The organism is Methylibium sp. Root1272, assembly GCF_001425905.1.
Lineage (GTDB): Bacteria > Pseudomonadota > Gammaproteobacteria > Burkholderiales > Burkholderiaceae_C > Methylibium.
The window spans coordinates 494,694-550,967 of sequence record NZ_LMDY01000013.1 but is presented as its reverse complement, the minus strand read 5'-3'; the positions used below and the strand labels follow the sequence as shown (position 1 = coordinate 550,967).

The window sequence follows — 56,274 nt, the reverse complement described above, 5'->3', positions numbered from 1 at the left end:
TTGGAGGGTCGTCATGGTCAGCTCCTAGGGACGGGGAGTTTCAGGTCTTGGGAAAGAAGTCGAGCACGTCGCGCAGGCTGCTGCCGGTGCGCGTCGGCTCGGTGTCGAGGGCCTCGAGCGGGAGTTTGAAGCGGTTGACCCACAGCGTGCAGTAACCGTACCAAGTCGCGCCGATCGCGTCCCAGCCGTTGCTGGAAACGAACAGGATCTGCCGCGCCGGAATGCCCAGCGCCTGGGGGCCCAGCGCGTAGGCGGCCGGGTCGGTCTTGAAGCGCTGCACGCTCTCGACGCTGAGCACGTGGTCGAGCAGGCCCTGGCCCTTGTCGTCCACGTAACCGGCGCTGCGCACCGCGATGCCCAGCATCTCGGGGTCGCCGTTGCTGAGGATGCCGGTGGTCACGCCGCGCGCCTTCAACGCGGTCAGCACGGCCTTGTTCTCGGGAAAGGCACCGAGGTGGCGGTACTGGTTGAGCAGCTGGGTCTCACGCTCCGGCGTCAGGTCGAGCTGCAGCCGCGCGCAGGCGTAGCGCAGCCCGGCGCGCGTGAGCTCCCAGAACGGCCGGTAGCGCTGGCTCATCGAGACCAGCCGCGTGTACTCGATCTGCTTGTCGCGCCACAGCACCGCCAGCGCCTCACCCTGTCCGGGGAACAGCTGCTCGGCCAGCGTGCCGACGCTGTAGACGTCGAACAGCGTGCCGTAGGCATCGAACAGCACGGCTTGGACGGTCACGGACGGCTTGGGTGATTTCATCGAGAGTCCACTTTATTACGAACCTGAGTGCGCATTTGGCGACCGATTTGCGCTTGATCTTTTACTGGAGCATAAGTAATCTGCCCCGAACCCCGCCGACTCGCCCGACATGGATCGCCTCAAGCAGATCGAATCCTTCGCCTCCGTCGCCACCAAGGGCAGCCTGACCGCCGCCGCCGCCGCCGAGGGCGTGGCACCGGCCGTGATCGGCCGCCGCATCGATGCACTGGAAGAGCGCCTGGGGGTGAAGCTGCTGGTGCGCACCACCCGGCGCATCACGCTGACGCACGAAGGCAGCGCCTTCCTCGAGGATGCCCAGCGCCTGCTGACCGACCTGGCCAACGCCGAGGCCAGCGTCAGCGCCGGCGGCGTGAAGGCCAGCGGCCACCTGCGCCTCACCGCCCCGGCCGGCTTCGGCCGGCGTCACGTGGCGCCGCTGGTGCCGCGCTTCGCCGAGGCGCATCGCGACGTGTCGGTGTCGCTGAACCTCAGCGACCGCGTGGTCGACATCGTCAACGAGGGCTACGACTGCGCGGTGCGCGTCGGCGACCTGCCCGACTCCAGCCTGGTCAGCCTGCGGCTGGCCGACAACCGACGCCTGTGCGTGGCGGCGCCGGCCTACCTGCAGCGCGCCGGCACCCCGCAGCACCCGGGCGAGCTGGGCCGCCACCAGTGCCTGACCCTGAGCTCGAACGCCAGCCAGGCGCGCGGCTGGGCCTTCAGCATCGACGGCGAACTGACGCACCTGCGGCCGAGCGGCCGCTACGACTGCTCCGACGGCCAGGTGCTGCACGACTGGTGCCTCGCCGGCCATGGCATCGCCTGGCGCAGCACCTGGGAGGTCGAGCAGGAGGTGGCCAGCGGCACGCTGGTCACGTTGCTCGACGCCTTCGCGGCGCCGCCGAACGGCATCTACGCGGTGTTTCCGCAGCGCAAGCACCTGCCGCTGCGCGTGCGGCTGTGGATCGACTTCCTGAAGCACACCTACGGCGATTCCACCTACTGGTCGCCCCCGCTGCGCTGAAGCGCGCCGGCCCGCCGGGCCGGCGCGCGATCACTTGCTGGCGGCTGCCGCGGGGGCCCCGGCACTGTCCTTCTCGCACTTCGTGACGAAGCTGGTCTTGGCCGCGCCCGCCAGTTTCTTCTCGGTCGCCTTGGTCTCGCAGCTCGTGGCGGCGGCGGCGTCCTTCTCGCATTTCGTGACGAAGCTCGTCTTGGCGGCGCCGGCCAGCTTCTTCTCGACCGCCTTGGCATCGCAGCTCAGGGAGCCGCTGTCCTCCAGGCACTTCTTGACGAAGCTGGTCTTGGCGGCGCCCGCCAGCTTCTTCTCGGCCGCCTTGGCCTCGCAAGTGGCGTCGGCAGCGTGAGCCGCCAGCGCCGCAACGCTCAGCGCCAGGACAGTGAGTAGCTTCTTCATCGAGGATCTCCTTCGGAGCGACGAGGGCGGGATTGCCATCGGCATTGAAGCACGGGGGCTTCCCGGCCAACAAGCGATCCAACGTCTGCGGCTCGCGGGCGTTGACCCACCGATGGCGGGCTGTCAGCCTGGCCGCGCGGTCAGGCGATCCGCCGCGGATGCGCCAGCGCCTCATGCGCCACGTGCAGGCGGCGCACCAGCACGCGGATGAAGGCTTCGTCGAACAGGTGGCGGCAACCGGGGCTCAGCCGCGCCATCGAGTCCGGTGTGAACGAGATCATCGTGGCCGGCGCGACCACGCTCACATCGGTGCTGTGTCGGCGCAGCTCGGGGTTCGGCGCCAGGTAGGCCATCTCGCCGACCGAGGTGCCGGCGCCGAGATGCGCCACGCGCTGGCTGTCGCGGTACACGTCGACCGCGCCGTCCGCGATGATGTGGAAGGTGTTGCCCTCCTCGCCGCGCCGGTAGATCAGGTGGCCGAGCGGATAGCGCTGCCAGGCGCAGCGGTGCACCACCTCCCACAGCTCGACGTCGCCGAACTGGCTGAAGAACTCGAGCGAGCGCAGCAGCGTGAAGCGCTCCGAGTCGAGCACGCCCTGGACCTGGCCGCGCGGCACCTGGCGGTTGGCCACCAGCGCCGACAGCGCCTGTGCGAACTCGTCCCAGTCGGCATAGCGGTCGTCGGCGCGCTTGGCGAGCGCGCGCTGGATCACCGCGTCGAGCGCCGGCTCGACCCCGCCGCGCAGGCCGCACAGCGAAGCCGGCTGGGCGCTGTAGATCTGCGCCATCAGCACCGACTGCGCGCTGGCGTCGAATGGCGGTCGGCCGGCGATCAGGTGGTAGAGCACGGCGCCGAGCGAGTAGACGTCGGCGCGGGCGTCGAGCGTGCCGCCATCGAGCTGCTCGGGCGACATGTAGGCCAGCGAGCCGACCCGGAACACCTGGGTCGTGTCGGCCTGCAGGTTGAGCACGCTGCCGAAGTCGCTGACCTTCACGTCGATGATGTCGCCGTTCGCGTTGGTGCTGGTCAGCAGGTTGGCCGGCTTCACGTCGCGGTGGATCAGGCCCTGGCGCGACACGTAGCCCAGCGCCATCGCGCACTTGAAGCCGATTTCCACCACCTGGTCCAGCGGCAGCAGCTGGTCGGCGCGACAGAACGGCCGCAGCGTGGTGCCGGCCACGTGCTCCATCACCACGTAGGGCTCGGTCGGGTCGGGCACCGCGTCGAAGATCTGCACGACGTTGGGGTGCTGCAGCCGCCCGACCAGCGCCGCCTCGGCCGCGAAGAAACGGGCGTGCAGCGCGCCGTCGCTCACGTCGGACAGCGCGCTGGCGCGCACGCGCTTGACGGCGACGTCGCGCTCGTTGAAGTCGTCGCGGCACAGGAAGACCTCGCTGGTCGCCCCCTCGCCGAGCTTGCTCAGCACGCGGTACTTGCCGATGCGTTCCGGGAGGGTGTCGAGGGCGGCGGCGGGTGGACTCATGGCGGAGGCAAGTGTGGCCGCATCTTTCCATCGCCCCGATGTCAGGGACAAGCGCGCCACGCTCGCCGGCCCGCCCGCCGTGAAGGACTGCCCACCGATCGCGTGCCGACCCCGCCCCTAGAATCCGGCGATGATCCGTGCCCAGCAAGAGCTCCTGGCGGCCCTCGGCGATGCGCTCGCCGAACTGGCGCCCGAGCAGCCCCCCGTCGCCGCCTTCGAGAGTCCGAAACAGGCCGCCCACGGCGACCTCGCCATCACCTCGGCGATGCAGCTCGCCAAGCCGCTCAAGCGCAATCCGCGCGAGCTGGCCCAGGCCCTGATCGACGCGCTGCAGCGGCGCGAGGCGGTGCAGCGCTGGGTCGCGGCGCTCGAGATCGCAGGCCCCGGCTTCATCAACCTGCGGCTCAAGGACAGCACCAGGCAGCAGATCGTCGCCGAGGTGCTGGCGGCCGGCACCGAATTCGGCCGCCAGCCGGCCGCCACCGAGCGCGCGCTGGTCGAGTTCGTCTCGGCCAACCCCACCGGCCCGCTGCACGTCGGCCACGGCCGCCAGGCGGCGCTCGGTGACGCGATCTGCAAGCTGTTCGAGACCCAGGGCTGGCAGGTCACGCGCGAGTTCTATTACAACGACGCCGGCGTGCAGATCGGCACGCTCGCCGCGTCGACCCAGGCGCGCCTCCAGGGCCTGAAGCCGGGCGACGCGGGCTGGCCCGAGAGCGCCTACAACGGCGACTACATCGCCGACATCGCCGCCGACTTCCTGGCGAAGAAGACCGTCAAGGCCGACGACCGCGAGTTCACGGCCTCCGGCGACCCGGCGGACCTGGACGGCATCCGCCAGTTCGCGGTGGCCTACCTGCGCCACGAGCAGGACCTCGACCTGCAGGCCTTCGGTGTCCGGTTCGACCACTACTTCCTCGAGTCCAGCCTCTACGCCACCGGCCGCGTCGACGCGACGGTGGGCAAGCTGGTCGCGGCCGGCAAGACCTTCGAGGACGGCGGCGCGCTGTGGCTGCGCACCACCGACTATGGCGACGACAAGGATCGCGTCATGAAGAAGTCCGACGGCAGCTACACCTACTTCGTGCCCGACGTGGCCTACCACGTCAACAAATGGGAGCGCGGCTACCACAAGGTCATCAACATCCAGGGCAGCGACCACCACGGCACGATCGCGCGGGTGCGCGCCGGACTGCAGGCCGCGGACGTGGGCATCCCCTCGGGCTACCCCGACTACGTGCTGCACAAGATGGTCACCGTGATGCGCGGCGGCGAGGAGGTCAAGATCTCCAAGCGCGCCGGCAGCTACGTGACGCTGCGCGACCTGATCGACTGGACCGGCAAGGACGCGGTGCGCTTCTTCCTGATCAGCCGCAAGGCCGACACCGAGTTCGTGTTCGACGTCGACCTGGCGCTGAAGAAGAACGACGAGAACCCGGTCTACTACGTGCAGTACGCGCACGCGCGCATCTGCTCGGTCATCGTGCAGTGGCGCGAGCAGCAGGCCGGCGACCCGGCCACGCTGGCCCAGGCCGACCTGGCGCGGCTGGTCGCGCCGACCGAGGCCGCGCTGATGCTCAAGCTGGCTGCCTACCCGGTGATGCTGAGCGGCGCCGCCGACACCCTGGCGCCGCACGACGTGGCTTTCTACCTGCGCGATCTGGCCGGCGCCTTCCACAGCTATTACGCGGCCGAGCGCTTTCTCACCGACGACCCGGCGCTGAGCCGCGCCCGGCTGGCGCTGCTCGCCGCCACCGCGCAGGTACTGCGCAACGGCCTGGCGGTGCTCGGCGTCAGCGCCCCCGACAGGATGTGACCGGAGCTGCCATGCCCTTCTTCCCCTTCCCTCGCCGCTCGTCGCAGCACGGTGGCTTCATCGTCGGCCTGATCGTCGGCCTGCTGATCGGCCTGGCGCTCGCGCTGGGCGTCGCGCTGTACGTCACCAAGGTGCCGATCCCGTTCATCAACAAGGTCCCGCAGCGCACCGCGGAGCAGGACGCGGCCGAGGCCGAACGCAACCGCAACTGGGATCCCAACACGCCGCTGCATGGCAAGAAGCCGGCGGGAGCCGCCTCCGGTGCCGGCACGCCGACCGCTCCTGCCGCCTCGGGCCCGGCCACCGGCGCGGCACGGCCCGCGCCCGATGGTCGCGATCCAGCCGCGATCCTCGGCGGCGGCGGCCCGGCCCGGCCCGGGCCCGACCTGTCCACCACCGGAGCCTCCGAAGCGTTTGTCTATTTCGTGCAGGCCGGCGCCTACGCGCGCACCGAGGAGGCCGAGGCGCAGCGCGCCAAGCTGGCGATCCAGGGCTTCGAGTCCAAGATCACCGAGCGCGAGCAATCGGGCCGGACGATGTACCGTGTGCGCGTCGGCCCGTTCGTACAGCGTGCCGAGGCCGAGAAGGTGAAGGAAACGCTGGACGGTGCCGGCACCGTGTCGGCGCTGGTGCGGGTGCAGAAATGAACTTCGCGGCGCGGGGATGACTCCACCGCTGCGTCTGTCTGATCGCTGAAAGGATGCTCATGAACCGTCGTGACTTCACGACCCTGTCGCTGGCCACCACCTGCGCCGGACTGCTGCCCGCTCTCGGCCATGCCCAGGGCGGCCCGGTCGAGGGCAAGGACTACGTGAAGCTGTCGCAGCGCCAGCCGACGCAGGATCCGAAGAAACTCGAGGTCGTGGAGTTCTTCTGGTATGGCTGCCCGCACTGCCACGCCTTCGAGCCGATGCTCGAGGCCTGGGTCAAGAAGCTCCCGCCGGACATCAACTTCCGGCGCCTGCCGGTCGCCTTCCGCGAAGTGCCGTTCGTGCTGCACCAGAAGCTGTACTTCGCGATCGAGGCCCAGGGGCTGGTCGACACGCTGCACCGCAAGGTCTTCACCGCGATGCACGTGGAACGCAATCCGCTGAACACCCCCGAGGCGATCGGCGACTTCGTGGCCAAGAATGGGGTCGACAAGGCCAAGTTCCTCGACGTGATGAACTCGTTCGCGGTGCAGACCAAGGCCCGCCAGGCCGCGGCGCTGTCGGCCGGCTACAAGATCGACGGCACGCCGGCGATCGGCATCAACGGGGCCTACTACACCTCGGGTTCGCTGGCCGGCAGCAACGACCGCGCGCTGGCAATCACCGACCACCTGATCGCCCAGATTCGCAAGAGCGGCTGACCCTCGTTTGGCGTCGACGCGACAGCGGCCGTCGGAGCGGCCGCCGGCCGTGGCAAGCGGTCGAACTCACCCTAGAATCGGCAGCAAGATTCATGCCGATTCCCTTCATGTCTTCTCCGACCCCCTACCCTGCATTGCAGCGCACCAAGCTGACGCAGCCCCTTTGCCGGGCCTTCCTGGCGGTGCTGGGGCTGGCCGTGCTGCCGGCCTTCGCGGCCGACAAGAGTGACCGCAGCCAGCCGCTGGCCTTCACCGCCGATTCGGCGCGGGTCGATGAGGTCAAGCAGCTCAACATCCTGTCGGGCAACGTCGAGATCACCAAGGGCAGCATCGTCATCCGCGCCGATCGGGTCGAGGTGCGCCAGAGCCCCGAGGGCTACCAGTCTGCGGTCGCCACCGGCTGGCCGAACAAGCGCGCCTACTTCCGCCAGAAGCGCGGCAGCAACGACGAGTACATCGAGGGCGAGGCCGAGCGGCTCGAGTACGACGGCCGCGGCGACACCGTGCGGCTCGTGAACCAGGCCGTGCTGCGGCGCTTTCGCGGCAGCACGCTGGCCGACGAGGTGGCCGGCAACACCATCTCCTACGACAACGTGACCGAGGTGTTCCAGGTGCTCGGCGGCCCGGCCTCCGCGGCCGCACCGGGCCGGGTGCGCGGTGTGCTGACGCCGCGCGAGAACCCGGCCTCGGCGCCCAACTCCGGGGCAGGGGCGCGGCCATGAACACGGCGACGGCGAGCCGCCTGGAGGCTCGCGGACTGCAGAAGAGCTACGGCGCCCGCAAGGTCGTCAAGGACGTGCATCTGGCGGTCGCGGCCGGCGAGGTGGTGGGCTTGCTCGGCCCGAACGGCGCCGGCAAGACCACCAGCTTCTACATGATCGTGGGCCTGGTGCGCGCCGACGCCGGCGAGATCCGCATCGACGGCGCGCCGATCGAGCGCCTGCCGATCCACCAGCGCTCGCGCCTCGGGCTGTCCTACCTGCCGCAGGAGGCCTCGATCTTCCGCAAGCTCACCGTCGAGGAGAACATCCGCGCGGTGCTGGAGCTGCAGTTCGACGAGCGCGGCAAGGCCTACACCAAGGCCCGCATCGACGAGCTGCTCGACGGCCTGCTGCACGACCTGTCGATCGACAAGCTGCGCGACAGCCCGGCCCCGGCGCTGTCGGGCGGCGAGCGGCGGCGCGTCGAGATCGCCCGCGCGCTGGCCACGCAGCCGCGCTTCATCCTGCTCGACGAGCCGTTCGCCGGCGTCGATCCGATCGCGGTGATCGAGATCCAGCGAATCATCGGTTTCCTCAAGAGCCGCGGCATCGGCGTGCTGATCACCGACCACAACGTGCGCGAGACCCTGGGCATCTGCCACCGCGCCTACATCATCAGTGAAGGACGCGTGCTGGCCGAAGGCACCCCCGAGCAGATCGTCGAGAACCCCGACGTCCGCAAGGTCTACCTCGGCGAGCACTTCAGGATGTAATGAAGCCTTCCCTGCAGGTCCGTTTTTCGCAGCATCTGGCGCTGACGCCGCAGCTGCAGCAGTCGATCCGGCTGCTGCAGCTGTCCACGCTCGAGCTTCACCAGGAAGTCGAGCAGATGCTGGAGCAGAACCCCTTCCTCGAAGTGGAGGAAGACGCGCCGACCCCGTTCGACGCACCGGTGGAGCGCGCCACGGTCACCGAGCGCCAGGCCGACGAAGCCTGGGAGGGCTCGGGGTCCGAGGTGGCCGCCGACCCCGAGCCCGTGGCGGTGGACGCGGCCGATTTCGGCACCACCGAGCGCGAGGACTGGGAGAACGGCACCGAGCGCGAGGACTTCGACGGCATCCGTGAGACGCCCGGCAAGGCCAGCAACAACGACAGCGACGAGTTCGACCCCATGGAGCGCAGCAGCGCCGGGGTCAGCCTGCAGGACCATCTGCGCGACCAGTTGCGCGGCATGCGACTGAGCGACGAGGACCGCGGCGCGGTGATGGTGCTGATCGAGTCGCTCGACGAGGACGGCTACCTGGCCGACCCTCTGGAAGAGATCGCCCAACGCCTGGCCGGCGACGAGGACGACATCGCGGTCGAGGAACTGCTCGACCGCCTGCGCTGCGCGCTGAAGTGGCTGCACAACCTGGAGCCGCTGGGCGTCGGTGCGCGCGACCTGTCGGAGTGCCTGACGCTGCAGTTGCGGGCCGGGCCGCGCTGCGAGGCGCAGATGATCGCGATCCTGATCTGCAAGTACCACCTCGAGCTGCTGGCCCGGCGCGACGGCAAGAAGCTGATGGCCGCCACCGGCGCCGACGAGGAGCTGCTGAAGGCCGCGCAGGCGCTGATCGTGCGCTGCGAGCCCAAGCCCGGCCGGCCCTTCACCAAGGCCGAGGCCAACATCATCGTGCCCGACGTGATCGTGCAGAAGGCCGGCCGCGGCTGGCGCGTCGTGCTCAATCCCGACGTGATGCCCAAGCTGCGCATCAATGACCTCTACGCGCAGGCGATCAAGCAGCAGCGCGGCGCGCGCACCGAATCGGGCGCGGGCCTGAGCTCGCGGCTGCAGGAGGCGCGCTGGTTCATGAAGAACATCCTGCAGCGCTTCGACACCATCCAGCGTGTCTCGCAGGCCATCGTCGAGCGGCAGAAGGCCTTCTTCAGCCACGGCGCGATCGCGATGAAGCCGCTGGTGCTGCGCGAGATCGCCGACGAGCTGGGCCTGCACGAGTCGACCATCTCGCGCGTGACCACGGCCAAGTACATGTCCACGCCCTACGGCACCTTCGAGCTGAAGTACTTCTTCGGCTCCTCGCTCAACACCGAGGCTGGCGGCAACGCGTCGAGCACCGCGGTGCGCGCGCTGATCAAGCAGCTGGTCAGTGCCGAAGACGCGAAGAAGCCGCTGTCGGACAGCCAGCTCAGCAGCATGCTGGAGGAGCAGGGCATCCAGGTGGCGCGCCGCACGGTGGCGAAGTACCGCGAGGCGCTGAAGATCGCGCCGGCCAACCTGCGGCGCACGATGATGTGAGGCCGAGGTCTCGGGCCCGAACCGGCCACAAGACCCAGCGCCCCGCCCGGCGTCCACCGAGGCGCAAGCGCAACCCTCGAACCCCTCTGCACGCATGAACGCCGCCCTTCCGCCCGACGCCCCGCCGTCCTCCCTGTTCCTGCCCTGCGCCGCCGGCGTCGAAGCGCTGCTGGCCGACGAGGTGGCCCGGCTGCTGCCCGGTGCCGCGGCGCAGACGCAGCGCGGCGGCGTGATGGTGCGCGGCGGCCCGCGCGAGGCGATGGCGCTCAACCTCGGCAGCCGGCTCGCCCAGCGCGTGCTGTGGCAGGTGGCCGACGCGCCCTACCGCAGCGAGGACGACCTGTACGCGCTGGCCCGCAGCCCGCGCTGGCCCGACTGGATCACCCCGACGCAGACCCTGAAGGTCGACGTGACGGCCCAGCGCGCGCCGCTCAAGAGCCTGAACTTCGCCGCGCTGCGCATCAAGGACGGCGTGTGCGATGCGATGCGCGACGCGCTCGGCGCGCGCCCCAGCGTCGACACCCGCCGCCCCGACCTGCCCCTGCTGCTGCACCTGGCGCCCGAACACGCCACGCTGTATGTCGACACCTCGGGCGAGGCGCTGTTCAAGCGCGGCTGGCGTGAAGACCAGGGCGAGGCGCCGCTGAAGGAGACGCTGGCCGCCGCGATGCTGGCCGCGGCCGGCTGGCAGGGCCGCGAGGCCGACGGACCGCTGCTCGACCCGGTGTGCGGTTCCGGCACGATCGCGATCGAGGCGGCGCAGATCGCCTGCGGCATCGCGCCCGGCTCGCTGCGGCGCTTCGCGTTCGAGCGACTCGGACCGTTTCGCGATGCCGGCAGCCAGCGCCTGTGGCGCGAGCTGCGCGAGGCCGCGCGCGCCGCCGTGCATGCCAGCGCGGTACCGATCTTCGCCGGCGACGTGGCCTTCCGCATGACCGACTTCGCAGCGCGCAACGCCCAGCGCGCCGGCGTCGCGGCCGCGATCGAGTTGAAGACGGTCGACGCGCTGCAACGCAGCGCCCCGGCCGCCGCCGGCACGCTGATGCTCAACCCGCCCTATGGCGAGCGCATCGACCCCAAGGGCTCGCGCGGCGACGGCACCGGGCGGCGCGCGCCGCCGACCGTCGCGCGCGAGGGCTTCGAGGACGGCGCCTCGGCCAACGAGTTCTTCGCCCGCCTCGCCAGCCACTGGAAGCGCGCCTACCCGGGCTGGACCGCGTGGGTGCTCAGCCCCGACATGAAACTGCCGCAGTCGATGCGCCTGAAGGAGAGCCGGCGCGTGCCGATGTGGAACGGCCCGATCGAATGCCGGCTGTTCCGCTTCGACCTCGTGGCCGGCTCGATGCGCGAGCCGGGCTGAGGCGCGCCGGAGCGCCGGCCTCAGCGCGGCACTTCGAGGTCGATCGGCGCCGACGTGGCCATCACCTGCTGGTCGGCGTTCTGCACCAGCTCGACCTTGAGCTTGTAGTTGCCCGGCGGCGGCGCGAGCCAGACCTCGGTCAGCCCCTTGACGAGGTCGATGCGCTCGGTCGGCGCGCCGGCCCGCTCGGCGATCAGGCGGAAGTGGCCCACGCCCTTGTCCTGGATGTCGACGTGGCCCACGTTCAGGCCCGACGCATGCAGCCGCACCCGGAACGGCGGGCGCTGCGGCTCGCCGCTGCGCGGCTCGAGGATCGCGACGCCCGGCTGGATCAGCGTCTTCGGGTCGACGTCCTCGTTCTTCTTCGTCACCGTGATCTTCATCGGCTTGCTGTAGACGAAGTAGGGGATGTGCTTGTGGTCCGCCAGCAGCAGCCGCAGCGTGTAGGTGCCGGGCACGAAGGTGAGCACCGTCTCCATCTGGCCCTTGCCGAAGTGGATGTACTGGTCGTTGAAGGGCAGCGGCTTGGTGAAGTCGAGCGGCAGGTCGCGGTTGACCAGCAGGTGGTGGTGCCCGGCGCCGTCGACCGGCTTCACGATCGGCGCCAGCCCGTAGCGCGACAGGCCGAACTTCAGCACGAAGGGCGTCTCGATGCTGTCGCCGTCGCGCAGGTTGGTGAAGTAGGTCTCGGGCTGCTGGGTGCGCAGCGGCGAGCTGAGCCAGGGGTGGTCGGCCGCGACGGCCGGCGCGGCCAGCAGGGCGGCCGCGATCCAGGCGAAGTAGGAACGCATCGTGGGGGTCTTTCGGTCGGAGGTCGTGCGGGCGTCGGTCAACGCAGGACCGGAGTGTCCGGCAATTCGTTCGGATTGCCACCCCCCGGCGCCACCGGGAAGTGCTCGCGCAGCACGGCATCCACGGCGTCGATCGCGGCGTGCAGCCCGTCCTCGAAGCGCTGCTCGCGGAAGGCCGCGCCCATGCCGTCGACGATGGCCTGCCACCCCGCGGCATCGACGTGCCGCGTGAGGCCGCGGTCGGCCACGATCTCGATGCGGTGATCGGCCAGCAGCAGGTAGATCAGCACGCCGTTGTTGTGCTCGGTGTCCCACACGCGCAGCTTGCCGAACAGCGACAGCGCACGATCGTGGGCGTCGACGTCGCGCCACAGGTAGCCCAGCGGCAGCCCCGCCTCCACGCAGACGCGGATCTCGCCGCTGTGCGCCGCCTCGCTGGCGCGCACGCGCTGCTCGATGCGCTCCAGCGCCACCGGACCGAGCGCGCGGCGCGCGTCGTCCTCGTCGAGCCAGCAGTGGCGCAGCAGACGGGTCAGCCGGTTCATCATCACCAGTCCCCCGACGCGCCGCCGCCGCCGAAATCACCGCCGCCGCCGGACGAGAAACCACCGCCGCCGCCACCGCCCCAACCGCCGCCACTGCCCCCGCCGCCCCAGATGATGGGTGGCACGCCATGGCCGCCGGTGTCGAGGCCGCGCCGCCGCGCCGCACCGAGCCCCAGCACCCCCACCAGCACCAGCGCCACCAACGCGGCCGCGCCGCCGATCAGCAGGCTGGCCGACACCGCCCAGGCCAGGCCGCCGGCCCCGGCGCTGGTGGCCAGCGTGCCGAGCTTGCGGCCCAGCACACCGGTCAGCACGGCGCCGGCGATCGGCACCGCGAGCAGGAAGAACATCGCGAAGTCCTGCCATTGCGCGCCGGACTCGGCCGCCCTGGGCCCGGAGCCGGGCGCCGGCAGCGCCTCGCCGCGGATGCGCGCCGCGAGCTGGTCGACCGCCGCGTTCAGACCGCCCGCGAAATCGCCGGCCCGGAAGGCCGGCGTCAGCGCACGGTCGATGATCTGTTTGGCCGCCAGGTCGGGCACCGCGCCCTCGAGCGCCTTGGCCACCTCGATGCGGACCTTGCGGTCGTCCTTGGCCACCAGCACGATCAGGCCGTCGCCGACCTCGCGCCGGCCGATCTTCCAGCTCTCGCCGACGCGCTGCGCGTAGGCGGCGATGTCCTCGGGCTGGGTGGTCGCGACGACCAGCACCACCAGCTGCGAGCCGGCCTCGCGCTCGAAGGCCGCGAGCTTGGCCTCCAGCGCGCTGACCTGCGCGCGCGTCAGCGTGCCGGTCTGGTCGATCACGCTGGCGCTGAGCACCGGCACCGGCCGCAGGTCCTGGGCGCTGCTCGCGCTCCACGGACCCACCCCCAGCAACGCCAGCGCCAGGCTTGCGAGCCAGCGCCGCCAGCCGTGTCGCATCAAGGTCTCACTTCGAGGCCGGCTTCTCGAAACTCACCGCCGGCGGCGCCGAGATCTGCGCCTCGTTCTGCACCGTGAAGTTGGGCTTGGCCGCGTAGCCGAACACCATCGCGGTCAGGTTGCTCGGGAAGCTGCGCGCGAGCACGTTGTAGTCCTGCACCGCCTTGATGTAGCGGTTGCGCGCCACGGTGATGCGGTTCTCGGTGCCCTCGAGCTGCACGCGCAGGTCCTGGAAGCCCTGGTTGGCCTTCAGGTTCGGGTAGTTCTCGGTCACCACCAGCAGCCGCGACAGCGCGCCGCTCAGCTCGCCCTGCGCGGCCTGGAACTTCTGGAAGGCCTCGGGGTTGTTGATCAGCTCCGGCGTGGCCTGGATGCTGGTGGCCTTGGCGCGCGCCTCGACCACCTTGGTCAACGTCTCCTGCTCGAAGTTGGCCTCGCCCTTGACGGTGGCCACCACGTTGGGGATCAGGTCGGCACGGCGCTGGTACTGGTTCAGCACCTCGGCCCAGGCGCTCTTGGTGGCCTCGTCGAGGCGCTGGAAGTCGTTGTAGCCGCAGCCGCCGAGCGCCAGCGTGGCGAGCAGCGTCAGGGCGGTGAGAAGGCGTCGGAGCATGGGGTGGGTCCTTTCTGGGCGAACTCGGGGCGGCGCGCGGCAGTCTTCGGCACCGGTGTTGCGCAGATGCCGACGGCTGCGCCGGGTTCAAGCGGCGCTTAGCATCCTAACCACTGTGGCCTCATCTTTCGCACTCGATCCGACCACCGCCTTGCAGGCCGCCGCCCGCCCGCGGGCGCCGAACGCCCCGCCGCCCCGCCTGCTGGTGGCCGGCGCCGGGGGCCCACTCGGGCGCGAGGTGCTGAAGGAGGCGCTCGCCCACGGCCGCTATGCCAGCGTGGGCGTGCTGACACGCGCCCCGCTGCAGGCGGGCGTGCGCCGGCTGCGCGCGGTGCCCTTCGGTGACGGCGCGGACCTGCCGGCGAACGACATCGCCGTGGTGGTGTTCGACCGCGGCCGCGACCACTACGGCCGCGACGAGGCCTACCACCTGCCCGAGCCGCAGGCGCTGCCGGCGCTGGCGACGCGCCTGCGCGCCAGCGGCGTGCACACACTCGTGGTCGTGTGTCCCATCGCCCCGGCGCTGCTGCCGCAGGCCCTGCAGCACGGCCTGGCCAACCTCGACGAGCAGGCGGTCGCCGCGCTCGGCTTCGAGCGGCTGCTGTTCGTGCGGCCGACGCAGGACGCCGTGGCCGTCACCCTGACCACCTGGCCGCAGCGGCTGGCGCGCTGGATGCTCTCGCAGCTGCGCTACATGATCCCGCAGCAGGAGCGGCCGCTGCGCGCCGGCGCGGTGGCGGCCTTCGTGTTCGAGGTGCTGCGGCAATGGCGCGATGCCGCGCCGGGCACACGCGTCGCCGCGGCCCCGCTGCTGTGGGCGGCGGCGCAGAAGGAGGGACCGGAACCGGTGGTGCGAGTCTGGCTGCACGGCGACGCGACACTCCCTCTCCCACCCGGCGAGCCAGCGCCGGGGTAAGCGCCGCAACGTCCTCCGCACGCTGCTCCCTCTCTCGCACCGCGGGAGAGGGCTGGGGTGAGGGTGGGATCGAGGCGCACGACGGCCCCTCCCCCCGGCCCTCTCCCCGCCCGCGGGGAGAGGGAGTCGTTCAACGCCTCGCCGGCGGCTGCCAGCCGCTGCGCAGCACCTCCATCTGCTCCGCCCTCCGCTCTGCCGGCAGCGGCCCGCGCAGGCTGGTCAGCACCCAGCCCACACGCTCGGTGTCGATGGCCGTCAATGCGCCTGGCGCCGGCGCGGCGCGCAGCAGGCTCGCCAACCACGCAGCCTCCAGCGGCGTGAGCCGCGCGCTGCTCTTGCGCAGGTAGTGGCGCGCGGCCGCCTCGGCACCGCACACGCCCTCGCCCCAGGGCGCGATCGCCAGGTAGAGCTGCAGGATGCGGCCCTTGCCGAGCGTGCGCTCCATCTCCACCGCGTAGAGCAGCTCGCGCAGCTTGCGCACCGCCGAACGCTCGTCGCCGGTGTAGACCAGCTTGGCAAGCTGCTGCGTCAGCGTGCTGGCGCCCTGCGGCCGCGCGCCGCCCAATGCCGACGGCGGCTGCTTCTGGTTGGCGGACCACGCGGCCAGCAGTTGCGGCAGGTCGTAGCCGGCGTGCTCGGCGAAGCGCTGGTCCTCGGCCGCCACCACCGCGCGCGGCAGCCAGCCGATCACGCGCGTGCTGGCATCGCCGGCCGTCTGGCGCCATGGGTGGGCCGTGCAGGCCATCGCCGGCTCGGCGTCGAGCAGGGCCTCGGTGCCCAGGCCGCTCACCTCGAAGCCGTCGATGCGCGGCTGCACCACCAGGCGCCGCTCGGGCAGGCGCAGGTTCAGCTTCGCGGCCACGCGGCCGTCGATGTGCGCGCGCCGCAGTTCGGGAATCGCCGCGGGCCCGAAGGCCGCGTACACATCGGCCAGCGCGGTGTCGGCCAGCTCGGCGTCGATCACCAGCCCGGTGCTCGTGAGCTGCGCGCGGCCCTTCAGCACCACCGCCTGCTCGCCCTCGCCGAGCGTCAGCGTGCCGCGGTAGCGCTCCTGCGCCACGCGCTGCAGTTGCAGCTCGGCCTGCGGCAGCACCAGCGGCTGCGGCCCGAGCGCGTCGAAGGGCAGACGGCACGGCGCACAGCGGCCGGCCAGGCGGTCGGGCGCCACGCGCTGCCAGGTCCAGCGGCCGAGCGGCGTCTCGGTGCTGCGGCCATCGAGCAGCGCCAGCCCGAGCGGGTGCGTCGCCACGCGCAGCAGCGCCGGCACGCTGACCGGGCGCTCGAACTGCCAGCCGCGCGGGCCGATGCGCAGCGTGTGCGACCACTCGCCGGGCTGCGGCGCGAGCGCGTGGCAGGCCACGGCGAAGAGTGCCGCCGTCAGCGTGAGGAGGGTGGCGAGGAGGGTGAGGGTGATGAGGGTGCAGCGGCGCACGACCCCCTCACCCCAGCCCTCTCCCCCGCGGGCGGGGGAGAGGGAGCCGGAATTCACTCCCTCTCCCGCTCGCGGAAGAGGGTTGGGGTGAGGGCCGACATGCGAGCCGAAGTTCTTCATCGCATCTCTCCACCATCCACCACCGCCACCGTCGTCACCGCCTGCCAGGGCCCGGTCGAGCGGCCCAGCGCTGCGGCCCAGAACCACGCCGAGGTGTCGGTGTAGGCCTGGCCTTCCGCGTCGGCGATGCGCTCGCACACGCGCAGCCGCTGCGCACCGCGCTCGGCCTCGAAGCAGCGCCACAGCCGCTGCTGCGCGTCGCGCTCCAGGCGCGCGGCGGCGATGCTGTAGCCGAGGCCGCGGTAGCAGTCGGCCGCCGGGTGCAGCATGCGCGTGGGGCGCTGCACGTCGCGCAGCACCAGCAGGCGCTCGCCGTCGCTGAAGCGGCCGATCGCGCCGGGGAACGCATTGGCGAAGCGCTGCTCCACCGGGCTCAGCGCCAGCGGGCGCAGCGTGCGGCCGTCGAACTGCCGCGGCCATTCGACCGCGCGCAACGCCCCCTCGGCCGGACTCGCGTCGCGCGCCAGCGGCGCCAGCGCGCAGGCCGCGAGCAGCGCCGCGGCACCCAGCCGCACCAGGCCGCCGAGCGGCGCGGCTCGGCGCCGCAACGCCGCGCCCCAGCGCGCCAGCGGCTCGTCGGGCCGGCACTCAACGACGGTCTGCATGGCGCAACTCCTTCTCCTGATCACGCGTGGTCCACACCAGCACCGCCGCGCACACCGCGGCCGTGACCCCCAGGCCGATGGCCTGGTGCGCCGCTTCGCCCAGCCCCTGGGGCCGCGCCTCCAGCGCGACCAGCAGCGTGTTGCGCAGCACGTTGCCGCACAGCACCAGCAGGCCGACCACCGGCAGCCGGCGCAGCAGCACCGCGTCGCGCAGCCCGACCCACGCGGCCGCCGCGCAGGCGCAGAAGTAGCCCAGCCAGACCAGTTGCACGCCGGAGCACGGCGCGTCGACGATCACCAGCTGGCCCTGCACCGTCATCGCCGCACCGCTGCGCGCCGCGTCCAGGCCGGCGAGCTGCAGCGCCCAGGTGCTGAGCTGCGCCGTCAGCAGCCGCAGCGGGTAGCCGGCATAGAACTGCAGCGACGCCACCAGCGGCAACGCCAGCAGCGCCAGGCCGGCGAACGGCAGCCACGGCGCACCATCCGGGCGCCAGGCGGCGAAGGCCAGGCTCAGCGCCGCGACGGCCAGCACCGCCGCCGCCAGCGGCGGCAGCGCCCACAGTGCGAGCGTCGCCGCCGCGGTGACCCCTGCGCTCGCGGCGAACCAGCCCGGCCGCGGCGACGCGCGCAACCGCGGCGCCAGGCGCACGAGCACGACGCCCAGCATCGCCAGCGCGGCCAGGCCGAGCGGATCGTCCGAGCCGTCGAGCAGCCGGCCCGCCGCCCAGCGGCCGTGCGGCCACAGCGCGGCGGCCTGCAGCGCCAGCCAGGCGCCGGCGGGCAGCGCAGCCAGGCCGGGCGCGCCGGTGAGACGCAGGCGATAGGGAGCTTGGGCTTGCATGCTGCGGCTCCCGCTCACCGCACCAGGCGCCGCGGCTTGCGCCACAGGCGCTTGGCGCTCGAGCCGCCGCGGTGCCAGGCCGCCGCGCCCAGCAGCACCAGCACCACGCCCAGCGCGATCCACGCCGAAGGCTCCGGCGTGCTGGGCACCTCGGCGCCAATGGCGAGGTTGCTCACGCCCTGCGGCATGGGCGAGGGCTGGTCCACCGGCGTGCTGCCGCCGGCCGGGTTGCGCACCACACGGTCGACCGCGATGAAGCTGGTGTACTGCGTGAGCAGGCTGTAGCGCAGGCCCAGCGCCGTGATGGCCTCGCGCTGCGTGTCGCCGCCCTGCAGCGCCTCCTGGTCCGACAGCGACTGGATGCGGTGGCGCGCCCACAGGTGGCGCAGCGCGACCGACTGCGCATCGGGCGTGCCGACCGGCAGCATCGCCTGCCACGCGCCATGGGCTGCCTGGCCTTCGACGACGAGCTGGCCGCGCGGCTCGCCGCGCCACTTGCCGAACACCAGCACCGGGCGGCCGCCCAGCACGTCGGGCAGGCGCTCGGGTTCCACGTCGTAGGTGTCCAGGCCTTCGAAGCGCGCCTTCACCTGCGTGAGCACCGGCGCGTCGATCATGCGGCGCAGGCGCTCGGCCTGCGCGGCGGCCTGCTCCGGCCGGGTGACGATGAAGGGCTCGCCCTGGCCGGCACGCGCGATGCCTTCGATGAGATGGCGGTTGACCGAGCTGCCGATGCCGAAGGCGAACACGTTGGTCTGGCCGAGGTTCTTGCGGATGAGCTGGAACACCTCGCTCTCCACCGTGACGTAGCCGTCGGTCACCACGATCACGCTGCGCGAGACATCCGGCGCCTTGGGCAGCACGGCCACGCGCTTCAGGGCCGGCACGATCTCGGTGCTGCCGCTGCCGCCCATCTGCTTGATGGTGCGCAGCGCCTGCTCGATGTTGGCCTGCGTGGCCGGCACCGAGGTTTCGTTGAGCATGCGGTTGCTGCCCGAGAACAGCAGCACGTTGAAGGTGTCGCTGGGGCGCAGCCCGCCGATCAGGTGGCGCAGCAGCGTCTTGGCCGTGTCGAGCGGGTAGCCGTGCATGGAGCCCGAGATGTCGACCACGAAGACGTAGTCGCGCGGGTTGATCTGCGTGGTGGCGATGGCCTGGGGCGGCTCCACCATCGCGAGGAAGAAGTTCTCCTCGCCGGGCGCGCCGGGGAAGAGCGTGAGGCCCGAGGCGATGCCTTCGCCGGCCAGGCGGTAGTCGAGGATGAAATCGCGGTTGCCGTGGTGGCGGCTGGCCGCGGCCTCACCGCCCAGCGCGACGCGCGCGCCGCGGGTGCCCTCGCCTTCGACCTCGATTTCGTGCGAGCTGGAGCGCAGGCCGCTCACCGGCAGCGGCGAGGCGAAGGCCACACGCAGGTCGAAGCGGGTTTCAGACGCCTCGCCGGCCGGCAGGTAGGGCACGGCGGGGAAGCTGCCGGATGGCGCTGCCGTGCCGTTTGCTTGTTCTTCAGTGGTTGCGGCCTTGTTGGCGGGGGAGCGATAGCGCGGGCCCACCACGGTGGGGAACACGAACTGGTAGCGCCCCTCGGTGGGCGGCAGCAGCTCGGTGTAGCGCAGCTCCACCGCCACCTCGTCGCCCGGCAGGATGTTGGCCACGTTCATCGAGAACACGTTGGGCCGCTCCTGCTCCAGCAGCGCGGCGGTCTTGCCCTCGCGCTTGGCGGCCTCGAACTCGATGCGGGCGCGCTGCTTCTCGCGGATGTCGGCGACGATCACACGATTGCCGATGCGCACCGCCATGGCGTGCACCGCGGCCTGCGTGGAGCCGGGGAAGACATAGCGCGCCTCGATGGGCCGCTGGCCCTCGTTGCGGTAGCGCTGGGTCACCGTGACGTCGGCGATCGGCCCGGCGATGCGCGCGTCGACCTCGGTGGCCTTCAGCGGCAGGCGGTCAACGCTCGGGTCGTCGCTCTTGACGAAGAAGTAGGGGCTCTCGGCGCGCCGCGCGTCGGCATCGTCGGCCTGCGCCGGCAGCGCGACGAGCAGCAGGCTCGCCAGGCAGGCGAGCGCCAGGACCACGGCCCACAGCCGGCCCGGGCGCGACAGGGGGCGCAGCGGGACGACGGCGCGCGGACGCAGGGAGGGGAAGAACATGGCGGGCTCCTGAGGCGACGTGCCGCGAGGTGGGCACGGGGAGGAGCTTCCGCGGGGGGTGAGAAAGAACTAGGAAGTCGGGGAGTGGGTGTGTGAAGGGGGCGTGAAGTCGGGGTGAAGGCGGAAGAGTCGCTACTGCCACGCTGACTTGCACTCAATCAATGCGGGGAAGGGCTGCAATCGGCCAGAGGCGGACCCTAGACCAGGGACCCACAAGCGGTCGTTCGGAATTGATCGACGATGCTCTGAGGGAGTGCATGCGCTCGGCTCGCCTGAAATTCTGTGCTGGGCATAAGCGGAAAGAAGAAGCCCGATCGCGTGCCACAGGCATCCCGGTCGCTGAAGCTATGCTTCTCCCCTGAACCGCAGGAGCGCGACGTGAAGACCATCTCAGTGTTTAACAACAAGGGAGGCGTGGGCAAGACCACCTTGACCTTCCACCTTGCGCATGCCCTCGCGGAGCTAGGCCACCGCGCGCTCCTGATTGACCTCGACCCCCAGTGCAACCTGACCATCTACGGCATGGACCAGGACGCGCTGCATGACGTCTGGAGGGAAGAGGACGCGTTCGTGGCTGACTTCAAGTCGGCCCAGCAAAAGTTGACCGCGAACGAGTTCAACAATCTGATCGCTCAGACGCGTTCCATCCACTTCCTGCTTAAACCTGTCGAGGACGGCATCGATGACCTGCCTAGCCTCCCGCCACCTCGCAAGCTGGCGAACAACCTGGACTTGATTCCAGGACGACTGACCATGCACCTCTACGAGGACGCTGTCGCTCGCCGCTGGAGCGAGGTCTACCAAGGTGACCCCCTGGCGGTCAGAACGGCAACCCGGCCACGGGAGCTGGCTATCGCCTACGCGAAGCAGTTCGGCTACGACTTCGTGATCATGGACACGTCGCCCAGCCTGGGCACCTTGAACCGACTTGTCATCTCGACCACCGACGGCTTCTTGATCCCCTGCATGCCGGACATGTTCTCCCTGTACGGCATCCGCAACATCGGTAACGCGCTTGCGGTCTGGAAGAAGCAGTTCGACACCATCTACCACCTGCTGTCCAACGAAAAGCGCGCGCTGTTTCCCGAAAACTTCGTGCGCCTGCTCGGCTTCACCATCTACAACGCGAAGCGGTATTCGGGCGCGTCCAAGTGGGACTTGGCCCAGGCTCACTTCAACTACGCAACGCAGATTCCGCAAGCGATCGCCGAATTCATTCCCGAGGCGGTGCGTGACCATCTCGACCCGTCGGTGTGGTCTCATCCAATCGGCGACACCGCCATCATGCACACGCACAACACCATGCCCGCCATGGCGCAAAAGTACCACCGCCCGATGTGGAAGGTACCCAGCGCTCTACTGGAACATGAGGACACCTCTACGGTCAGCGGCAACCGTGGTCTTTACCAGGCAACACAGGAGCTGTATCACGCCTTCGCGAAAGACCTCTTGAACCGCCTGAACTCCTTGAAGTGAGGGCGAGGCCATGCCTGAGCAGCACACCGTCGACCTCGCTCTCACCGCGTACGAGGAGCGCCGTCATGAGCTCTCGATTTTCATGAAAGGGGTCGAGGGCTGGTTCGCGAGCCACCCGAAGCTGACGGGCGGCTCCACGTCCACCGTGCATTCAGTCAAGTCGCGGCTCAAGGACTCGGGTCACCTGAAGGACAAGATCGTCAGAAAGCAGGCGGGCGGCGATCCCATCACCGCCGAGAACTTATTCACCCGCGTCACCGACCTCGCCGGCGTCCGCGTGCTGCACTTGTACCAAGAGCAATCACAGGCCATCCACGCCGCGATCATCGACAAGGTGGAGAACCAGCGAGATTGGGTGTTCAACGAGCCGCCGAGAGCCTACACCTGGGACCCTGAGGCACAGGGCTTCTTTGCCAACATGGGACTAGAGGTTCAGGTGAAGGACAGCTTTTACACCAGCGTTCATTACCTGGTGCGGCCGCGTGCGGACTCGCCGCACTGCTGCGAGATTCAGGTGCGCACTCTCTTCGAGGAGATATGGGGAGAGGTCGACCACACCCTGAACTACCCGAACCCCACCGACAACGTCGCATGCCGCGAGCAGCTCCGTGTGCTGACGAAGGTTGTTGGCGCGGGCAGCCGCCTCGTTGACGCGATCTTCCGCACGGCGGCTAGCGTTTCTACAAGGTAGTAGCCTAACGCCAAGGTGTTCAGGCTGCCCGGTGCCGCTCGCGGCTCACTCGGCACAACGCGCTATGCGCAATAGCTGAATAGCTGAATAGCTGAATAGCTGAATAGCATGATTCGGCGATTGACCGCTTCCTTGTTGTCCGATTGCCTGCAATCGGTCGTTAGCAGACCAACGAGCGAAAGCCCGGTTCAGCCCGGCGCCACCATCGGCAACGACAACACCGCCACCGCCCCCACCCCATCCCCCGCGTTCCGCAGACTCACCCTTCCCCGGTGCAGCTCCGCAATCTCCTTCACGAACGCCAGCCCCAGCCCCGTGCTCTTCTTCTGCGAGTGCGGCCGCGCCAGCGAGTAGAAGCGTTCGAACACCTTGTCGTCGGCGTAGTCGGGGATGCCGGGGCCCTGGTCGCGCACGATGATGTCGACGCTGCCGCCGCGTTGGCCGTTGACCGCGAGTTGCAGCGTCACGCGGCCGCCGGTGGGTGAGAAGTCGATGGCGTTGTCGAGCAGGTTGCCGATGGCGCGGCGCAGCAGCAGCGCGTCGCCTTCCACGATGGCCTCTTCGCCCGCACCGCCCTCATCGCCTTCGCCGCCCGGCAGCACCACCACCACCTCGATGCGCCGCGCCGCGGCCACCGGCTGCGCGCTGGCGGCCAGTTCCTCGAGCAGCGGGCGCAGGGCCACGGCCTCGGGGTGCTCGATCTGGCGGCGTGACTCCAGCGCGGCCAGCTCCATCATGCGGTCCACCAGTTCCTGGATGCGCAGCGTCTCGCGCTGGATGTTGCCCAGGAAGCGCTGGCGGTCGGCCTCCGGCATGGCGGGCTCGTCGTTCAGCAGCTCGGCCGCGCCGCGGATGGCCGACAGCGGGCTCTTCAGCTCGTGGGTGAGCGTCTGCACGTAGTCGGCCACGTAGTTGCGGCCGGCCAGTGCGTCGCGCATCTCGTCGAAGGCGGCGCCCAGCGCGCCCACGGTGCGGCGGCCCAGCCGCCGCAGGCTCAGGCTGCGCTGGGTGCGCACGTAGCGCCACAGGTCGCTCACCAGGCCGAAAGGCCGAACCAGCCACACCGACACGATCAACACCAGCAGCAGCACCGCGGCCACCGAGGTGGCGCCCACCAGCAGCGTGCGGCGGCGCGCTTTTTCCACGAACTGGCCGAAGCTCTGCACCGGCTTGCCCACCGACACGGCGCCCACGATCTCATTGCCCACGACGATGGGCGCGGCCACGTACATCACCGAGGTGTGGGGGTCGCCGTCCACGTCGGCCGAGGTGCGCGCGCCGTACTCGCCGGCCAGCGCCAGCCGCACGTCACGCCAGGCCGAGTGGTCCTCGCCCTCGTGCCGGGCCAGGGAGTCGAACAGCACGAGCCCGGAGCGGTCGACCACGGTGGTGCGCAGCTCCACGCGGGTCTTCTCGAAGCCAAAGATGTTTGCCTTGAACTCGCGTGCGTAGAGCGCGCGGAACACCGGGCGCAGCGCGTCGATGGCAATGCCCTCCTCGCTGGAGCGCGACTCGATCCAGCTGGCCATCAGGTGCGCCGTTTCCACCAGCGATTCCTCGGCCGATTCGCGGTAGCGCGGGTCGATGTCGCCCACCAGCCGCCACAGCAGCAGCGCCACGCCCAGCGCGTAGGCGAGCAGGATGCCGATGAAGATGCGGTTGCGCTTGGTCAATGGAGCCCCCACGGCCCTGCGGGCCTGCCCCCCGCGGGGGCGCTCGCCGGCTTGGGGGCGGCCCGGCGCCGGCTCATCACGCGGCGGGCAGCGAAGCCGGTAGGTCTTCGGCCAGCGCGTAGCCGCTGCCGCGGTGCGTGCGTATGGGCTCCAGCGTGGGCGCCACCGCCTTGAGCTTGGCACGCAGCGTCTTCACGTGGGCGTCCACGGTGCGGTCGAAGCTGTCGCCGGGGTCGTCCCACACCTTTTCCAGGAGCACGTCGCGGGTGTAGACGTGGCCCGGGCGCTCGGCCAGGGTCTTGAGCAGGCCGTACTCGTAGCGCGACAGCTCCAGCGGCCGGCCGTAGTAGCGGATGCGGCGGCGGCCGTCGTCCACGTCGATCGGCGTGGGGGCGCTGGTGGCCGCTGCCGGCGGCAAGGCGCCGGCCACGGTGGTGGGCGGCGGCGAAGCAGAGGCGCGTGCCGTGCGGCGCAGCACGGTGCGCACGCGCGCCACCAGCTCGCGCGGCGAGAAGGGCTTGGCCACGTAGTCGTCGGCGCCGAGTTCGAGGCCCACCACGCGGTCGATCTCGTCGCTGCGCGCGGTGAGGAAGACGACGGGCAGATCGGCCGCGCGCTCGCGGATGCGCTTGAAGAGCTCGAAGCCGTTGAGGTCGGGCAGGCCCACGTCCAGGATCACCAGCGCCGGGGCGGGCGCCTGCGGCGGCAGATGCTGCAGCGCCGCCTCGCCGGTGGCGCACCACAGCGGCTCGAAGCCTTCGGTGCGCAGGGCGTAGCTCAGCGTGTCGGCGATGCCGGGTTCGTCTTCGACGATCAGGATCTGCGCGCGGGCCATGGTCGGCGCCGATGATAGGGCCGTGATAATCGTCCGATGACTGCCGCCACCTCCATCCCCCTGCCGCCGCTGGCGAACGACCGCTTCCTGCGCGCCTGCCTGCGCCTGCCCACCGACGTGACGCCGGTGTGGCTGATGCGCCAGGCCGGCCGCTACCTGAGCGAGTACCGCGACACGCGCGCCAAGGCCGGCAGCTTCATGGGCCTGGCCACCAACCCGCAGTACGCCACCGAGGTGACGCTGCAGCCGCTGGACCGCTACCCGCTCGACGCGGCCATCCTGTTCAGCGACATCCTCACCGTGCCCGACGCCATGGGCCTGGGCCTGAGCTTCGCGCAGGGCGAGGGCCCGCGCTTCGCGCACCCGCTGCGCGACGAGGCCGACGTGGCGAAGCTGCAGGTGCCCGACATGGACAAGCTGCGCTACGTGTTCGACGCGGTGGCGTCGATCCGGCGAGCGCTGGCGCCGGGCGGCGCGCCGGGCCGGGTGCCGCTGATCGGCTTCTCGGGCAGCCCGTGGACGCTGGCCTGCTACATGGTCGAGGGCGCGGGCAGCGACGACTACCGGCTGGTGAAGACCATGCTCTACCGCCGGCCCGACCTGATGCACCGCATCCTCGAGGTGAACGCCGACGCGGTGGCCGCCTACCTGAACGCGCAGATCGAGGCCGGTGCGCAGGCGGTGATGATCTTCGACAGCTGGGGCGGCGTGCTGGCCGACGGCGCCTTCCAGCGCTTCAGCCTGACCTACACCGAGCGCGTGCTGCGCCAGTTGAAGAAGAAACACGACGGCTATCGCGTGCCGCAGATCGTGTTCACCAAGGGCGGCGGGCTGTGGCTCGAAGCCATTGCCGACAGCGGCTGCGACGTGGTGGGCCTGGACTGGACCATGAACCTGGGCGCGGCGCGCGCGCGCGTGGGCGACCGCGTGGCCCTGCAAGGCAACCTGGACCCGAACGTGCTGTTCGCCGACCCCGAGCAGATCCGCGCCGAGGTGGCGCGCACGCTGGAGAGTTTCGGCCCGCCGTCGGCCGGCAGCGGCCATGTGTTCAACCTCGGCCACGGCATCAGCCAGCACACCCCGCCCGACAGCGTGAGCGTGCTGGTGGATGCGGTCCATTCGTATTCACGCCAGCAGCGCGGGGCCGCCGGCTGACCGGGTGGTCGAGACGCCGCTGGGCGCGCCCGGCAAGCCGGGTTTACCCGTGAACGGCGCCCGCGAGGCCTGACTTATCCCCAGAATCGTGTCAAGCCCCGCACCGCGATGAGACTGCTGCATCGCAACAGCCTTTCGACCGTGGAACGCGCTAAGTCGTTGATTCTTATATAGACATTTTTCTGCCTTCGAAAGCATCAGCGCAAGCCTCGGCCTGTGCTATCAATCAGTTAGCTCGCGTTTGCGCAGGTTTCCCACAAAGTTTTCCACAGGGCACGTGGATAGCTCGAAAACCCCAAACGAATCAATAGCTTGGCCGCTTTCCTTGATAAGAACTTGAGATTCCTTGGGCAAGTCATCCTCATCGCAGGCGGTCGCCGCGTCGGCACCGGCGGCGGGCGCTGAGCCCCTCGCCCCGGTCTCGGAGCGGGTCGTCGTGCCGGTGGTGATCGATGCGCCGCAGTACAGCGGGTTGAAGGCGGCGCTCGATTACTTGAGCGAGCGCCCGCTCCTGCCGGGCACGCTGCTGCGTGTGCCGCTGGGCCGCCGCGAGGTGCTGGGCGTGGCCTGGGACGCGAGGCCCGGGGAGGGCTCGGCGGTGCCGGAAGGCGTGATGCTGCGCGAGGTGGCGGCGGTGTTCGACGCGCTGCCGCCGCTGCCGGCCGCGTGGCGGGAGCTGGTGGACTTCGCCGCGTCGTACTACCAGCGCAGCCCGGGCGAGGTGGCGCTGGCGGTGCTGCCGCCCGAGCTGCGCACGCTCAGCGCCACGCAGCTGGACCGCCGGCTCAAACGGCTGCGCGCCAGGCTGCTGCCACCCAGCGGCGAACACAGTGCCCTGCCGGACCCCAGCGCCGAGCAGGCGCAGGTGCTGCAGGCACTGGCCGGGACCGCCGCAAACGCCAGCGTGACGCTCCTGCACGGCAGCACCGGCAGCGGCAAGACCGAGATCTATCTGCGCGAGGCGCAGCGCGTGGTCGAGGCCGGCCGCCAGGCGCTGGTGCTGGTGCCGGAGATCAACCTCACGCCGCAGCTCGAAGAGCGCTTCCTGGCCCGCTTCCCGGGCCGCCGGGTGGTGTCACTGCACAGCGGGCTGACGCCGGCGCGCCGCCTGAAGCACTGGCTGATGGTGCTGCTGGGCGAGGCCGACCTGGTGCTCGGCACGCGCCTGGCGGTGTTCGCGCCGCTGCCGCGGCTGGGACTGGTGATCGTCGACGAGGAGCACGACCCGTCCTACAAGCAGCAGGAGGGCGCGCGCTACTCGGCCCGCGACCTGGCGGTGGTGCGTGGCCGCATCGAGGGGGTGCCGGTGCTGCTGGGCTCGGCCACACCCTCGCTGGAGAGCTGGCACAACGCGCTGCCGGTGGCCGAGGGCGGCGCCGGCCGCTACGCCCGCCTGACGATGGCCGCACGCATCGGCGGTGGCGTGCTGCCCGCGGTGCGGCTGGTCGACATGAGCCGGCTACCGAAGGAGGTGCTGCGCGACAGCGCGCTGTCGCCCGCGCTGCTGGGCGCGCTGCGCGAGCGGCTGGCGCGCGGCGAGCAGAGCCTGGTGCTGCTGAACCGCCGCGGCTACGCGCCGGTGCTGCATTGCACCGAATGCGGCTGGAAGAGTGCCTGCGCGCACTGCAGCGCCTGGCGGGTGTTCCACAAGCTCGACCGCACGCTGCGCTGCCATCACTGCGGGCTCACCGAGCGCGTGCCGCGCGCCTGCCCGGATTGCGGCAATGCCGACATCCAGCCGACCGGCCGCGGCACCGAACGCCTGGAGGAGCAGCTGGCGCTGGCGCTGCCGGGCGCGCGCGTCGGCCGCATCGACGCCGACACCACGCGGCGCAGCGGCGCGCTGGAGGCCGAGCTGGCCCGCGTGCATGCCGGCGAGGTGGACGTGCTGGTGGGCACGCAGATGATCGCCAAGGGCCACGACTTCCGGCGCATGACATTGGTGGCGGCGGTGAACCCCGACGCGGCGCTGTTCAGCAGCGACTTCCGCGCGCCGGAGCGCCAGTTCTCGCTGCTGATGCAGGCCGCCGGCCGCGCCGGCCGCGCGGCGGAGCAGGCCGATCGCGCGGAGATGTGGGTGCAGACCTGGCACCCGCAGCACGCGCTGTACGCGGCGCTGCGCACGCACGACTACGCGGCCTTCGCGCAGGCGCAGCTCGCCGAGCGGCGCTCGGCGGGCCTGCCGCCCCACACCCATCTGGCGCTGCTGCGCGCCGATGCACGCGAGCAGGCGGTAGCGCAGGCCTGGCTGCGGGTGGTGAGCGACGAGGCCCGCGAACTCGCCGAGCAGCACCAGGTGGCGCTCTACCCGCCGGTGCCGCTGAGCGTGCAGCGCGTGGCCGACATGGAGCGGGCGCAATTGCTGGTGGAGTCGGCCTCGCGGCCGGCGCTGCAGCGCTTCCTCGCGGCCTGGGACGCCACGCTGCGGCACAAGCGGCCGGAGCAGAAGGGGCTGTTGCGCTGGGCCGTCGACGTGGACCCGCTGGCGATCTAGGCTTGGCTAGCGCCCGCGCAGGTGGTCGGGCGATTCGAGCCGCTTGGCCAGCGTGGACAGCAGCCAGGTGAGCAGCAGGTAGACGGCCGAGATCGCGAGGTAGGGCTCCCAGTAGCGCGAGTAGGCCCCGGCCACGGTGCGCGCTGCCAGCGCCAGTTCGGCCAGGCCGATGGCCGAGACCAGCGAAGAATCCTTGATCAGCGTGACCGCCTCGTTGACCAGCGGCGGCACCATGCGCCGCACCGCCTGCGGCAGGATCACGTGGCGCATGCTCTGCACGTGCGTCAGACCCAGGCTGTAGGCCGCCTGCGTCTGGCCGCCGTGGATGCTCTGGATGCCGGCGCGGAAGATCTCGGAGATGTAGGCGCCGGCGTTCAGCGTCAGCGCCAGCGCGCCGGAAAAGAAGGCACCGTAGTTCTGGCGGAAATCACGCGCGGCCTCGCCGGCGAGCAGCAGGCCGGTGTCGGGATGGATCAGCGCCGGCATCAGCGCGAAGTGCACCAGCAGGATCTGCACGAACAGCGGCGTGCCGCGGAAGAAGGTGACGTAGGCGATCGTCAGCCACTGCGCCGGCTTCAGCAGCGCGGCCGCCAGCGGCGACCTCGGCTTGGGCGCATAGCGCGTGCTGCTGATCAGGCCCAGCACCAGCCCGAGCGCGAGACCGGCGACGATCGCGACGACCGTCAGCTTGATCGTCATCAGCACGCCGGCCAGGAACAGCGGTCCGTAGCCGGCCAGGATCTCCCAGCGAAAGTCCATGGGAGATCCTCGGAGTGCTGATGGGGCTGCTGCTTACTTGGAAGCCGCCGCCGCGGGAGCGGCTGCACCGAAGGTCTTGGCGTAGACCTGGTCGTAGCTGCCGTCGGCCTTGATCGCCGCGATGCCCTTGTTCACCTTCTCCAGCAGCTCGGCGTTGCCCTTCTTGACGGCAATGCCGTACTGCTCGGGGGCGAAGGCGCTGTCGCTGACGGTCTTGAAGTTGGCGGCCGCGTTGTTGGTGACGTAGTTGATGATCACGCCGTTGTCGGCCACGACGGCATCGACGCCACCGGCCTCGAGCTCCTTCAGCGCGAGCGGCGTGGACTCGAAGCGCTTGACGTTGGCGCTGTTCTTGCCCTGCAGCTTGGTCACGACCTCGTCGCCCGTGGTGCCGGTCTGCACGCCGACCTTGAGCTTCTTCAGGTCGTCGAACTTCGCGACCTTGGAGGTGGCCTTCACCGCGATCAGCTGGTAGGCGTCGAAGTAGGGAGTGGAGAAGTCCATCGTCTGCTTGCGCTCGTCGGTGATCGTGATCGACGAGATCAGCAGGTCGCGGTCACCCTGTTGCAGCGCGTTGAAGATGCCTTCCCACGGCGTGTTGACGAACTTCACCTCGAAGCCGCCCTTGGCCGCGACGGCCTGCAGCAGGTCGATGCTGAAGCCGACGATCTCGCCCTTCTCGTTCTGGAACTCGAACGGCGCGTAGGCGGCATCGGTGCCGACGACATAGACCTTGGCAGGCTCGGGCGCGGGAGCGGAGGCCACCGGGGTGGGCGCGGCAGCGGGGGCAGCGGCGGGCGCGGGCTCTTCCTTCTTGCCGCAGGCGGCGAGCAGCAGGCCGGCACCGAACAGGCCGGCGGTCTTCAGAAACTGGCGGGTCGTGAACTTCATGCGGGGTCCTCGTGGGGGTTCCGGAATCGATGGTGACAGATCGGCGGTGGCCAATTGTCACCGGATTGCTGATGCAAAAAAGCGGCCCGGAGGCCGCTTTCGAACTGAGTCCGAGAGACTTAGAAGTTGTGGCGGATGCCGAGACCGATCGACGAGAACTTGTTGTCTGCCAGCACCGGCAAGGTGGCCGTACCAGAACCGCCGTACGGGAACGAGTTGTTGTCGATCGCGTAGTAGAACGCGTACACCTTGGTGCGCTTGGACAGGTTGTAGTTGTAGCCCAGCGTGTATTGGATGGCATCGGAATCGGCCAAGTTATCCCACTCATCCGCCCAGCCGACCGACACGTGGAACTCACTGGCGCCGACGGTGTACTGAACGGTGCCCGTCACTTGGTTGCGCTTGCCGAGGACAACGTCATCGGAGTTTTCATAGGCCAGACCCAGGAGGAACGGACCCATCGTGTAGGCCGCGCCAGCTGAGAAACCCTTAATCGTGTCGTTGCCGAACTGGTCTTCGCTCTTGCTGTAGCCGGCACCGATATGGAGACCGTCGACGTCATAGTTCACGACGCCTTCATAGGTCTTCGGGCCCGTGCCTTCGCCAGCAGCCACCGTAACCGCGAACGAAACCGGACCGAAATTCGGGCTGGTGTACTCAACGGCGTTGCTGAAGCCGACACGCAACGAGTAGATGTTGTCTTCCGAGGTCGTGCCAGTGTCGTGATTGAAGACACCGATGTAATCGATCGTGCTGCCGTACAGGGCGCCCAGCGCGATCTTGCCGAGCTTGATCTGACCAAGCGTTGCGCTCTTCAAGCCGACGTAGGCATCACGGCCAAAGCCACCGGTGCCGGTGCCGTCGTCCGAACCGAAGCCGGATTCGAGCTGGAAGAACGCGCTTGCTCCCCCGCCGAGGTCTTCCGTACCGCGAAGACCCCAACGCGAAGCGTTGTTCTTCATCACGGTCGCATCGGACACGTCGTTGTCCTGGAACTCAATGGAGGTGTTCAGGCGGCCGTACAGCGTGACGCTGCTCTGTGCGAACGCGCTGCCGGTGAATGCCGCGCACAGGGCGGCGGCGAGGGCGAGTTTCTTCATCAGGAATCTCTCTTTCGTGGAGGGTTGGCGGGGCGGAACAACCAACGTCTTGATCGAAGACGCGGACCGGTTGGTGCCTTGTGAAAGTTTAGTGAAGCCGCTGCCCGGAGCCACCATTTACGATCTGCAACAGGCGCGAGAACCGCGCTTATGACGCATTCACGCAACACCCGCCATCCGGCCCCCGAGGCTGTCGCCGACGCGACTAATCGCACGCCGGACGAACCGCGCACCGCTTCAGGGCGCGCGAAAACTCAACCGCCCTGCACGCCGAACCACCACGCCAGGGCCGAGAAACTGACGAAGGCGAGCACGGTCGACGCCATGATCACGCGGGCCACTCGCCCGGTATCGGCACCGTGCCGCTCCGCGAGCAGCGACACACCGCTGGCCGACGGCAGTGCGGCGGTCAGCGTCAGCACCATCAGGTTGAAAGGTGTCAGCGCGGCGCCCATCGCGATGGCCGCACTGCCGATCGCGAACAGCAGCGCAGGGTGCACGCACAGCTTGATCAGCGCGAGCGGCAGCACCGCGACGAGGGGCGCACGCCGCGCGCCGTCGCTGGTGGCCGCGTCCAGGCGTGCGTGCTCGCCGGCCCGCCACAGCACGGCGCCGATGGTGAACAGCGCGACCGGCGTCGCGGCGGCGGCCAGCAGTTCGACGATGCGCGCCAGCGGCCCCGGCAGCACCAGTCCCGCGGCAGAGAACAGCGCCCCGAGCGCGATGGCCCACGGCTGCGGGTTGGCCAGCGGCCCGCGCAGCGCGTTGCGCAGGCGCGCGCCGAGCGGCAGGTGCGAGGCGCCATGCATCTGCGCCAGCGCGAGGCAGACCGAGCTGACGATGAACATGTCGACCAGCAGCGTGACCATCACCGGACCGGCCGCAGCCGCGCCGATCAGCGCGGTCATCATGGGCATGCCCATGAAGCCGCTGTTCGGGAAAGCGGCGACGAGCGCGCCGAAGGCCGCATCCTTGAGGTGCACGTGTGCACCGAGAGTGAGCACGATCGTCAGCGCCACGATGCCGAGGCCCGCGACCGTGTAGATCGCCAGCATCGTCGGGTTCAGCAGGTTGCCGATCGGCGTGCTCGCGCCGAAGCGGAACAGCATGCACGGCAGGGCGAAGAACAGCACGAAGGCGTTGAGGCCGGGAATCGCAGCCTCCGGCATCACGCGCGTGCGCGCCGCCAGGTAGCCGCACAGCACGAGCGCGAAGAACGGCACCGTGACCGACAGGATCGCTTGCATCGGGCCGGCAGTATGTCAGGGCGCGCGGCGCGGCCTCGGCCGGGATCGGCTGGCTATCATCGCGCGCCCCGCCGTCCGCTCCGCTCCCGTCCCGTCTTCTCCGCTCCGTCCCCCTTGTCCGCGCCTGCCTCGCTCAACACCGCCCAGATGCAGGCGGTTCACCATCTGGCCGGTCCCTGCCTGGTGCTGGCCGGTGCCGGCTCGGGCAAGACGCGCGTGATCACGCACAAGATCGCGCGCCTGCTGCAGGCCGGGCTGGCGCCGTCGCAGATCGCCGCGATCACCTTCACCAACAAGGCGGCCGCCGAGATGCGCGATCGCGCCAAGGCGCTGGTGGGGGCGCGGCCGGCCAAGGGTTTGTTGATCAGCACCTTCCACTCGCTCGGCGTGCGGCTGCTGCGCGAGGACGGCGCGGCGCTGGGGCTGAAGCCGCAGTTCTCGATCCTCGACAGCGACGACGTGCTGGGCATCCTGCGCGATGCCGGCGGCACCACCGACGCCAAGACCGCGCGGCGCTGGCAGTGGGCCATCAGCCTCTGGAAGAACCAGGGCCTGACGCCGGCACAGGCCGAGGCCGAGGCGAAGAACCCCGACGAGGTGCAGGCCGCACGCGTGATGACGCGCTACCAGGAGCGGCTGGCGGCCTACCAGGCGGTGGACTTCGACGACCTGATCGGCCTGCCGGTCGCGCTGCTGCAGCGGCACGACGAGGTGCGCGCGAAGTGGCAGGCCGCGCTGCGCCACGTGCTGGTCGACGAGTACCAGGACACCAACGCGCAGCAGTACGAGCTGCTCAAGCTGCTGGTCGGCGACGGCCAGGGCGGACGCGATCGGCCGGCGATGTTCACCGCCGTCGGCGACGACGACCAGAGCATCTACGGCTGGCGCGGCGCGACGATCGACAACCTCAAGCGCCTGCCGCAGGACTACCCGGACCTGCAGGTGATCCCGCTGGAGCAGAACTACCGCTCGACCGGCAACATCCTGCGCGCCGCCAACCACGTGATCGCGGCGAACCCGAAGATCTTCGACAAGAAGCTCTGGAGCGAGTTCGGCGACGGCGAGCCGGTGCGCGTGGTCGAGAGCGACAGCGAGGAACACGAGGCCGAGCGCGCGGTCGCGCGCATCCAGGCGCTGCGCGGCCAGGGCGGTGCGGCGGCCGGCGCGGTGGGCGGCCAGGGCATCGAGTGGAAGGACTTCGCCATCCTCTACCGCGCCAACCACCAGGCGCGCGTGTTCGAGCAGGCGCTGCGCAAGGCGCAGATCCCGTACAAGGTGTCGGGCGGCCAGAGCTACTTCGAGCGCGCCGAGATCAAGGACCTGTGCGCCTGGCTGCGCCTGCTGGTCAACCAGGATGACGACCCGGCCTTCCTGCGCGCGGTCACCACGCCCAAGCGCGGCATCGGCCACCAGACGCTGGCCAGCCTGGGCGAGTTCGCCGGCCGCTGGAAGGTCTCGCTCTACGAGGCGCTGTTCGCGGAGTCGCTCGGCACGGTGTTGAACACCAAGGCGGTCGGCTCGCTCCACGAGTTCGGCCGCTGCGTCAACGACCTCGAGTACCGCGCGCGCCAGACCAGTGGCGCGGAGGACGCGCGCGCGCTGCTGATGGGCTGGCTGAAGGACATCGGCTACGAGCAGCACCTGCACGACGGCGAGGACAGCGAGAAGCTGGCCGCCGCGCGCTGGTCGAACGTGCTCGACTTCGTCGACTGGATCGCCAAGCGCTGCGGCGGCGAGACGGCCGACGACGGCAGCGGCCTCGCGACCGAGCGCCGCAGCGTGCTCGAGGTCGCGCAGACCATCGCGGTGATCATCAGCCTGGCCGAGCGCGGCGACGACCAGAACGTGCTGACGCTGTCGACGCTGCACGCCGCCAAGGGACTGGAGTGGCCGCACGTGGTGCTGGCCGGCGTCAACGAGGGCCTGCTGCCGTTCAAGACCGACGACGAATCGCTCACCGCGGCCTCGCTGGCCCAGCGGCTGGAGGAGGAGCGGCGGCTGATGTACGTGGGTATCACGCGCGCCCGCAGCACGCTGGCGGTCAGCTGGCTCAAGCGTCGCAAGCGCGGCCGCGAGACCGTGGCCGGCGCGCCCAGCCGCTTCATTGCCGAGATGAAGCTGGAGGAAGGCCGCGTGAAGGAAGATCCGCGCGAGAAGCTGAAGGCGCTGCGGGCGGCGTTCGCGGCGAAGGCCGCCCAGCCGGCGGCCGGGCCCACGGCCGCGGACTGAGTAAGCCGCGCACGCCGGCGGCCTTATGCCGACGGCGCGAAAGCAAACAACGAAACGGTCGTTCCCCGCTGCGCCGCCAGCCCGGACACTCGAAAACTTTCGTTTTCCCGGCTGACCCGATGAACTTCCAGCAACTGCGCTCCGTCCGCGAGGCGGTGCGGCTCGGCTTCAACCTCACCGATGTGGCCGAGGCGCTGCACACCTCGCAGCCCGGCGTGAGCCGGCAGATCCGCGAGCTCGAGGACGAGCTCGGGGTGGACATCTTCGTGCGCGCCGGCAAGCGCCTGACCGGCCTCACCGCGCCCGGAGAGGCGGTGCTGCCGATCGTCGAGCGGCTGCTGCACGACGCCGACAACCTCAAGCGCGCCGGCGCCGACTACGCCCAGCAGGACCACGGCCCACTGTCGATCGCCGCCACCCACTCGCAGGCGCGCTATGCCCTGCCGCCGGCCGTGCGCGACTTCCGCGGCAGCCATCCGGGCGTGCAGCTCCAGCTGCACCAGGGCTCGCCGAAGCAGGTGGCCCAGATGCTGCTCGACGGCGAGGCCGACATCGGCATCGCCACCGAGGCGCTGGCACAGTACCCCGATCTGGTGGCGCTGCCCTGCTACCGCTGGACGCACGCGGTGCTGGTGCCGCCCGACCATCCGCTGCTCGACGGCGCCGCGCTCACGCTGCAGCGGCTCGCGGCGTACCCGCTGATCACCTACGACGCCGGCTACACCGGCCGCTCGCACATCGACGAGGCCTTCGAGCGCGAGGGCCTCGCGCCCACGCTGGCACTGACCGCGATGGACGCCGACGTGATCAAGACCTACGTGGAACTGGGCCTCGGCGTCGGCATCGTCGCCTCGATCGCCTACGACGACGAGCGCGACCGCCACCTGCGCGCGCTCGATGCGCGCCACCTGTTCGCCGTGAACATGACGCGCCTGGCGCTCAAGCGTGGCAGCTACCTGCGCGCCTATGTCTACGATTTCATCGAGAGCTTCGCGCCGTCGCTGACGCGCAAGGTGGTGCAGCGCGCGCTCGACGGCGGCAAGGTCGACGAACTCTGAGCCGTGCGCGATCTCGGTCGAGCGCCACGGCCCGACCGGGACCCGATCAGATCATCGCGGCCGGGTCGGTCTCCGACTCCTGCTCGAAGCGCGTCACGCGGCGCGGCAGCAGGTGCACGGTGGCGCCGGGTTCGAGCGGGAAACGCTCGCGCAGCGCATGGAACTCCGAACGCGGCAGTTCGACGTCGATGTAGCTGCCGTCGTCCACGCGCTTGAACTCCACCCGCGTGTTCGGGCCCACGGTGAGCGCCTGCGACAGCGTCACCGGCAGCGAGCCCTCGGCCGGTGAGGCGAGGATCGCCAGTTCGTGCGGGCGCACGTAGCTGACCTCGCCGCCCTTCGCATCGCCCCGGCCCGCGCCGAAGCGGCCGTGGAACAGGTTCACGTCGCCGAGGAACTGCAGCACGAAGGGCGACGCGGGGTGGTCGTACACATGGTCCGGTGCGCCGTCCTGCTCGACACGGCCCTGGTTCATCACGACGATGCGGTCGGCGACTTCCATCGCCTCCTCCTGATCGTGGGTGACGAACACGCTCGTCACATGCACCTCGTCGTGCAGGCGGCGCAGCCAGCGGCGCAGTTCCTTGCGCACCTTCGCGTCGAGCGCGCCGAAGGGTTCGTCGAGCAGCAGCACCTTCGGCTCCACCGCCAGCGCGCGCGCGAGCGCGATGCGCTGGCGCTGGCCGCCCGACAGCTGGTGCGGGAAGCGGTCGGCGATCCAGTCGAGCTGCACCAGCTTCAGCAAGGCGGTGACCTTGCTGCGGATCTCGGCATCGCTCGGTCGGGTGGCCTTGGGCCGCACGCGCAGGCCGAAGGCCACGTTCTCGAAGATCGTCATGTGCGCGAACAGCGCGTAATGCTGGAACACGAAACCGACCTGGCGCTCGCGCACGTCGGTGCCGGTCGCGTCTTCGCCGTGGAACAGCACGCTGCCGCTGTCGGGCACTTCCAGACCCGCGATGATGCGCAGCAGCGTGGTCTTGCCCGAGCCCGACGGGCCGAGCAGCGCCACCAGTTCACCCGAAGGAATGTCGATCGAGACGTTGTCGCAGACGACGGTCTGGCCGAAGCGCTTGTTGAGGTTGCGAACTTCGATGCTCATGCGGACTCCTGCGCGCTCGTGGCGCCCTTGATCTGGTTTCTCACGCGCCGCTCGACCAGGTACTTCAACACCAGCGTCACCAGCGCCAGCCCGGCCAGCAGCGAAGCCACCGCGAACGAGGCCGCGAACTGGTACTCGTTGTAGAGGATCTCGATGTGCAGCGGCATCGTGTTGGTCTGGCCGCGGATGTGGCCCGAGACCACCGACACCGCGCCGAACTCGCCCATCGCCCGCGCGTTGCACAGGATCACGCCGTACAGCAGCGCCCACTTGATGTTGGGCAGCGTCACGCGCCAGAAGATCTGCCAGCCCGAGGCGCCCAGCACGCGCGCCGCCTCTTCCTGCTCGATGCCCTGCGCCTGCATCAGCGGGATCAGTTCGCGCGCGATGAACGGAAAGGTGATGAACACCGTGGCCAGCACGATGCCGGGCAGCGCGAAGATGATCTTCAGGTCGTGCTCGCGCAGCCAACCGCCCAGCCAGCCCTGCAGACCGAAAACCAGCACGAAGATCAGGCCGGCGATCACCGGGCTCACCGAGAACGGCAGGTCGATCAGCGTCAGCAGGATGTTCTTGCCGCGGAAGTCGAACTTGGCGATGCACCAGGCCGCCGCCACGCCGAACACCAGGTTCAGCGGCAGCGACACCGCTGCCGCCAGCAGCGTGAGCTTGATGGCCGACACCGCATCGGGCTCGACGATCGCCGCGAGGTAGACGTCCCAGCCCTTCTTCAGTGCCTCGTAGAACACCGCGAACAGCGGCACGAACAGGAACACCGCCAGGAACACCAGCGCGATGCCGATCAGCGTGCGGCGCACCCAGGGCGCCTCGGTCGTCGCGTTGCGCAGGTTCGTCGGTGTGATCGCTGCGCCGGGTGCGGCAGGTTGCAGAGCCAGGGTGGCACCGGTCGACATGTCAGTTCCCCCCTTGCCGGCGGCGCGACCAGGCCTGCAGCAGGTTGATGCCCAGCAGCAGCACGAAGCTCGAGACCAGCATCACCACCGCGATCGCGGTGGCGCCGGCGTAGTCGTACTGCTCGAGCTTGGTGATGATGAGCAGCGGCGTGATCTCGCTGACCAGTGGCAGGTTGCCGGCGATGAAGATCACCGAGCCGTACTCGCCCAGCGCGCGCGCGAACGCGAGCGCGAAGCCGGTCAGCAGCGCCGGGATCAGGATCGGGAAGATCACCAGCCGGAAGGTCTGCGCCCGGCTCGCGCCCAGGGTGGCGGCCGCTTCCTCGATCTCCTTGCTCAGGTCCTCGAGCACCGGCTGCAGCGTGCGCACCACGAACGGCAGGCCGATGAAGGTGAGCGCGACGAACACGCCCACCGGCGTGAAGCTCACCTTGAACGGCAGGTACTGCCCGATCCAGCCGTTCTGCGAATAGATCGCCGTCAGCGCGATGCCGGCCACCGCGGTGGGCAGCGCGAACGGCAGATCGACCAACGCATCGATGATGCGCTTGAACGGGAACTCGTAGCGCACCAGCACCCAGGCGATCACCAGGCCGAACACCGCGTTCAGCAGCGCGCCGGCCAGCGAGGCGCCGAAGGTCAGCCGGTAGGACGCGACCACCCGCGGCGACGTGACCGCGTCCCAGAACGCCGGCCAGGTCAGCGTGAAAGTCTTGAGAAAGGCCGCGCTCAGCGGCACGAGGACGATCAGGCTCAGGTAGAGCAGCGTGAAACCGAGCGCGAGGTCGAAGCCGGGCAGCACGCTGTGCCGCCGCAGCAGGGTGCGGGAGAGGAACATGACTACCCCTCGCCGAACGAGGTCGTCCGTCGCTCCCCCAAGGGGATGCGGGCCGGCTTAGGGTGGCCCGGCGCTCGGCCCGCGCGCGTCTGCATGGCGTTCATTTGCGCGCTGCGAGGATCTGGTCGTAGATTCCGCCGTCGTCGAAGTGCTCCTTCTGCGCCTTGCTCCAGCCGCCGAAGACCTCATCGATGGTGAAGGTGTTGACCTTGGGGAAGTCCTTCGCGTACTTGCTCAACAGCGCAGCCGAGCGCGGGCGTAGCTGGTGCTTCGCGGCGATCTCCTGCGCTTCGTCGGACCACAGGAACTTGAGGTAGGCCTCGGCCTGCTTGCGCGTGCCCTTCTTGTCGACCACGGTGTCGATCACGCTCACCGGGTTCTCGGCCAGGATGGTCGACTTGGGGTAGACCACGTCGAAGTTGTCGCCGAACTCGGCCTTGATCAGGTTCACCTCGGACTCGAAGGTCGCCAGCGCGTCGCCGATGTTGCGCTGCGCGAAGGTGGTGGTCGCCGCTCGGCCGCCGCCGTCGAACACCGGCACGTTGGCGAAGATCTTCTGCACCAGATCGCGCGCCTGCGCCGGCGTGCCGCCGGCCTTGATCGCCGAGCCCCAGGCGGCCACATAGCTGTAGCGGCCGTTGCCGGTGACCTTGGGATTCGGGATCACGACGCTGACGCCGGGCTTGGCGAGATCAGGCCAGTCGGCGATCTTCTTCGGGTTGCCCTTGCGCACCAGGATCACCGTGACCGAGGTGGTCGGCGCGGCGTTGTTCGGCAGGCGCTTCGCCCAGTCTTCCGGGATCAGCTTGCCGCGCGTGGCGATGGCGTCGATGTCGCTCGACTGGTTCATCGTCACGACGTCGGCCTCCAGGCCGTCGATCACCGCGCGGGCCTGCTTGCTCGATCCGCCGTGGGACTGGTTGATCGTCAGATCCTCGCCGCTGGCCTGCTTCCACTGCTTCTGGAAGGCCGGGTTGATCTCCTTGAAGAACTCGCGCGCCACGTCGTAGCTGACGTTCAGCAGCGTCGGCCCGGCGGCCGTGGCCCAGCCGGTGGCCAGCAACAAGGGAGAAACGAGCAGCGCGCGGCGCAGCGACGAAGGAATGAGGGACATGGTGAGGCAGGCGCCGGAACACCCGCGGAGAGGTCAATGAGCGCGGATGCTACAAACCGCCGCTTAAAACACAAACGACAGTTTTGGCGAATGCTTATGAGAAAAATGGCGTAATGAAAACGCCGACAGGCGCCCACAAGTGAGCGCCTGCTCTCGACGAATACGCTGCGACTACTTCTTCGTGTAGATCTGATCGAAGACGCCGCCGTCGGCGAAGTGCGTCTTCTGCGCCTTGGCCCAGCCGCCGAACACCTCGTCGATGGTGAACAGATTGACCTTCGGGAAGTTCTTCGCGTACTTCGCGCCGACCTTCTCGTCGATCGGACGGTAGAAGTTGCGCGCGGCGATCTCCTGGCCTTCCACGGTGTACAGGTACTCGAGGTAGGCCTGGGCGACGTCACGGGTGCCCTTCTTGTCGACCACCTTGTCGACCACGGTCACCGGCGGTTCGGCCAGGATGCTCAGCGGCGGGTAGACGATGTCGAACTTGTCGGTGCCGAACTCCTTCAACGACAGGTGAGCCTCGTTCTCCCAGGCCAGCAGCACGTCGCCGATGCCGCGCTCGGCGAAGGTCACCGTCGAGCCGCGGGCGCCGGAATCCAGCACCGGCACGTTCTTGAACAGGTTGCCGACGAACTCGCGCGCCTTGGCGTCGTCGCCGCCAGGCTGCTTGAGTGCGAAGCCATAGGCCGCCAGATAGCCCCAGCGCGCGCCGCCCGAGGTCTTGGGGTTCGCGGTGATCACCGACACGCCCGGCTTCACCAGGTCGTCCCAGTTCTTGATGCCCTTCGGGTTGCCCTTGCGCACCAGGAAGATGTAGGTCGAGGTGTAGGGCGCGCTGTTGTGCTTCAGGCGCTTCTGCCAGTCGGTCGGCAGCAGCTTGGCCTTCTCGCCGATCTCGTCGATGTCGTAGGCCAGCGCCAGCGTCACGACGTCGGCGTCGATGCCGTCGATCACCGAGCGGGCCTGCTTGCCCGAGCCGCCGTGCGACTGCTTGACGGTCACGTTGTCGCCGGTCTTGCCCTTCCAGTACTTGGCGAACGCGGCGTTGTACTCGACGTAGAGCTCGCGCGTCGGGTCGTAGGAAACATTGAGCAGCGTCACGTCCTTGGCGGCGGCAGCGCCGGCGGCCAGGACAAGGATGGCGGCGGCGAGCGCGCCACGGACGGAAGCGAAACGGGTCATGAAGGTCCTCGGGATCACGGAATCAAGGTGGGAAGAGACGAATGGGTGGATGCTAGAAAGCGCCGCTTCAACGCGGAACGAATGAAAGCAAGGACGCTTATGCGTTTTACAACCAAGCAACCGCGACGGCGCGCCTCAGACCGCGAACGACCATTCGGCCAGCGTCGCGCGTGCCGGCCGCTGCTCGCGTGCGAGACGCGCACTCATCGCGGTGACCCAGCGCCGCGCCAGCGGCAGCGGCCCGAAGCCGGCCTCGGCGTTGATGTGCCCGGCATCGCCGAGCGTCAGCCACGCACTGCCCCATCGCTGGGCCCAGCGGCGGCTGCTGGCAGCCGTCATCCAGGGATCGGTGTCGCTGGCCACCACGGTGCTCGGCACCGCGAGGCGCTGCTGAGGCAGCAGTCCTGCGACGCCGAACTTGTCGGGATCGGCCGGCGCGACGAACAGCGCGGCGCGCACCGGCGAGTCGGGCCGCTGCGCCAGATGGCGGGCCAGCGCGAGGCAGCCGAAGCTGTGCGCGACCGCGATGAACGCCGGCTTCTCGCCATGGCTGCGCCCGGCCACGCGCTCCAGCGTCGCGTCGATGCGAGCGGCCCAGCGCTCGAGCTGCGGCTCGGACCAGTCGCGCTGCACCACGCGCTCGGCGTCGCGGTACTGCGACTGCAGCCAGGTCTGCCAGTGCACCGGCCCGCTGTCGTTCAGGCCGGGCACCACCAGCAAACGAGGCGCCTGGAACGCGGCGCTCATGGCGTGCGGCCTACAGCGTGGCGATCGACACTTCGGTCGACTTGACCAGCGCGATCACTTCCTTGCCGGGCACGAGCTGCAGTTCCTTGACCGAGCGCGTGGTGATGACCGAGGTCACGATCAGGCCGGCCGGGGTCTCGACGTCGATCTCCGACACCACCGGCCCTTCGATGATTTCCTTGACCTTGCCGCGGAACTGGTTGCGGACGTTGATGGCGGTGATGCTCATGCGGGGACTTCCTTTTCAGTGCAAAACCTGAAGGTAGCCCCCGCCGCTTCTGCAACCAACGAAGCTCTTCGCCTGCCCACATGCGCAAACCGCATGAAGGCGGGGAGCCGCGTTCAGCCGTTCACTGTCTGTCCCATCGCGCGTACCGTCGTCACCAGCGCATCGGCCTGCGCCGCCGGCAGCGCCACCAGCGCCGCGCCGCGCGCGGCCTCGAGCGTGCGCGCCAGCGTGGTGGCATGCGGCAGCAGCGTGCCGAAGAAGCGCAGCTCGGCGCCGCGCGCCACCAGCACGGTCGGGAAGTTCTCGATGTCGAGGTCGAGCGGCGCGAGCGCATCGCTGTCGTCCTCGATGTCCACCCACACACAGCGCAGCGCCGGCTGCTCGCGCGCCAGCGCCTCGAAGACCGCGCGGTAGTCGCGGCAGGTGCCGCACCACTGTGCGCACAGGCAGGCCACCAGCCAGTCGTCTTCGTTGCCACCCTGCGCGCTCGTCGTCATGCCGGCAGTGTGCCCGCGCGGCTGCGATGTGCGGGGCGGTGGGGGAATGGGCAGGGCGCCGCCCCTCAGACCGCCCACCGCAGCCGGTGGGCTCGGTAAGGGTCCGGCAACACCTCCGCGACCGCCGGCTCACTCGCCGGCTGCTGCAGCACGCGCTGCAGGATGGCTTCCTCGCGCGCGGCGAAGCCGGCTTCGCCGCGCGAGCGCGGCCGGGCCAGCGCGATGCGCTCGTCGAGCACCACCCGGTGGTCCTCGATCAGCAGCACGCGATCGGCCAGCGCCACCGCCTCGGCCACGTCGTGCGTCACCAGCAGCGCGGTGAAGCCGTGACGACGCCACAGGCTCTCGATCAGGCGCTGCATCTCGATGCGCGTCAACGCGTCCAGCGCGCCCAGCGGCTCGTCGAGCAGCAGCAGCCGCGGTGCATGCACCAGCGCGCGCGCCAGGGCCACGCGCTGGCGCTGGCCGCCCGACAGCACGGCCGGCCATTCGTCGGCGCGCTCGGCCAGGCCGACCTGCGCGAGCGCCTCGCGGGCCCGCTCCTTCGCGTCGCGCCCCTCGAGGCCGAGCGCCACGTTGTCCAGCACGCGCTTCCAGGGCAGCAGGCGTGCATCCTGGAACATCACGCGCAAGTCGCGCCGCTGGGCAAGCGACTCGCCCGCGCCGTCGAGCGCGATCGTGCCGTGGCTCGCGGTCTCGAGCCCGGCCACGAGCCTCAGCAGCGTGCTCTTGCCGCAGCCGCTGCGGCCGACGATGGCGACGAACTCGCCGGGTTCGATGCGCAGGTCGATCGCGTCGAGCACCACGCGGTCGCCGAACTGCTTGCCGACGCGGTCGAGCCGCAGTGCGGTGCCGCGCGGTGTGTCGTTCGCGCTGCGCACGATGGCCGGCGCCTCGGCGGCGGCCGGGGCACTGCGCGCATCGGTCCGGCGCGAGCCGGCCCACGCGAACTCGGGTGCCGTCGCGACCGCGAGTTCGTTCAGTTCGAGTTCGAGGTGGTGCATGGTCGGCGTCGCAGCGGAGGAGGAAGGGGAGATGTCACGGCACCGACCGGTAGCCGGGATGCCAACGCAGCCACCAGCGCTCGAGTGCCTTGGCCGCCAGGTCGGCCAGCTTGCCGAGCAGCGCGTAGAGCAGGATGCCGACCAGCACCACGTCGGTCTGCAGGAACTCGCGCGCATTCATGGTCATGTAGCCGATGCCGGCCTGCGCCGAGATCGTCTCGGCCACGATCAGCAGCACCCACATCAGGCCGAGCGCGAAGCGCAGCCCCACCAGGATGTTCGGCAGCGCACCCGGCAGGATGACCTGCCGGTACAGCGCGAAGCCCGACAGCCCGTAGCTGCGCGCCATCTCGATCAGCGCCGGGTCGACCGCGCGGATGCCGTGGAAGGTGTTCAGGTAGACCGGAAAAAACACGCCGAAGGCGACCAGGAAGAGCTTGGCGCCCTCGTCGATGCCGAACCACAGGATGACCAGCGGGATCATCGCCAACGGCGGGATGTTGCGCACCATCTGCAGCGTCGAGTCGAGCGCGGTCTCGAGCGTGCGGAAGGTGCCGGTCGCGAGGCCGAGCACCAGGCCCAGGCCGCCGCCGATCGCCAGGCCGGCGAAGGCGCGCCAGGTGCTGGTGGCCACGTGCTGCCACATCTCGCCCGACGCGGCCAGCGTCCAGAAGGCCTTCAGCACCGCCCAGGGCTCGGGCAGGATGCGGGTCGACAGCCAGCCCAGCTGCGACGCCAGCTGCCAGCCGCTCATCAGCGCGAGCGGCAGCAGCCAGGGCAGCAGGCGGCGCAGCGCGGCCCCGGAGGCCGGTCGCAGCGCGGGTCGGGCCGGCGCGGCACCGCTCGTCGGTACGGGCTCGGCGGCATCGATGACGGACATGGTGGGCTCCCTTCCGGTCATCGATCAGCTGGCGCTCACGCGCACCGGCGCGGCGGCCGGCGGCGGCACGAAGCTGTTGGCGACGATCTCGCCGAACGGCCCGCTGAGCACGTGGGTCGCCGCCGCGCCCGTCTCGCGCTGCAGCGGCAGCAGCGGGAACACCAGCTCCGCCACGCGGTGCGCCTCTTCCAGGTGCGGGTAGCCGGACAGGATGAAGTGATCGAGCCCGAGCGCCGCGTACTCCTTGATGCGCGCGGCCACCTGCTCCGGGCTGCCGACCAGCGCCGTGCCGGCCCCACCGCGCACCAGGCCTACGCCGGCCCACAGGTTGGGCGAGATCTCCAGGCCCTCGCGGATATCGGCGCGGTTGAATTGGCCCTTGTTGAGCTCGGCCATGCGGCGCTGGCCCACCGAATCCATCTGGCCGAAGCGCTGCTGCGCGGCGGCGATGGTGGCGTCGTCCAGGTGCGAGAGCAGCTCGCCGGCGGCGCGCCAGGCCTCGTCTTCGGTCTCGCGCACGATCACGTGCAGGCGGATGCCGAAGCTCAGCGTGCGGCCGTGCTTCGCCGCGCGCTGCCGGATGTCGGCCACCTTCTCGGCCACCGCGGCCGGCGGCTCGCCCCAGGTGAGGTAGGTATCGAACTGCTCGGCCGCCAGTTCGTGCGCCGCCTCCGACGAGCCGCCGAAGAACAGCGGTGGATAGGGCTTCGCGATCGGCGGGTAGAGCAGCTTCGCACCCTGCACCTGCAGGTGCTTGCCATCGAAGTCGACCGCGTTCTGCGGCTCGTGCGAGCGCGCGATCACCTCGCGCCAGATCTTCATGAACTCGACCGACTGCTCGTAGCGTTCGGCGTGGCTCAGGAACTGGCCGTCGCCGGCCAGCTCCTCGGCATCGCCGCCGGTCACCAGGTTCACCAGCAGGCGCCCGCCGGAGAGCCGGTCGAAGGTGGCGGCCATGCGCGCCGATTGCGACGGCGCCACCAGCCCCGGCCGCAAGGCGACCAGGAACTTCAGGCGCCGCGTCTCGCCGATCAGGCTGGACGCCACGACCCACGGGTCCTCGCAGGAGCGACCGGTCGGGATCAGCACGCCCTCGTAGCCCAGGCTGTCGGCCGCGATCGCGACCTGGCGGAAGTAGTTGTAGTCCGCGGCGCGCGCGCCTTGCGCGCTGCCGAGGTAGCGCGAGTCGCCGTGGGTGGGGATGAACCAGAGCAGTTTCATCGCTCGTCTCTCCTTCGTCTTCGGTCGGGTCGTTCTTGTTGTCTCAGCGGGCGGCGTTCGCGAGGCGCGCCGCGCCCGTGGCGCCGGGCTGCCACACGATCTCGGCCACCGCCACCGGCTTGGGGATCAGTCCGAGCTGCTGGAAGGCATCGGCCACTCGCTGCTGGTCGGCCACCAGCGCCGGCGACAGCGGCTTCACCGGCGACGGCGGGCGGCGCGAGATGAACAGGTGCACCGTCGCCAGGCTCAGGCCGCTGAAGTCGGCGATGAACTGCGCGGACTCCTTGCGGTGCGACTGCACGTAGGCATCGGCCCGCGTCAGCTCGTCGAGCAGGACCTGCACCGCCTGCGGGTGGTTCTGCGTGAACGCGGTCGATGCCAGGTAGAAGGAGTTGTTGCCCGACAGGCCCACGCCATTGCTCAGCACGCGCGGCTTGATGTCGAGCTCGGTCGCAGCGTAGTACGGGTCCCAGATGGCCCAGGCGTCGACGCTGCCGCGCTCGAAGGCGGCGCGCGCGTCCGACGGCGGCAGGTAGATCGGCGTGATGTCGCTCCACTGCAGCCCGGCCTGCGCCAGCGCGCGCACCACGAGGTAGTGCGCGCTGGAGCCCTTCTGGAAGGCGACCTTCTTGCCCTTCAGGTCGGCCAGCGTGCGCAGCGACGAGTCGGGTTTCACGAGGAGGGCCGAACTCTGCGGCTTGGGCGGCTCGGCGCCGACGTAGCGCAGGTCCTTGCCGGCCGCCTGCGCGAACACCGGCGGCGAGTCGCCGGTCAGGCCGATCTCCAGGCTGCCGACCGCCAGCGCCTCCAGCAGCTGCGGTCCGGCCGGAAACTCGATCCACGACACCTTGCTGTCCGGGAACCGTTTCTCCAGCGCACCCTGCTGCTTGAGGATCACGAGGTTGACCGCGCTCTTCTGGAAGCCGATGCGGATCTCCTTCGGCGCGGCCGGCTGGCTGTGCCCGTCGGGCGCAAAGAACAGCAGCCCGGCCACCAGTGCCAGGACGCCGGTGAACAAGGCGTATCGTTGGAAGCTCATCACCATCACCTCAGGGCTGCTTCTGCGCGACGCGCACCGCGGGCAGCGCGTCGGCCACGCGGATCGGCTTGGGGATCAGCTTGAGCTCGTGGAACACGTCGGCGATCTGCTGCTGCTGCGCGGCGACCTGCTCGCTGAGCGGCGTGACGTTGAAGTTGTAGCGGCGCAGCGCGAGCTCGACGATCTCCGGGTCCAGTCCCTGCAGCGGCGCGATGATCGCCGCGGCGCGCTTCAAGTCGGCCTTCAGCCAGCGGCCCTGCTCCTGCGAATCGGCGAACAGCGCCTGGATCACGTCGCCGTTCTTCTGCACGAACTTGCGCTCGGCCAGGTAGAACAGGTAGTTGTTGGCGACGCCGTTGCGGCCGTCGACCAGCACGCGCGCGCCGGTCTGCTTCTCGACTGCGGCGAGGAAGGGATCCCAGATCGCCCAGGCATCGACCGCACCCTTCTCGAAGGCGGCACGCGCATCGGCCGGCGGCAGGAAGATCGGCTGGATCTCGCTGTACTTGACGCCGGCCTTCTCGAGCGCGCGCACCAGCAGGTAGTGCACGTTCGAGCCCTTGTTCAGCGCGACCTTCTTGCCCTTGAGCTCGGCCACGCTCTTGATCGCCGAACCCTGCGGCACCACGATGGCCTCGGCCTCCGGCGCGGCCGGGTCGTGGCCGATGTAGACGAAGTCGGCGCCGGCCGCCTGCGCGAAGATCGGCGGCGCCTCGCCGACGTGGCCGATATCGACCGAGCCGACATTCAGCCCTTCGAGCAACTGCGGCCCGGCCGGGAACTCGACCCACTTCACGCCCACACCCAGCGGCGCGAGCTTCTTCTCCAGCGAGCCCTGCGCCTTCTGCAGCACGAACAGGCTGGCCGACTTCTGGTAGCCCACACGCAGCGGCTCGCGCGCCGCGCCCGAGGACTGCGCACGGGCCAGCGGCCAAGTACCGAGCGCGGCCGCACCGGCGGCCGCGCCGAAGGCCTGCAGCAGGCGGCGACGGGCCGACTGCGGTAGCCGGCTCCAGCGGGACGAGGAAGAAGAATCCGAATGGCTCATGGGGAACTCCAGTTCGTGGGCGCGGCGAACGTCGTCGCGCGCATCAACGAGGAAAGAAAGGACGGGGGCGGCCGATGAACCAGGCCAGAAAAGCGGAGACAAGCGAAGGAGACGCAGCCTGCAACCGCCCCCGCGTCAAAGGGGTCGCGATCGGGGAAGAGGTTCAGGCCGGACAGCGGAAGAGTGACAAGGCGGCTCCGTGCGGGGATGCAGTGCCCGCACGATAGGGAGACTCGCCGCAGCGGCCAACGAAGCTTTCCGGTGGTCGATAGCGGCCCGGCGCATAAGCGCGCCGAGGGGTGGCGTCGACAGGCCCTAAGGCGCGTTGGCCGTGACCGACGCCGTCTCGTCGCTCAGCGGCTGGCCGGCGCGCGACGGCTTGGTGAGCGGCGTGGGCTTCATGCGGTTGCTGTGCATCATTCCCACCCCTGCCCGCAGGCCACCGGTGATCTGGATCTGCAAGCGCTCGCCATCGCGGCGGCGCACCTCGGCGGCCACCTGCGCGGCCTCGTCGGGCGAGGCGCCGAGGGCCCGCAGTGCGGCCTCGCCGAATGCGCTGGCCGACTCGAAGGTCTCGCGCACCTGGTAGTCCACGCCCGCGGCGATGAGCTTCAGCGCATGCTCGCGATCGAAGGAGCGCACCAGCAGGCGGGCCTGCGGGAACGAATGCTTCACCAGCTCGACGATCTTCAGCGCCGCAGCCTTGTCGTCCACGCAGACGGCGATCGCCTCGGCCGTGGCGGCGCCGGAGGCGTGCAGCACGTCGAGCCGTGTGCCGTCACCGTAGTACACCTTGAAGCCGAAGCCGTCGGCGCTCTGGATCATCTCGGTGTCCGAGTCGATGATCGCCACGTCGACCCCGCGCGCCAGCAGGGCCTGGCTGGCGACCTGGCCGAAGCGGCCGAAGCCGATCATCAGCACGCTGCCGCTGAGGCCGTCGGCCCGGTCCACGCCCTCGAGCGACGCGGCGCCGCGCGGCAGCATCCAGCGCAGCGCACCGACCGCCAGCGGCGTCAGGGCCATCGACAGGATCACGATCGCGGTGAGTACCGCATGCATCGGGCCCTCCAGCAGCCCGGCGCTGACGCCGGCCGAGTACAGCACGAACGCGAACTCGCCGCCCTGGGCCATCAGCACCATGCGGTGGAGCGCATCGCCGTGCGGCGCGCCCAGCACACGAGCGACGGCGTAGATGCCGGCCGCCTTCACCAGCATGAACACCACCACGCCGCCCAGCACCTGGGGCCAGTGGCTGGCGAACACCGTGAGGTCGAGCGACATGCCGACGCTCAGGAAGAACAGGCCGAGCAGGATGCCGCGGAACGGCTCGATGTCGGCCTCCAGCTGGTGCCGGAAGCTCGATTCCGACAGCATCACGCCGGCGAGGAAGGCGCCCATCGCCATCGACAGGCCGCCGAACTGCATCAGCAGCGCGGCGCCCAGCACCACCAGCAGCGCGGCGGCGGTCATGACCTCCCGCGCACGCGCCGCCGCCAGCAGCCGGAACATCGGGTTCAGCAGCCAGCGCCCCGCGATCGTGACGCTGCCCACCGCCACCAGCGCCAGCAGCAGCGCCCGCCAGATGGAACTGTCGACGTCGGCCTGCGCCGGCGCGAGGAAGGCCACGATGGCCAGCAGCGGCACGATCGCCAGGTCCTCGAGCAGCAGGATGGAGACCACGCGCTGGCCGCGCGAGGTGGCCGTTTCGCCGCGCTCGTCGAGGATCAGCATGACCGTGGCGGTGGAGGTCATCACGAAGCCCATCGCGGCCACGAAGGCCACGGCGGCAGACAGCCCCGCGAGCATGCCGACGCCGGTGAGCAGCGCGCCGCACGCCAGCACCTGCGCCAGGCCCAGGCCGAAGATCTCGTGGCGCAGGCTCCACAGGCGCTTGGGCTGCATCTCCAGCCCGATCACGAACAGGAACATCACGACACCGAGCTCGGCCACGTGCAGGATCGTCTGCGCGTCGGCGATCAGCCCCAGGCCGAACGGCCCGATCGCCAGCCCGGCGGCCAGGTAGCCGAGCACCGAGCCGAGCCCGAGGCGCTTGAACAGCGGCACGGCCACCACGCCGGCGGCCAGCAGCACCACCACACGGACCAGTTGTTCGTTGCCTGCCGCCTCGACCGCCATGCCTGCTCTCCTGCCGTTGCCGAATACCGTGGGGATACGGCCGCGCGCGGCCGCATTGAAAAAGGGCCGGCAACCTCGGGTTGCAGGCCCTGCTTGACGACGCCTCGGGACGCGTCAGAACGGGATGTCGTCGTCCATGTCGTCGAAGCCGGTGGCCGACTTCTGCGGCGCCGCGGCAGGCGCCTGGCGCGAGGCCGCAGGGCGCTGAGGTGGGCGCGCCGCGCGCTGCGGGGCCTCGCCGCCGCCTTCGTCGCCGCGGGAATAGCCGCCACCACCGCCGTCGTCGCCGCCACCCATGCCTTCACGGCCCCCGAGCAACTGCATCTGCTCGGCAATGATCTCGGTGGTGTACTTCTCGACGCCGTCCTTGTCCTGCCACTTGCGGGTCTTCAGCCGGCCTTCGACGTAGACCGGGCGGCCCTTCTTCAGGTACTCGCCGGCGATCTCGGCCAGGCGGTCGTAGAACACCACGCGGTGCCACTCGGTCTCCTCGACCTTGTCGCCGCTGTCCTTGTTCTTCCAGTTGCGGGTGGTCGCGAGGCTGATGTTGCACACGGCCGAACCGCTGGGCGTGTAGCGCACCTCGGGGTCGCGGCCCAGGTTGCCGATCAGGATGACTTTGTTGATGGAGGCCATGCCGCTGCTCCCGCGCAGTAAGGAGAAAGAAGGGATTCGGAGGGGTCCGCGGCCCGGGAATCCGGGGGCGGCCGACGATTATGCCCGCCACCCCGATGGCCCTGCGCCCGGTTCTTGCATGAGCCGGCCCAGGCATCATCGGTGCGTGGGCGGCCGCCGCCCACGCACCGCCGCACCGTCCCGAACTCTTGAAGAAGCAACCCGACTTCACCCAGGCCGTTCGCCAGGAACTGGTCGACTGGCGCTCCTGGCGCGATCGCGCCGTGGTCCTGGCGTACGCGGTCGCGGCGGGGCTCGCGGTGGTCGGCTTCACGATGCTGAGCGAGCTGGCGCTCGAGGGCTTCGGCGCCCTGCGCGGCCTGCACCCGCTGCTGCCGCTGGTCTGGATGCCGGCCCTCACCGCGGCGCTGGTGTGGTTCACGCTGCGCTGGGTGCCGGGCGCCGCGGGTTCCGGGATCCCGCAGGTACTGGCAGCGCTGGACACGCGCACCTCGCCGTCGCAGCGCGGCCTGTTCGTGTCGCTGCGGCTGAGCGTGGCCAAGCTGGTGCTGGCGTCGGGTGCCCTGCTGGCCGGGCTGTCGGCCGGACGCGAAGGCCCGTCGGTGCAGGTGGCGGCCGGCGTGATGCTGCATGCGAGGCGCTGGCTGCCGGCCCGCTCGAGCGTCACCGACCACGGCCTGCTGATCGCCGGCGGCGCCGCCGGCATCGCGGCAGCCTTCAACGCGCCACTGGCCGGCGTGGTGTTCGCGATCGAGGAGCTGTCGCGCAAGATCGAGAACCGCAACAGCGGGCTCATCATCACGGCCATCGTGCTGGCCGGCCTGGTGGCGGTCTCGGCCTTCGGCAACTCGACCTACTTCGGCGTCATCCGCGTCGGCCGGCTCGACAGCGGCCTGTTGCTGCCCGGCCTGCTGGTGGTGCTGTGCGCGGGCCTGCTGGGCGGGCTGTTCTCCCGATTGCTGATCGTGTCGGTGGTCGGCGCGCCCGATCGCTTCTGCGCGCTGCGGCGACGCCACCCGGTGCGCTTCGCGGCCGGCTGCGGCTTCGTGGTGGCGCTGATCGGCATCGTCAGCGGCGGGCTCACCTACGGCAGCGGCTACGACGAAACCAAGGGCCTGCTGAACGGCGACGCCGGCCTGCCGGTGCTGTTCGTGCTGCTCAAGTTCATCAGCACCTGGCTGTCGGCGTGGAGCGGCGTGCCGGGCGGCATCTTCGCGCCCTCGCTGTCGGTCGGCGCGGGCATCGGCGCCGACATCGCGCAGCTCACCGGCTCGCCGGCCGGCGCGGCGCTGATCGCCATCGGCATGGCCGGCTTCCTGGCGGCCGTGACGCAGGCGCCGATCACGGCCTTCATCATCGTGATGGAGATGGTCGACGGCCACGCGATGGTGCTGAGCCTGATGGCCGCGGCGCTGGGCGCCAGCGGCCTCTCGCGGCTGCTGAGCCGGCCGCTGTATGCCGAGCTGGCCGAGCTGCAGCTGCGGCGCCTGCCGGCCGTGCCGTCGACGATGCCGCCGGACCCGGGCCCCGCCACCACCACTTCGTTCCAGGACTCGACCCCCACTCGGCCCTGACCGCTGCGCCCGGGCGGGATGCGCGGGCGCTCCGCTAGCATCCGCCCCGTGACCCCGCCGCGATCCGACCCGACCCTGCCCGCCACCGACCCGCTGAACGTGCTGCAGGAGGTGTTCGGCTACACCGCCTTCCGCGGCCACCAGGCCGAGATCGTCGACCACGTGAGCGCCGGTGGCGACGCGCTGGTGCTGATGCCCACCGGCGGCGGCAAGAGCCTGTGCTACCAGGTGCCGGCCATCGCACGCCACCGTGCCGGCCTCGGCGTGACGGTGGTGGTGAGCCCGCTGATCGCGCTGATGCACGACCAGGTGGGCGCGCTCGAGGAGGCCGGCGTGCATGCGGCCTTCCTGAACTCCTCGCTCGAACTCGCCGACGTGCAGCGCATCGAGCGCGAGATGATGAGCGGCCGCCTGGTCCTGCTGTATGCCGCACCGGAGCGGCTGACCACGCCGCGCATGCTGGCGCAGCTGGATTCGCTGCACGAGCGCGGCCTGCTGAGCCTGTTCGCGATCGACGAGGCGCACTGCGTGAGCCAGTGGGGCCACGACTTCCGCGAGGACTACCTGGGCCTCCACGTGCTGCACGAGCGCTATGCCGACGTGCCGCGCATCGCGCTCACCGCCACGGCCGACGAGCACACCCGCGCCGACATCGTGTCGCGCCTGCAGCTCGAGGACGCGCGCCTGTTCGTCAGCAGTTTCGACCGGCCGAACATCCGCTATCGGGTGGTCGAGAAGGACGAGCCGCGCAAGCAGCTGCTGCGCTTCATCGGCGACGAGCACGAGAGCGAGGCCGGCATCGTGTACTGCCAGTCGCGCAAGAAGGTCGACGAGACCGCGGCCTGGCTCGAGACCGAGGGCATCACTGCGCTGCCCTACCACGCCGGACTCGACGCCGCGGTGCGGCAGCGGCACCAGAACCGCTTCCTGCGCGAGGACGGCATCGTGATGGTCGCGACCATCGCGTTCGGCATGGGCATCGACAAGCCCGACGTGCGCTTCGTCGCCCACCTCGACCTGCCGAAGAACATCGAGAGCTACTACCAGGAGACCGGTCGTGCCGGTCGCGACGGCGAGCCCGCCGAAGCCTGGATGGCCTACGGCCTGGCCGACGTGGTGAACCAGCGCCGCATGATCGACGACGGCCCGGCCGGCGAGGAGTTCAAGCGTGCGCAGCGCGGCAAGCTCGACGCGCTGCTGGCGCTGGCCGAGGCGCACGACTGCCGCCGCGTGCGACTGCTCGATTATTTCGGCGAGGCCTATCGCGAGCCCGGAGCGGATCCGGGTTTCCCGGTCCGCGCAGCGCCCCCGCGGGAGGCAGCGACCGAGGGGAGCGTGGGGACCGTCCATTGCGGCAACTGCGACAACTGCCTGAACCCGCCGGCGGTGTGGGACGCCACCGAGGCGGCGCGCAAGCTGCTGTCCTGCATCTACCGCTTCGGGCAGCACGGCCGCGGCCCGCGCAGCTTCGGCGCCGGCCACCTGATCGACGTGCTGCGCGGCAAGGCCACCGACAAGGTCGCGCAGTACGGCCACGACGGCCTGTCGACCTTCGGCCTCGGTGCCGACCTGTCCGAGCAGCAATGGCGCGGCGTGCTGCGCCAGCTGGTCGCGCTGGGCCACGTGGTGTCCGAGGGCGAATACAACACGCTGGCGCTGACCGACGGCGCGCGCGCGGTGCTCAAGGGCGAAGTGCAGTTGCTGCTGCGTGTGCCGAACGACACGCCGAAGCGCGGCCGCATCGCGCGCGGTGGCGGCAGCGCCGGCCGCGGCGCGAAGGGCAGCGGCGCGCCCGCCGACCTGGACGCCACCGCGCAGGCCCGCTTCGAGGCACTGCGCGCCTGGCGCGGCGAGGTGGCGCGCGAGCACAACCTGCCCACCTACATCATCTTCTCGAACGCCACGCTGGCCGAGATGGCGCGCCGCGCGCCGGCCACGCTGGGGGAGCTGGGCGAGATCAGCGGCGTGGGGGCAAAGAAGCTCGAGGCCTACGGGCGCGAGATCCTGCGGGTGCTGGACGCCGGCCGCTGAGCCTCGGCGCGAGGCCGGCGCTCACCAGAACTCGGCGTTGCGGTTCGCCGCGTCCACGCGCGCCGGCAACCACAGCTCCAGCACGCGCTCCTGCCGCACTTGATCGGCCGGCAGCTGGCGGATCCACACCTCGACCGGCGGGGCGCCGGGCACTGTCCAGGCGCGTGCGATCAGCGGCAGCAGCGCCTCGGCGCAGGGTCGCTCGCGGCGGTCGTGCAGCACGAAGGTGGGCTGGGGCCAGGGCACCGGCCGGCGCGTGCCGCGCAGCGCGGCCGAGCGCACCACGTTCTCGACCGGCGCGACCTGCAGGCCATCGCCCGTCGCCGCCTGCAGCTCGCGCCGCAGCGTGCGAGCCTGCTGGCGCGAATCCTCGTCGTAGACCTGGGTGTAGAGCTGCAGCGGCCGGCCGTCGGACGCGCTGCAGGCGCCCGGCAGGCCGGGGTCCGGGTCGGCCGCCGTCACGACCGGCCCCCCGGCCGCGTCGGGCCCCGGCGTGACGGACGGCCCGGGCGCTGGCAGCGCGCCGGGGTCGCCAGTGTCCGTGCCTGAAGCCGAGGCACCGCCGGTGCGCCAGTCGGCCACCAGCTGCGCCAGACTGCGGCCGGCCGGCACCGGGGCCCAGTAGCTGAGCGCGCGGTCACCGACGTTCTGCTTGTTGATCGTCGCGCACACGCCGTTCTGCGCGCGCTCGGCTGCCGCCGCGCACTCGGCGCCCGCCTGCACCGGCCTGGCGCATTCGTCGCGCACGCGGCCGAGCAGGGCCTTCACGCCGTCGCGCTCGATCGGCAGCAGCGCCGGGCTGTCGCGCAGGTCGAACAGCAGCAGCAACTGCGTAGCAGCGTGGTCGGCCAGCCTGGGACAGCTGCCGTCCAGCGTCTTGAGCTCGTTCGACACCTCGGTGAACAGGCGCCGCACTTCCGTGCGCTCGTTGTTGCGGTTGGTGTTGATCTGCTCCTGCAACTGCCACAGCGACAGCAGCAGCGTGCCGCCCGCACCGAGGCCGATCGACGCGCTGATGGCGGTCGCGCGCGCGGTGCGGCGCCACCACGGCAGTTGTTCGGGCACGTCCTTGACGAGGCCGCCACGCAGCCGCGCGGCGACGCTGAGCGGATGGCGTTCACGGCGCCGCCAGCCCGGCAACTGGCTCATCCACGGCTCGTGCAGCTGGCGGCCGAAGTCCTCGCCGAGGCGGTGGTAGCTCTCCCACTGGGCCTCGTCGAAGTCCTGGTCGCCGGTGCTCTCGTGGGGGAAGGACACCTTGCGTTGCGCATACGCCAGCAGGTCGACGTCGAGCGCGTCGTGCAGGTTGGGCTTGATGACGAGCAGCGTGGCCTCGTGCCGCGCCGCCGCCCCGCCGGTGCCCGGCTCGACGCGGTAGCGGATGCGCGCGAGCAGCACGCCGCGCGACGAGTGGTTGTCGTCCATGTCCTCGGGCGACAGCACCGTGAGCTCGGTGCCGGCCAGCGTGAACAGCCGCGCGGCTTCCTCGCGGGTGTAGAACTCGATCTCCGCGCCGAGGTCGATGCGCGCCTTGCGCACCAGGTTCTCGATGTCGCCGAAGTCGTAGTCCCTGTCGGCGCCGCAGTCGGCGCAGACGATGAAGTCGACCCGGCGCTTGAGCAGCGCATACACGCCGGTGTTCTCGAAGTGGCCGCCGTCCGACAGGTACCACCAGGGCCGCGCCGAACCGAAGAAGGTGGCCGTGCCCTCGCTCCACAGCATCACCGGCTTGATGGCCGAACGCCACAGCCAGCGACGCAACGGCGTCAGCGTCGGCGGTGGCAGCGGCGTGCGCATCCAGTGGCCCAGGCGCACGCCCAGGAAGTACAGCATCAGCGCCCAGCCGCGCGAGGTGTAGGCGCCGGCGCCCGGTGCGGCGGCCGCGCCGGACACGGCGATCCAGCGGCCCAGCGTGCCCGCGTCGCTGTCCTCGCGCATCGGCGACCAGCCGCGCGCGCCGATCTCGAAGCCGCGCGCGCTGGCAGTGACCAGCGTGCCCTTGCGGTCGGCGTTGTAGAGCCCCGAGGCATCGTCGCGGGTCTGGTTCAGGCAGGCGTTGATCAGGTGGATGGGGCCGCCGGCGAGCTCGGGCTGGTAGCTGCGCAGGCCGGTGTCGTCGCCGGCCACCACGGTGGTCACGTCGTAGACGCCGTCGGGCGCGGGATCGGCCAGCTTGCGATCGGGGTTGCCGACCGCCAGGTAGGCGCGCGTGAGCCGGGCGCGGTAGAAGCTGTGCAGAGACGAGGCATTGGCCATCGGCGCGTTGCCGGCTGTCAGCAGCAGCCACACGATGCTGAGGCCCAGCAGGCAGGCGGCGCGCGCGCCCGGCGTGAGCTGGTCGAAGCCGCCCACCGGCGCCGGC

Annotated in this window: 51 protein-coding genes (2 of these 51 running past the window's edge); 17 read left to right on the top strand and 34 right to left on the bottom strand. The window is 70.3% G+C overall.

Translation table 11 applies throughout. From position 1 onward, the window contains the following. Both aceB and ASC67_RS11645 read right to left on the bottom strand, forming a co-directional pair. Positions 1-15, bottom strand: partial view of a malate synthase A gene (gene aceB, locus ASC67_RS11650; RefSeq protein ID WP_056320189.1) — the 5' end (the start) only. The gene continues 1,572 nt to the left of window position 1, outside the view; 15 of the gene's 1,587 nt are visible here — the first part of the coding sequence; its start codon is at positions 13-15; the stop codon falls past the left edge of the window. 25 nt (positions 16-40) lie between these two features. After that, positions 41-751: a haloacid dehalogenase type II gene (locus ASC67_RS11645; protein ID WP_056320185.1), complete on the bottom strand. Its 711-nt coding sequence runs from the start codon at positions 749-751 to the stop codon at positions 41-43. Positions 752-860: 109 nt separating this feature from the next. Here ASC67_RS11645 and ASC67_RS11640 point away from each other — a divergent pair, with 109 nt between their 5' ends. Then, positions 861-1,775, top strand: a complete 915-nt coding sequence (locus ASC67_RS11640) for a LysR family transcriptional regulator (RefSeq protein ID WP_056320181.1) — start codon at positions 861-863, stop codon at positions 1,773-1,775. Positions 1,776-1,805: 30 nt separating this feature from the next. Here the strand turns inward: ASC67_RS11640 and ASC67_RS11635 are convergent, their stop codons facing one another. Together ASC67_RS11635 and ASC67_RS11630 are read right to left on the bottom strand one after the other, a co-directional pair. Further along, entirely contained in the window at positions 1,806-2,168 is a 363-nt protein-coding gene (locus ASC67_RS11635) for a hypothetical protein (protein WP_056320176.1), read from the bottom strand. Positions 2,169-2,308: 140 nt separating this feature from the next. Continuing rightward, a complete protein-coding gene (locus tag ASC67_RS11630) occupies positions 2,309-3,652 on the bottom strand; it encodes a serine/threonine-protein kinase (RefSeq protein WP_056320172.1) in 1,344 nt (447 codons plus the stop codon). Positions 3,653-3,782: 130 nt separating this feature from the next. On the opposite strand from ASC67_RS11630, the gene argS reads away from it, so the two are divergent. The 7 genes from argS (at position 3,783) to ASC67_RS11595 (ending at position 11,176) form a co-directional block, all read left to right on the top strand. Then, positions 3,783-5,468, top strand: coding sequence for an arginine--tRNA ligase (gene argS / locus ASC67_RS11625; RefSeq protein ID WP_056320169.1), 1,686 nt, complete (start codon positions 3,783-3,785; stop codon positions 5,466-5,468). Positions 5,469-5,479: 11 nt separating this feature from the next. Beyond that, entirely contained in the window at positions 5,480-6,115 is a 636-nt protein-coding gene (locus ASC67_RS11620; RefSeq protein WP_056320166.1) for an SPOR domain-containing protein, read from the top strand. 59 nt (positions 6,116-6,174) lie between these two features. Continuing rightward, the gene (locus ASC67_RS11615; RefSeq protein WP_056320161.1) at positions 6,175-6,819 is read left to right on the top strand and encodes a thiol:disulfide interchange protein DsbA/DsbL; all 645 of its coding nucleotides are present in this window, start codon (positions 6,175-6,177) and stop codon (positions 6,817-6,819) included. Between the two features lie 107 nt (positions 6,820-6,926). Then, positions 6,927-7,541 carry a lipopolysaccharide transport periplasmic protein LptA gene (gene lptA / locus ASC67_RS11610; RefSeq protein WP_235566294.1) on the top strand — a complete coding sequence of 205 codons (615 nt, stop codon included), beginning with the start codon at positions 6,927-6,929 and terminating at the stop codon, positions 7,539-7,541. Then, on the top strand, positions 7,538-8,293 hold the full coding sequence (gene lptB / locus ASC67_RS11605) for an LPS export ABC transporter ATP-binding protein (protein WP_056320153.1): 756 nt from the start codon (positions 7,538-7,540) through the stop codon (positions 8,291-8,293). The genes lptA and lptB overlap by 4 nt, the downstream gene beginning before the upstream one ends. Further along, positions 8,293-9,816: an RNA polymerase factor sigma-54 gene (locus ASC67_RS11600; protein WP_056320150.1), complete on the top strand. Its 1,524-nt coding sequence runs from the start codon at positions 8,293-8,295 to the stop codon at positions 9,814-9,816. The genes lptB and ASC67_RS11600 overlap by 1 nt, the downstream gene beginning before the upstream one ends. 94 nt (positions 9,817-9,910) lie before the next feature. After that, the gene (locus ASC67_RS11595) at positions 9,911-11,176 is read left to right on the top strand and encodes a class I SAM-dependent RNA methyltransferase (RefSeq protein WP_056320145.1); all 1,266 of its coding nucleotides are present in this window, start codon (positions 9,911-9,913) and stop codon (positions 11,174-11,176) included. A gap of 20 nt (positions 11,177-11,196) precedes the next feature. On the opposite strand, the gene ASC67_RS11590 is transcribed toward ASC67_RS11595, so the two are convergent. From ASC67_RS11590 to ASC67_RS11575, 4 genes are read right to left on the bottom strand one after another with little or no spacing between them, the layout of a single operon-like run. Further along, positions 11,197-11,967, bottom strand: a complete 771-nt coding sequence (locus ASC67_RS11590) for a DUF4399 domain-containing protein (RefSeq protein WP_056320141.1) — start codon at positions 11,965-11,967, stop codon at positions 11,197-11,199. A 38-nt stretch (positions 11,968-12,005) separates the two neighbouring features. After that, complete coding sequence (locus tag ASC67_RS11585) at positions 12,006-12,515, bottom strand: TPM domain-containing protein (protein WP_056320138.1); 510 nt, start codon at positions 12,513-12,515, stop codon at positions 12,006-12,008. Further along, positions 12,515-13,432 (bottom strand): YgcG family protein, encoded by a 918-nt coding sequence (locus ASC67_RS11580; protein ID WP_056320135.1) that lies wholly within the window; start codon positions 13,430-13,432, stop codon positions 12,515-12,517. The genes ASC67_RS11585 and ASC67_RS11580 overlap by 1 nt, the downstream gene beginning before the upstream one ends. Positions 13,433-13,439: 7 nt before the next feature. Next, positions 13,440-14,045, bottom strand: a complete 606-nt coding sequence (locus tag ASC67_RS11575) for a LemA family protein (RefSeq protein WP_056320132.1) — start codon at positions 14,043-14,045, stop codon at positions 13,440-13,442. Positions 14,046-14,160: 115 nt separating this feature from the next. Here ASC67_RS11575 and ASC67_RS11570 point away from each other — a divergent pair, with 115 nt between their 5' ends. After that, the gene (locus ASC67_RS11570) at positions 14,161-14,961 is read left to right on the top strand and encodes a hypothetical protein (protein WP_156466744.1); all 801 of its coding nucleotides are present in this window, start codon (positions 14,161-14,163) and stop codon (positions 14,959-14,961) included. A 130-nt stretch (positions 14,962-15,091) separates the two neighbouring features. Here ASC67_RS11570 and ASC67_RS11565 read toward each other — a convergent pair whose 3' ends face one another. The 4 genes from ASC67_RS11565 to ASC67_RS11550 form a co-directional block, all read right to left on the bottom strand. Beyond that, the gene (locus ASC67_RS11565) at positions 15,092-16,393 is read right to left on the bottom strand and encodes a biosynthetic peptidoglycan transglycosylase (protein ID WP_056320124.1); all 1,302 of its coding nucleotides are present in this window, start codon (positions 16,391-16,393) and stop codon (positions 15,092-15,094) included. A 116-nt stretch (positions 16,394-16,509) separates the two neighbouring features. Then, positions 16,510-17,118 (bottom strand): hypothetical protein, encoded by a 609-nt coding sequence (locus tag ASC67_RS11560; RefSeq protein WP_056320121.1) that lies wholly within the window; start codon positions 17,116-17,118, stop codon positions 16,510-16,512. Then, positions 17,102-17,959: an exosortase Q gene (gene xrtQ, locus ASC67_RS11555; protein WP_056320877.1), complete on the bottom strand. Its 858-nt coding sequence runs from the start codon at positions 17,957-17,959 to the stop codon at positions 17,102-17,104. Before xrtQ ends, ASC67_RS11560 begins: the two co-directional genes overlap by 17 nt. A 14-nt stretch (positions 17,960-17,973) precedes the next feature. Then, entirely contained in the window at positions 17,974-20,109 is a 2,136-nt protein-coding gene (locus ASC67_RS11550) for a VIT domain-containing protein (protein ID WP_056320117.1), read from the bottom strand. Positions 20,110-20,487: 378 nt separating this feature from the next. Here ASC67_RS11550 and ASC67_RS11545 point away from each other — a divergent pair, with 378 nt between their 5' ends. Then, complete coding sequence (locus ASC67_RS11545) at positions 20,488-21,585, top strand: ParA family protein (protein WP_056320114.1); 1,098 nt, start codon at positions 20,488-20,490, stop codon at positions 21,583-21,585. A gap of 10 nt (positions 21,586-21,595) precedes the next feature. Beyond that, a complete protein-coding gene (locus ASC67_RS11540) occupies positions 21,596-22,276 on the top strand; it encodes a RelA/SpoT domain-containing protein (RefSeq protein WP_056320111.1) in 681 nt (226 codons plus the stop codon). Positions 22,277-22,464: 188 nt separating this feature from the next. On the opposite strand, the gene creC is transcribed toward ASC67_RS11540, so the two are convergent. Beyond that, complete coding sequence (gene creC, locus ASC67_RS11535) at positions 22,465-23,949, bottom strand: two-component system sensor histidine kinase CreC (protein WP_056320104.1); 1,485 nt, start codon at positions 23,947-23,949, stop codon at positions 22,465-22,467. A 76-nt stretch (positions 23,950-24,025) separates the two neighbouring features. After that, positions 24,026-24,784: a two-component system response regulator CreB gene (gene creB, locus ASC67_RS11530; protein WP_056320102.1), complete on the bottom strand. Its 759-nt coding sequence runs from the start codon at positions 24,782-24,784 to the stop codon at positions 24,026-24,028. A 36-nt stretch (positions 24,785-24,820) separates the two neighbouring features. Here creB and hemE point away from each other — a divergent pair, with 36 nt between their 5' ends. Both hemE and priA read left to right on the top strand, forming a co-directional pair. Next, on the top strand, positions 24,821-25,939 hold the full coding sequence (hemE, locus tag ASC67_RS11525; RefSeq protein WP_056320099.1) for a uroporphyrinogen decarboxylase: 1,119 nt from the start codon (positions 24,821-24,823) through the stop codon (positions 25,937-25,939). A gap of 346 nt (positions 25,940-26,285) precedes the next feature. Then, positions 26,286-28,433: a primosomal protein N' gene (gene priA, locus ASC67_RS11520; protein ID WP_082535966.1), complete on the top strand. Its 2,148-nt coding sequence runs from the start codon at positions 26,286-26,288 to the stop codon at positions 28,431-28,433. Between the two features lie 6 nt (positions 28,434-28,439). On the opposite strand, the gene ASC67_RS11515 is transcribed toward priA, so the two are convergent. The 4 genes from ASC67_RS11515 to ASC67_RS11500 all read right to left on the bottom strand — a co-directional run bounded on the left by ASC67_RS11515 (position 28,440) and on the right by ASC67_RS11500 (position 32,430). Then, positions 28,440-29,192 (bottom strand): amino acid ABC transporter permease, encoded by a 753-nt coding sequence (locus ASC67_RS11515; protein ID WP_056320092.1) that lies wholly within the window; start codon positions 29,190-29,192, stop codon positions 28,440-28,442. A gap of 33 nt (positions 29,193-29,225) precedes the next feature. Beyond that, positions 29,226-30,083, bottom strand: a complete 858-nt coding sequence (locus ASC67_RS11510) for a basic amino acid ABC transporter substrate-binding protein (protein WP_056320089.1) — start codon at positions 30,081-30,083, stop codon at positions 29,226-29,228. A gap of 119 nt (positions 30,084-30,202) precedes the next feature. Further along, complete coding sequence (locus ASC67_RS11505; RefSeq protein WP_056320086.1) at positions 30,203-31,183, bottom strand: porin; 981 nt, start codon at positions 31,181-31,183, stop codon at positions 30,203-30,205. 254 nt (positions 31,184-31,437) lie between these two features. Further along, a complete protein-coding gene (locus tag ASC67_RS11500; protein WP_056320082.1) occupies positions 31,438-32,430 on the bottom strand; it encodes an AEC family transporter in 993 nt (330 codons plus the stop codon). A 12-nt stretch (positions 32,431-32,442) separates the two neighbouring features. Here ASC67_RS11500 and ASC67_RS11495 point away from each other — a divergent pair, with 12 nt between their 5' ends. Both ASC67_RS11495 and ASC67_RS11490 read left to right on the top strand, forming a co-directional pair. Continuing rightward, positions 32,443-34,659, top strand: a complete 2,217-nt coding sequence (locus tag ASC67_RS11495; protein ID WP_404932871.1) for an ATP-dependent helicase — start codon at positions 32,443-32,445, stop codon at positions 34,657-34,659. A 119-nt stretch (positions 34,660-34,778) separates the two neighbouring features. Continuing rightward, complete coding sequence (locus ASC67_RS11490) at positions 34,779-35,717, top strand: CysB family HTH-type transcriptional regulator (RefSeq protein WP_056320079.1); 939 nt, start codon at positions 34,779-34,781, stop codon at positions 35,715-35,717. Positions 35,718-35,763: 46 nt separating this feature from the next. On the opposite strand, the gene ASC67_RS11485 is transcribed toward ASC67_RS11490, so the two are convergent. From ASC67_RS11485 to ssb, 15 genes are all read right to left on the bottom strand, one after another. Then, entirely contained in the window at positions 35,764-36,819 is a 1,056-nt protein-coding gene (locus tag ASC67_RS11485; RefSeq protein ID WP_056320075.1) for a sulfate/molybdate ABC transporter ATP-binding protein, read from the bottom strand. Then, positions 36,816-37,733 carry a sulfate ABC transporter permease subunit CysW gene (gene cysW / locus ASC67_RS11480; protein ID WP_156466742.1) on the bottom strand — a complete coding sequence of 306 codons (918 nt, stop codon included), beginning with the start codon at positions 37,731-37,733 and terminating at the stop codon, positions 36,816-36,818. The genes ASC67_RS11485 and cysW overlap by 4 nt, the downstream gene beginning before the upstream one ends. Before the next feature lies 1 nt (position 37,734). Then, positions 37,735-38,571 carry a sulfate ABC transporter permease subunit CysT gene (cysT, locus tag ASC67_RS11475; RefSeq protein WP_056320072.1) on the bottom strand — a complete coding sequence of 279 codons (837 nt, stop codon included), beginning with the start codon at positions 38,569-38,571 and terminating at the stop codon, positions 37,735-37,737. Positions 38,572-38,671: 100 nt separating this feature from the next. Further along, positions 38,672-39,685, bottom strand: coding sequence for a sulfate ABC transporter substrate-binding protein (locus tag ASC67_RS11470; protein WP_056320067.1), 1,014 nt, complete (start codon positions 39,683-39,685; stop codon positions 38,672-38,674). Between the two features lie 171 nt (positions 39,686-39,856). Next, complete coding sequence (locus tag ASC67_RS11465) at positions 39,857-40,870, bottom strand: sulfate ABC transporter substrate-binding protein (protein ID WP_056320066.1); 1,014 nt, start codon at positions 40,868-40,870, stop codon at positions 39,857-39,859. Positions 40,871-41,005: 135 nt separating this feature from the next. After that, a complete protein-coding gene (locus tag ASC67_RS11460) occupies positions 41,006-41,617 on the bottom strand; it encodes an alpha/beta hydrolase (protein ID WP_235566293.1) in 612 nt (203 codons plus the stop codon). 10 nt (positions 41,618-41,627) lie between these two features. Then, positions 41,628-41,846, bottom strand: coding sequence for a molybdopterin-binding protein (locus tag ASC67_RS11455; RefSeq protein WP_011827720.1), 219 nt, complete (start codon positions 41,844-41,846; stop codon positions 41,628-41,630). A gap of 113 nt (positions 41,847-41,959) precedes the next feature. Beyond that, a complete protein-coding gene (locus ASC67_RS11450) occupies positions 41,960-42,343 on the bottom strand; it encodes a thioredoxin family protein (RefSeq protein WP_056320061.1) in 384 nt (127 codons plus the stop codon). Positions 42,344-42,408: 65 nt separating this feature from the next. Continuing rightward, positions 42,409-43,347, bottom strand: a complete 939-nt coding sequence (locus ASC67_RS11445) for an ATP-binding cassette domain-containing protein (RefSeq protein ID WP_235566292.1) — start codon at positions 43,345-43,347, stop codon at positions 42,409-42,411. A gap of 34 nt (positions 43,348-43,381) precedes the next feature. Beyond that, on the bottom strand, positions 43,382-44,227 hold the full coding sequence (gene ssuC, locus ASC67_RS11440) for an aliphatic sulfonate ABC transporter permease SsuC (protein ID WP_056320057.1): 846 nt from the start codon (positions 44,225-44,227) through the stop codon (positions 43,382-43,384). A gap of 24 nt (positions 44,228-44,251) precedes the next feature. Beyond that, positions 44,252-45,448, bottom strand: coding sequence for an FMNH2-dependent alkanesulfonate monooxygenase (ssuD, locus tag ASC67_RS11435; RefSeq protein WP_056320055.1), 1,197 nt, complete (start codon positions 45,446-45,448; stop codon positions 44,252-44,254). Between the two features lie 43 nt (positions 45,449-45,491). Next, the gene (locus ASC67_RS11430) at positions 45,492-46,487 is read right to left on the bottom strand and encodes an aliphatic sulfonate ABC transporter substrate-binding protein (protein ID WP_156466741.1); all 996 of its coding nucleotides are present in this window, start codon (positions 46,485-46,487) and stop codon (positions 45,492-45,494) included. 10 nt (positions 46,488-46,497) lie between these two features. After that, positions 46,498-47,535 carry a sulfonate ABC transporter substrate-binding protein gene (locus ASC67_RS11425; RefSeq protein ID WP_056320052.1) on the bottom strand — a complete coding sequence of 346 codons (1,038 nt, stop codon included), beginning with the start codon at positions 47,533-47,535 and terminating at the stop codon, positions 46,498-46,500. Between the two features lie 315 nt (positions 47,536-47,850). After that, positions 47,851-49,671: a monovalent cation:proton antiporter-2 (CPA2) family protein gene (locus tag ASC67_RS11420; protein ID WP_056320049.1), complete on the bottom strand. Its 1,821-nt coding sequence runs from the start codon at positions 49,669-49,671 to the stop codon at positions 47,851-47,853. 114 nt (positions 49,672-49,785) lie between these two features. Further along, positions 49,786-50,307: a single-stranded DNA-binding protein gene (ssb, locus tag ASC67_RS11415; RefSeq protein ID WP_056320040.1), complete on the bottom strand. Its 522-nt coding sequence runs from the start codon at positions 50,305-50,307 to the stop codon at positions 49,786-49,788. 188 nt (positions 50,308-50,495) lie between these two features. Between ssb and ASC67_RS11410 the strand changes: the two genes are divergently transcribed. Next, entirely contained in the window at positions 50,496-51,881 is a 1,386-nt protein-coding gene (locus ASC67_RS11410; protein WP_056320035.1) for a chloride channel protein, read from the top strand. Between the two features lie 18 nt (positions 51,882-51,899). Continuing rightward, positions 51,900-53,912, top strand: a complete 2,013-nt coding sequence (locus tag ASC67_RS11405) for a RecQ family ATP-dependent DNA helicase (RefSeq protein ID WP_082535965.1) — start codon at positions 51,900-51,902, stop codon at positions 53,910-53,912. 21 nt (positions 53,913-53,933) lie between these two features. On the opposite strand, the gene ASC67_RS20805 is transcribed toward ASC67_RS11405, so the two are convergent. Then, positions 53,934-56,274, bottom strand: partial view of a patatin-like phospholipase family protein gene (locus tag ASC67_RS20805; RefSeq protein WP_056320029.1) — the 3' portion only. 1,205 nt of this gene lie beyond the right edge of the window; only the last 2,341 of its 3,546 coding nucleotides appear in the window; its start codon lies off the right edge, out of view — the gene reads right to left on this strand; its stop codon occupies positions 53,934-53,936.

Excerpts from the sequence above, each read along its gene's own strand:
- ASC67_RS11645 (WP_056320185.1), bottom strand. The coding sequence starts at position 751 with ATGAAATCACCCAAGCCGTCCGTGACCGTCCAAGCCGTGCTGTTCGAT.
- ASC67_RS11640 (WP_056320181.1), top strand. The coding sequence starts at position 861 with ATGGATCGCCTCAAGCAGATCGAATCCTTCGCCTCCGTCGCCACCAAG.
- ASC67_RS11635 (WP_056320176.1), bottom strand. The coding sequence starts at position 2,168 with ATGAAGAAGCTACTCACTGTCCTGGCGCTGAGCGTTGCGGCGCTGGCG.
- ASC67_RS11630 (WP_056320172.1), bottom strand. The coding sequence starts at position 3,652 with ATGAGTCCACCCGCCGCCGCCCTCGACACCCTCCCGGAACGCATCGGC.
- argS (WP_056320169.1), top strand. The coding sequence starts at position 3,783 with ATGATCCGTGCCCAGCAAGAGCTCCTGGCGGCCCTCGGCGATGCGCTC.
- ASC67_RS11620 (WP_056320166.1), top strand. The coding sequence starts at position 5,480 with ATGCCCTTCTTCCCCTTCCCTCGCCGCTCGTCGCAGCACGGTGGCTTC.
- ASC67_RS11615 (WP_056320161.1), top strand. The coding sequence starts at position 6,175 with ATGAACCGTCGTGACTTCACGACCCTGTCGCTGGCCACCACCTGCGCC.
- lptA (WP_235566294.1), top strand. The coding sequence starts at position 6,927 with ATGTCTTCTCCGACCCCCTACCCTGCATTGCAGCGCACCAAGCTGACG.
- lptB (WP_056320153.1), top strand. The coding sequence starts at position 7,538 with ATGAACACGGCGACGGCGAGCCGCCTGGAGGCTCGCGGACTGCAGAAG.
- ASC67_RS11600 (WP_056320150.1), top strand. The coding sequence starts at position 8,293 with ATGAAGCCTTCCCTGCAGGTCCGTTTTTCGCAGCATCTGGCGCTGACG.
- ASC67_RS11595 (WP_056320145.1), top strand. The coding sequence starts at position 9,911 with ATGAACGCCGCCCTTCCGCCCGACGCCCCGCCGTCCTCCCTGTTCCTG.
- ASC67_RS11590 (WP_056320141.1), bottom strand. The coding sequence starts at position 11,967 with ATGCGTTCCTACTTCGCCTGGATCGCGGCCGCCCTGCTGGCCGCGCCG.
- ASC67_RS11585 (WP_056320138.1), bottom strand. The coding sequence starts at position 12,515 with ATGATGAACCGGCTGACCCGTCTGCTGCGCCACTGCTGGCTCGACGAG.
- ASC67_RS11580 (WP_056320135.1), bottom strand. The coding sequence starts at position 13,432 with ATGCGACACGGCTGGCGGCGCTGGCTCGCAAGCCTGGCGCTGGCGTTG.
- ASC67_RS11575 (WP_056320132.1), bottom strand. The coding sequence starts at position 14,045 with ATGCTCCGACGCCTTCTCACCGCCCTGACGCTGCTCGCCACGCTGGCG.
- ASC67_RS11560 (WP_056320121.1), bottom strand. The coding sequence starts at position 17,118 with ATGCAGACCGTCGTTGAGTGCCGGCCCGACGAGCCGCTGGCGCGCTGG.
- xrtQ (WP_056320877.1), bottom strand. The coding sequence starts at position 17,959 with ATGCAAGCCCAAGCTCCCTATCGCCTGCGTCTCACCGGCGCGCCCGGC.
- ASC67_RS11550 (WP_056320117.1), bottom strand. The coding sequence starts at position 20,109 with ATGTTCTTCCCCTCCCTGCGTCCGCGCGCCGTCGTCCCGCTGCGCCCC.
- ASC67_RS11540 (WP_056320111.1), top strand. The coding sequence starts at position 21,596 with ATGCCTGAGCAGCACACCGTCGACCTCGCTCTCACCGCGTACGAGGAG.
- creB (WP_056320102.1), bottom strand. The coding sequence starts at position 24,784 with ATGGCCCGCGCGCAGATCCTGATCGTCGAAGACGAACCCGGCATCGCC.
- hemE (WP_056320099.1), top strand. The coding sequence starts at position 24,821 with ATGACTGCCGCCACCTCCATCCCCCTGCCGCCGCTGGCGAACGACCGC.
- ASC67_RS11515 (WP_056320092.1), bottom strand. The coding sequence starts at position 29,192 with ATGGACTTTCGCTGGGAGATCCTGGCCGGCTACGGACCGCTGTTCCTG.
- ASC67_RS11510 (WP_056320089.1), bottom strand. The coding sequence starts at position 30,083 with ATGAAGTTCACGACCCGCCAGTTTCTGAAGACCGCCGGCCTGTTCGGT.
- ASC67_RS11505 (WP_056320086.1), bottom strand. The coding sequence starts at position 31,183 with ATGAAGAAACTCGCCCTCGCCGCCGCCCTGTGCGCGGCATTCACCGGC.
- ASC67_RS11500 (WP_056320082.1), bottom strand. The coding sequence starts at position 32,430 with ATGCAAGCGATCCTGTCGGTCACGGTGCCGTTCTTCGCGCTCGTGCTG.
- ASC67_RS11495 (WP_404932871.1), top strand. The coding sequence starts at position 32,443 with ATGTCAGGGCGCGCGGCGCGGCCTCGGCCGGGATCGGCTGGCTATCAT.
- ASC67_RS11490 (WP_056320079.1), top strand. The coding sequence starts at position 34,779 with ATGAACTTCCAGCAACTGCGCTCCGTCCGCGAGGCGGTGCGGCTCGGC.
- ASC67_RS11485 (WP_056320075.1), bottom strand. The coding sequence starts at position 36,819 with ATGAGCATCGAAGTTCGCAACCTCAACAAGCGCTTCGGCCAGACCGTC.
- cysW (WP_156466742.1), bottom strand. The coding sequence starts at position 37,733 with ATGTCGACCGGTGCCACCCTGGCTCTGCAACCTGCCGCACCCGGCGCA.
- cysT (WP_056320072.1), bottom strand. The coding sequence starts at position 38,571 with ATGTTCCTCTCCCGCACCCTGCTGCGGCGGCACAGCGTGCTGCCCGGC.
- ASC67_RS11470 (WP_056320067.1), bottom strand. The coding sequence starts at position 39,685 with ATGTCCCTCATTCCTTCGTCGCTGCGCCGCGCGCTGCTCGTTTCTCCC.
- ASC67_RS11465 (WP_056320066.1), bottom strand. The coding sequence starts at position 40,870 with ATGACCCGTTTCGCTTCCGTCCGTGGCGCGCTCGCCGCCGCCATCCTT.
- ASC67_RS11460 (WP_235566293.1), bottom strand. The coding sequence starts at position 41,617 with ATGAGCGCCGCGTTCCAGGCGCCTCGTTTGCTGGTGGTGCCCGGCCTG.
- ASC67_RS11455 (WP_011827720.1), bottom strand. The coding sequence starts at position 41,846 with ATGAGCATCACCGCCATCAACGTCCGCAACCAGTTCCGCGGCAAGGTC.
- ASC67_RS11450 (WP_056320061.1), bottom strand. The coding sequence starts at position 42,343 with ATGACGACGAGCGCGCAGGGTGGCAACGAAGACGACTGGCTGGTGGCC.
- ASC67_RS11445 (WP_235566292.1), bottom strand. The coding sequence starts at position 43,347 with ATGCACCACCTCGAACTCGAACTGAACGAACTCGCGGTCGCGACGGCA.
- ssuC (WP_056320057.1), bottom strand. The coding sequence starts at position 44,227 with ATGTCCGTCATCGATGCCGCCGAGCCCGTACCGACGAGCGGTGCCGCG.
- ssuD (WP_056320055.1), bottom strand. The coding sequence starts at position 45,448 with ATGAAACTGCTCTGGTTCATCCCCACCCACGGCGACTCGCGCTACCTC.
- ASC67_RS11430 (WP_156466741.1), bottom strand. The coding sequence starts at position 46,487 with ATGAGCTTCCAACGATACGCCTTGTTCACCGGCGTCCTGGCACTGGTG.
- ASC67_RS11425 (WP_056320052.1), bottom strand. The coding sequence starts at position 47,535 with ATGAGCCATTCGGATTCTTCTTCCTCGTCCCGCTGGAGCCGGCTACCG.
- ASC67_RS11420 (WP_056320049.1), bottom strand. The coding sequence starts at position 49,671 with ATGGCGGTCGAGGCGGCAGGCAACGAACAACTGGTCCGTGTGGTGGTG.
- ssb (WP_056320040.1), bottom strand. The coding sequence starts at position 50,307 with ATGGCCTCCATCAACAAAGTCATCCTGATCGGCAACCTGGGCCGCGAC.
- ASC67_RS11405 (WP_082535965.1), top strand. The coding sequence starts at position 51,900 with ATGCGCGGGCGCTCCGCTAGCATCCGCCCCGTGACCCCGCCGCGATCC.